Origin of the sequence: Marinilabilia salmonicolor, from assembly GCF_003003035.1 — a bacterium.
Lineage (GTDB): Bacteria > Bacteroidota > Bacteroidia > Bacteroidales > Marinilabiliaceae > Marinilabilia > Marinilabilia salmonicolor_A.
Genome location: NZ_PVTS01000001.1, coordinates 115,343 through 173,013 on the forward strand (window position 1 = coordinate 115,343; position 57,671 = coordinate 173,013).

General features: G+C 43.5%; 51 protein-coding genes (2 of these 51 running past the window's edge). 26 read left to right on the forward strand and 25 right to left on the reverse strand.

Annotated features, from left to right (window positions below):
- Positions 1-927, reverse strand: partial view of a carbamoyl-phosphate synthase (glutamine-hydrolyzing) large subunit gene (gene carB, locus BY457_RS00435; protein WP_106151373.1) — the 5' portion only. 2,298 nt of this gene lie to the left of the window's left edge; 927 of the gene's 3,225 nt are visible here — the first part of the coding sequence; it begins with the start codon at positions 925-927; the stop codon falls past the left edge of the window.
- 358 nt (positions 928-1,285) lie between these two features.
- Here carB and BY457_RS00440 point away from each other — a divergent pair, with 358 nt between their 5' ends.
- From BY457_RS00440 to carA, 15 genes are all read left to right on the forward strand, one after another.
- Positions 1,286-1,765 (forward strand): arginine repressor, encoded by a 480-nt coding sequence (locus tag BY457_RS00440; protein WP_106151617.1) that lies wholly within the window; start codon positions 1,286-1,288, stop codon positions 1,763-1,765.
- 20 nt (positions 1,766-1,785) lie between these two features.
- The gene (locus BY457_RS00445) at positions 1,786-2,487 is read left to right on the forward strand and encodes a GNAT family N-acetyltransferase (protein ID WP_106151374.1); all 702 of its coding nucleotides are present in this window, start codon (positions 1,786-1,788) and stop codon (positions 2,485-2,487) included.
- 19 nt (positions 2,488-2,506) lie between these two features.
- On the forward strand, positions 2,507-3,715 hold the full coding sequence (locus tag BY457_RS00450; RefSeq protein ID WP_106151375.1) for an argininosuccinate synthase: 1,209 nt from the start codon (positions 2,507-2,509) through the stop codon (positions 3,713-3,715).
- A gap of 41 nt (positions 3,716-3,756) precedes the next feature.
- Positions 3,757-4,722, forward strand: a complete 966-nt coding sequence (gene argC / locus BY457_RS00455) for an N-acetyl-gamma-glutamyl-phosphate reductase (protein WP_106151376.1) — start codon at positions 3,757-3,759, stop codon at positions 4,720-4,722.
- A gap of 170 nt (positions 4,723-4,892) precedes the next feature.
- The gene (locus tag BY457_RS00460; RefSeq protein WP_106151377.1) at positions 4,893-6,020 is read left to right on the forward strand and encodes an aspartate aminotransferase family protein; all 1,128 of its coding nucleotides are present in this window, start codon (positions 4,893-4,895) and stop codon (positions 6,018-6,020) included.
- A gap of 11 nt (positions 6,021-6,031) precedes the next feature.
- Entirely contained in the window at positions 6,032-6,628 is a 597-nt protein-coding gene (locus BY457_RS00465; protein ID WP_106151378.1) for an NUMOD4 domain-containing protein, read from the forward strand.
- 12 nt (positions 6,629-6,640) lie between these two features.
- On the forward strand, positions 6,641-7,447 hold the full coding sequence (proC, locus tag BY457_RS00470; RefSeq protein ID WP_106151379.1) for a pyrroline-5-carboxylate reductase: 807 nt from the start codon (positions 6,641-6,643) through the stop codon (positions 7,445-7,447).
- Positions 7,444-8,547: a glutamate 5-kinase gene (gene proB, locus BY457_RS00475; RefSeq protein WP_106151380.1), complete on the forward strand. Its 1,104-nt coding sequence runs from the start codon at positions 7,444-7,446 to the stop codon at positions 8,545-8,547. Before proC ends, proB begins: the two co-directional genes overlap by 4 nt.
- 28 nt (positions 8,548-8,575) lie before the next feature.
- Positions 8,576-9,823, forward strand: coding sequence for a glutamate-5-semialdehyde dehydrogenase (locus BY457_RS00480; protein ID WP_106151381.1), 1,248 nt, complete (start codon positions 8,576-8,578; stop codon positions 9,821-9,823).
- A gap of 101 nt (positions 9,824-9,924) precedes the next feature.
- Positions 9,925-10,872, forward strand: a complete 948-nt coding sequence (locus tag BY457_RS00485) for an N-acetylornithine carbamoyltransferase (protein ID WP_106151382.1) — start codon at positions 9,925-9,927, stop codon at positions 10,870-10,872.
- 422 nt (positions 10,873-11,294) lie between these two features.
- Positions 11,295-12,071 (forward strand): acetylglutamate kinase, encoded by a 777-nt coding sequence (gene argB / locus BY457_RS00490; protein ID WP_106151383.1) that lies wholly within the window; start codon positions 11,295-11,297, stop codon positions 12,069-12,071.
- Between the two features lie 85 nt (positions 12,072-12,156).
- Positions 12,157-13,227 (forward strand): M20 family metallo-hydrolase, encoded by a 1,071-nt coding sequence (locus BY457_RS00495; RefSeq protein WP_106151384.1) that lies wholly within the window; start codon positions 12,157-12,159, stop codon positions 13,225-13,227.
- A 331-nt stretch (positions 13,228-13,558) separates the two neighbouring features.
- Positions 13,559-14,893 carry an argininosuccinate lyase gene (gene argH, locus BY457_RS00505; RefSeq protein ID WP_106151386.1) on the forward strand — a complete coding sequence of 445 codons (1,335 nt, stop codon included), beginning with the start codon at positions 13,559-13,561 and terminating at the stop codon, positions 14,891-14,893.
- A 20-nt stretch (positions 14,894-14,913) separates the two neighbouring features.
- Positions 14,914-16,257, forward strand: a complete 1,344-nt coding sequence (locus BY457_RS00510) for a citrate synthase (protein ID WP_106151387.1) — start codon at positions 14,914-14,916, stop codon at positions 16,255-16,257.
- A 241-nt stretch (positions 16,258-16,498) separates the two neighbouring features.
- On the forward strand, positions 16,499-17,587 hold the full coding sequence (gene carA / locus BY457_RS00515; RefSeq protein ID WP_106151388.1) for a glutamine-hydrolyzing carbamoyl-phosphate synthase small subunit: 1,089 nt from the start codon (positions 16,499-16,501) through the stop codon (positions 17,585-17,587).
- A 75-nt stretch (positions 17,588-17,662) separates the two neighbouring features.
- Here carA and BY457_RS18935 read toward each other — a convergent pair whose 3' ends face one another.
- The 7 genes from BY457_RS18935 to BY457_RS00545 all read right to left on the reverse strand — a co-directional run bounded on the left by BY457_RS18935 (position 17,663) and on the right by BY457_RS00545 (position 24,057).
- Positions 17,663-17,806 carry a hypothetical protein gene (locus tag BY457_RS18935; protein ID WP_181256286.1) on the reverse strand — a complete coding sequence of 48 codons (144 nt, stop codon included), beginning with the start codon at positions 17,804-17,806 and terminating at the stop codon, positions 17,663-17,665.
- Between the two features lie 36 nt (positions 17,807-17,842).
- Positions 17,843-18,976, reverse strand: coding sequence for a cytochrome d ubiquinol oxidase subunit II (gene cydB / locus BY457_RS00520; protein ID WP_106151389.1), 1,134 nt, complete (start codon positions 18,974-18,976; stop codon positions 17,843-17,845).
- Positions 18,969-20,582, reverse strand: a complete 1,614-nt coding sequence (locus BY457_RS00525) for a cytochrome ubiquinol oxidase subunit I (RefSeq protein WP_106151390.1) — start codon at positions 20,580-20,582, stop codon at positions 18,969-18,971. The genes cydB and BY457_RS00525 overlap by 8 nt, the downstream gene beginning before the upstream one ends.
- A 35-nt stretch (positions 20,583-20,617) precedes the next feature.
- Positions 20,618-20,830, reverse strand: coding sequence for a DUF4492 domain-containing protein (locus BY457_RS00530; protein WP_106151391.1), 213 nt, complete (start codon positions 20,828-20,830; stop codon positions 20,618-20,620).
- A 668-nt stretch (positions 20,831-21,498) separates the two neighbouring features.
- Positions 21,499-22,257: a LytR/AlgR family response regulator transcription factor gene (locus BY457_RS00535; protein WP_106151392.1), complete on the reverse strand. Its 759-nt coding sequence runs from the start codon at positions 22,255-22,257 to the stop codon at positions 21,499-21,501.
- A 1-nt stretch (position 22,258) separates the two neighbouring features.
- Positions 22,259-23,326: a sensor histidine kinase gene (locus BY457_RS00540; protein ID WP_258176475.1), complete on the reverse strand. Its 1,068-nt coding sequence runs from the start codon at positions 23,324-23,326 to the stop codon at positions 22,259-22,261.
- 11 nt (positions 23,327-23,337) lie between these two features.
- The gene (locus BY457_RS00545; RefSeq protein WP_106151394.1) at positions 23,338-24,057 is read right to left on the reverse strand and encodes a LiaF transmembrane domain-containing protein; all 720 of its coding nucleotides are present in this window, start codon (positions 24,055-24,057) and stop codon (positions 23,338-23,340) included.
- Positions 24,058-24,472: 415 nt separating this feature from the next.
- Between BY457_RS00545 and gltB the strand changes: the two genes are divergently transcribed.
- From gltB to lpxA, 3 genes are all read left to right on the forward strand, one after another.
- On the forward strand, positions 24,473-28,993 hold the full coding sequence (gene gltB, locus BY457_RS00550) for a glutamate synthase large subunit (RefSeq protein ID WP_106151395.1): 4,521 nt from the start codon (positions 24,473-24,475) through the stop codon (positions 28,991-28,993).
- Between the two features lie 75 nt (positions 28,994-29,068).
- Positions 29,069-30,487 carry a glutamate synthase subunit beta gene (locus BY457_RS00555; RefSeq protein ID WP_106151396.1) on the forward strand — a complete coding sequence of 473 codons (1,419 nt, stop codon included), beginning with the start codon at positions 29,069-29,071 and terminating at the stop codon, positions 30,485-30,487.
- A 305-nt stretch (positions 30,488-30,792) separates the two neighbouring features.
- Entirely contained in the window at positions 30,793-31,602 is an 810-nt protein-coding gene (lpxA, locus tag BY457_RS00560; RefSeq protein WP_106151397.1) for an acyl-ACP--UDP-N-acetylglucosamine O-acyltransferase, read from the forward strand.
- Between the two features lie 223 nt (positions 31,603-31,825).
- Here lpxA and hydF read toward each other — a convergent pair whose 3' ends face one another.
- Complete coding sequence (gene hydF, locus BY457_RS00565) at positions 31,826-33,025, reverse strand: [FeFe] hydrogenase H-cluster maturation GTPase HydF (protein WP_106151398.1); 1,200 nt, start codon at positions 33,023-33,025, stop codon at positions 31,826-31,828.
- A gap of 168 nt (positions 33,026-33,193) precedes the next feature.
- On the opposite strand from hydF, the gene BY457_RS00570 reads away from it, so the two are divergent.
- On the forward strand, positions 33,194-34,177 hold the full coding sequence (locus BY457_RS00570; protein ID WP_106151399.1) for a TolB family protein: 984 nt from the start codon (positions 33,194-33,196) through the stop codon (positions 34,175-34,177).
- A 20-nt stretch (positions 34,178-34,197) separates the two neighbouring features.
- Here BY457_RS00570 and BY457_RS00575 read toward each other — a convergent pair whose 3' ends face one another.
- Together BY457_RS00575 and BY457_RS00580 are read right to left on the reverse strand one after the other, a co-directional pair.
- The gene (locus BY457_RS00575) at positions 34,198-35,361 is read right to left on the reverse strand and encodes a sigma-54-dependent transcriptional regulator (RefSeq protein WP_106151400.1); all 1,164 of its coding nucleotides are present in this window, start codon (positions 35,359-35,361) and stop codon (positions 34,198-34,200) included.
- Between the two features lie 16 nt (positions 35,362-35,377).
- Positions 35,378-36,319 carry a Ppx/GppA phosphatase family protein gene (locus BY457_RS00580; protein ID WP_106151401.1) on the reverse strand — a complete coding sequence of 314 codons (942 nt, stop codon included), beginning with the start codon at positions 36,317-36,319 and terminating at the stop codon, positions 35,378-35,380.
- 358 nt (positions 36,320-36,677) lie between these two features.
- Between BY457_RS00580 and BY457_RS00585 the strand changes: the two genes are divergently transcribed.
- From BY457_RS00585 to BY457_RS00600, 4 genes are all read left to right on the forward strand, one after another.
- Entirely contained in the window at positions 36,678-37,118 is a 441-nt protein-coding gene (locus BY457_RS00585; RefSeq protein WP_106151402.1) for a thioredoxin family protein, read from the forward strand.
- A 3-nt stretch (positions 37,119-37,121) separates the two neighbouring features.
- Positions 37,122-38,120, forward strand: a complete 999-nt coding sequence (locus tag BY457_RS00590; RefSeq protein WP_219885115.1) for an FAD:protein FMN transferase — start codon at positions 37,122-37,124, stop codon at positions 38,118-38,120.
- A gap of 134 nt (positions 38,121-38,254) precedes the next feature.
- Positions 38,255-38,461, forward strand: coding sequence for a DUF4266 domain-containing protein (locus tag BY457_RS00595; RefSeq protein WP_106151619.1), 207 nt, complete (start codon positions 38,255-38,257; stop codon positions 38,459-38,461).
- Positions 38,462-38,471: 10 nt separating this feature from the next.
- Positions 38,472-39,926, forward strand: coding sequence for a DUF3570 domain-containing protein (locus tag BY457_RS00600; RefSeq protein WP_106151403.1), 1,455 nt, complete (start codon positions 38,472-38,474; stop codon positions 39,924-39,926).
- 85 nt (positions 39,927-40,011) lie between these two features.
- Here BY457_RS00600 and BY457_RS00605 read toward each other — a convergent pair whose 3' ends face one another.
- From BY457_RS00605 to BY457_RS00650, 10 genes are all read right to left on the reverse strand, one after another.
- Complete coding sequence (locus tag BY457_RS00605) at positions 40,012-41,364, reverse strand: ABC transporter permease (RefSeq protein ID WP_106151404.1); 1,353 nt, start codon at positions 41,362-41,364, stop codon at positions 40,012-40,014.
- A complete protein-coding gene (locus BY457_RS00610) occupies positions 41,361-42,302 on the reverse strand; it encodes an ABC transporter ATP-binding protein (RefSeq protein ID WP_106151405.1) in 942 nt (313 codons plus the stop codon). The genes BY457_RS00605 and BY457_RS00610 overlap by 4 nt, the downstream gene beginning before the upstream one ends.
- Before the next feature lie 290 nt (positions 42,303-42,592).
- Positions 42,593-43,054 (reverse strand): DUF6146 family protein, encoded by a 462-nt coding sequence (locus BY457_RS00615; RefSeq protein ID WP_106151406.1) that lies wholly within the window; start codon positions 43,052-43,054, stop codon positions 42,593-42,595.
- 88 nt (positions 43,055-43,142) lie between these two features.
- Positions 43,143-44,288: a bifunctional histidinol-phosphatase/imidazoleglycerol-phosphate dehydratase HisB gene (gene hisB / locus BY457_RS00620; protein ID WP_106151407.1), complete on the reverse strand. Its 1,146-nt coding sequence runs from the start codon at positions 44,286-44,288 to the stop codon at positions 43,143-43,145.
- A 38-nt stretch (positions 44,289-44,326) separates the two neighbouring features.
- Entirely contained in the window at positions 44,327-45,229 is a 903-nt protein-coding gene (locus BY457_RS00625; RefSeq protein ID WP_181256288.1) for an alpha/beta hydrolase, read from the reverse strand.
- Positions 45,230-45,239: 10 nt separating this feature from the next.
- Entirely contained in the window at positions 45,240-46,274 is a 1,035-nt protein-coding gene (gene hisC, locus BY457_RS00630; RefSeq protein ID WP_106151408.1) for a histidinol-phosphate transaminase, read from the reverse strand.
- A 66-nt stretch (positions 46,275-46,340) separates the two neighbouring features.
- The gene (gene hisD, locus BY457_RS00635; protein ID WP_106151409.1) at positions 46,341-47,630 is read right to left on the reverse strand and encodes a histidinol dehydrogenase; all 1,290 of its coding nucleotides are present in this window, start codon (positions 47,628-47,630) and stop codon (positions 46,341-46,343) included.
- 21 nt (positions 47,631-47,651) lie between these two features.
- A complete protein-coding gene (hisG, locus tag BY457_RS00640) occupies positions 47,652-48,512 on the reverse strand; it encodes an ATP phosphoribosyltransferase (RefSeq protein WP_106151410.1) in 861 nt (286 codons plus the stop codon).
- Between the two features lie 270 nt (positions 48,513-48,782).
- Positions 48,783-49,172, reverse strand: coding sequence for a bacteriohemerythrin (locus tag BY457_RS00645; RefSeq protein WP_106151411.1), 390 nt, complete (start codon positions 49,170-49,172; stop codon positions 48,783-48,785).
- Between the two features lie 27 nt (positions 49,173-49,199).
- Entirely contained in the window at positions 49,200-49,595 is a 396-nt protein-coding gene (locus BY457_RS00650; protein ID WP_106151412.1) for a bacteriohemerythrin, read from the reverse strand.
- Between the two features lie 197 nt (positions 49,596-49,792).
- On the opposite strand from BY457_RS00650, the gene BY457_RS00655 reads away from it, so the two are divergent.
- Complete coding sequence (locus BY457_RS00655; RefSeq protein ID WP_106151413.1) at positions 49,793-50,521, forward strand: CDP-alcohol phosphatidyltransferase family protein; 729 nt, start codon at positions 49,793-49,795, stop codon at positions 50,519-50,521.
- Between the two features lie 110 nt (positions 50,522-50,631).
- On the opposite strand, the gene BY457_RS00660 is transcribed toward BY457_RS00655, so the two are convergent.
- Positions 50,632-50,952: a single-stranded DNA-binding protein gene (locus BY457_RS00660; RefSeq protein WP_106151414.1), complete on the reverse strand. Its 321-nt coding sequence runs from the start codon at positions 50,950-50,952 to the stop codon at positions 50,632-50,634.
- Positions 50,953-51,390: 438 nt separating this feature from the next.
- Here BY457_RS00660 and BY457_RS00665 point away from each other — a divergent pair, with 438 nt between their 5' ends.
- The gene (locus tag BY457_RS00665) at positions 51,391-53,427 is read left to right on the forward strand and encodes a hypothetical protein (protein ID WP_106151415.1); all 2,037 of its coding nucleotides are present in this window, start codon (positions 51,391-51,393) and stop codon (positions 53,425-53,427) included.
- Between the two features lie 193 nt (positions 53,428-53,620).
- Positions 53,621-54,607 carry a DUF4412 domain-containing protein gene (locus tag BY457_RS00670; protein ID WP_106151416.1) on the forward strand — a complete coding sequence of 329 codons (987 nt, stop codon included), beginning with the start codon at positions 53,621-53,623 and terminating at the stop codon, positions 54,605-54,607.
- 202 nt (positions 54,608-54,809) lie between these two features.
- Here BY457_RS00670 and BY457_RS00675 read toward each other — a convergent pair whose 3' ends face one another.
- The 3 genes from BY457_RS00675 to manD all read right to left on the reverse strand — a co-directional run.
- The gene (locus tag BY457_RS00675) at positions 54,810-55,778 is read right to left on the reverse strand and encodes a glycoside hydrolase family 43 protein (protein WP_106151417.1); all 969 of its coding nucleotides are present in this window, start codon (positions 55,776-55,778) and stop codon (positions 54,810-54,812) included.
- A 161-nt stretch (positions 55,779-55,939) separates the two neighbouring features.
- On the reverse strand, positions 55,940-57,319 hold the full coding sequence (locus BY457_RS00680; protein ID WP_106151418.1) for an MFS transporter: 1,380 nt from the start codon (positions 57,317-57,319) through the stop codon (positions 55,940-55,942).
- A 79-nt stretch (positions 57,320-57,398) separates the two neighbouring features.
- Positions 57,399-57,671 carry the end of a D-mannonate dehydratase ManD gene (gene manD / locus BY457_RS00685; RefSeq protein WP_106151419.1) on the reverse strand. 936 nt of this gene lie beyond the right edge of the window, so only the last 273 of its 1,209 coding nucleotides appear in the window; the start codon falls outside the window, past its right edge — the gene reads right to left on this strand; its stop codon occupies positions 57,399-57,401.

The following is a 57,671-nucleotide window of genomic DNA, read 5'->3' on the forward strand; positions in this document are numbered from 1 at the left end:
TGCTTTGGAGGCCAGGGCGCTGGATCTGGATAAACGGGCATTTACTTCAATTACTCTGTAATCTTCGGAGTAGGGATCCAATGCATATTGAACATTACATTCACCTACAACTCCGATATGGCGTATTATTTTTATGGCAAGTTCGCGTAACTTGTGATATTCCGAATTGCTGAGAGTCTGAGAGGGAGCTACTACAATACTTTCACCGGTGTGAATTCCAAGGGGGTCGAAATTCTCCATGTTACAGACAGTGATACAGTTGTCGTAACTGTCGCGCACCACCTCGTATTCCACCTCTTTCCAGCCTTTTAGAGATTCTTCCACCAATATTTGCTTGGAGTAGGAGAAGGCATTGTCAGCACGCTGAATGAGCTCTTTTTCGTTGGAGCAGAAACCGCTTCCCATACCTCCCAGCGTATAAGCAGCCCTTATGATAATGGGGTATCCCATTTTATCCGCCGCTTTTACTGCATCCTGTACCGATGTTACTGCGACGCTTTTGGGGGTTTTGACATCAATTTCACCCAGTTTGCCGGCAAAAATCTCCCGGTCTTCTGTGTTGATGATGGATTGAATGGGGGTTCCGAGAACTTCCAGATTGTATTTCTCCAAAATGCCCTGTTCGAAAAGCTGAATTCCACAGTTCAGGGCTGTCTGTCCTCCAAAAGCCAGTAGAATGCCTTCGGGTTGCTCTTTTTTTATTACCTGTTCCACAAAATAAGAAGTCACCGGCAGAAAATAGATCTTGTCGGCAACTTTCTCTGATGTCTGAACCGTGGCAATATTGGGATTGATGAGGATTGTCTCGATCCCCTCTTCCTGAAGAGCTTTCAGTGCTTGTGAGCCGGAGTAGTCAAATTCTCCTGCTTCGCCTATCTTCAGGGCTCCCGAACCCAGGATGAGTGCTTTTTTGATGTCCTTCTTCATTGGTTGATTGTTTTTGTGCTTGTAGGTAAACCTGTTATCCGGGATGCAAAGGTACATTATTCTCTATTAACCTCAATGCGTAGTGAGGTTAATTTTGTATATTTTATGAATATATGTAATGGATCTATTTTGTGGTAAATGGTTTGATATTGTCCTTTTCTTGCCGTTCTAATGGTTTTAGGAGTGTTTGGTTGTTTTTAATAAAAATGGAAAAAAATACGCATAAATTTTTGGTTTTTACTTAAAATGAATAAATTTGCATATTGATTTGAATAATTATTCTTGAAATTTTAAAACGGGCTGCTTGTTTCTTTTTGCCGCATTTTATAGCAAAAGGGGCAACTTTCTTTTTTCTGATATGAAAATAAAAACACAAAGACTAAATGTTATTCGACAATTGATTTCTGACAACAAAGTAGGGAGTCAGGAAGAGTTGCTGAATTTGCTTGAGCAGGAGGGATTCTCGACTACACAGGCAACGCTTTCACGTGATCTGAAAGCGTTGAAGGTAGCCAAGCGTCCCGATATTGAAGGTGGTTATGCCTACGTTTTGCCTGAGGATAATGATGATAAAGAGGATGGGGACGGAGCGGATGTGTTTCCCGTCAGTGGTCTGGAGTCCATTGAGTTTTCGGGGAATATGGCCGTTATCAAAACCCGGCCCGGATTTGCCAATAGCATCGCTTCTGTCATAGATAGTCACGGACCTTATGAGGTGCTGGGCACCATTGCCGGAGATGATACCATTTTGTTGATCAGTAAGGAAGGAGTTTCTCGTCCCGATGTAATCAACGCTTTGTCGTTGTTTATGCCCGGGTTGAAAAAGAAACTGGTGTAGAACAGGTTGAAGTTATTTTGATGGCACAAAAGGGAAATAATATCAATATACAGATTGCTTCAGAGGAGCATCTGGCTTATGTGGATACAATTCTTCAGACAATTGCTGATGCAGCAAAGGTCAGAGGAACAGGTATTGCCAAAAGAAATCCGGACTATATAAAGAATAAAATTGTAGAGGGTAAGGCGATCATCGCCCTGAGCGGAGATGAATTTGCCGGCTTCTGCTACATCGAATCCTGGGGCCATGATAAGTTTGTGGCCAACTCGGGGTTGATTGTTGTTGATGAATTCAGAGGGCAGGGGCTGGCTAAAAATATTAAAAGGAAAGCCTTTGAACTTTCCAGAAAGCGTTATCCAACTGCGAAGATTTTTGGTTTGACAACGGGCCTGGCTGTGATGAAAATAAATTCCGAGCTGGGATATAAACCGGTAACTTTCTCCGAGCTAACAGATGATAATGAGTTCTGGAAAGGATGCCAGAGTTGTGTAAATTACGACATTCTGCTTCGTACCAATCGCAAACACTGCCTTTGTACCGGTATGTTGTTTGACCCTGCCCGTGATGCAAAACCGGATCCCATTCCCCCGCGAAAGCTTGGGGTTTACGAAAGATGGTTGAGGTTTAAGAAATTTGTCTTCCTTGGAGGCAACCGTAAAAAGAGTAATAAAGATGGGAAGAACAATGTGTTGAAAAGCTTTTTTTCAGCATTGTTTGCCTGAAACAATATAATCGACAGACATGAGTAAAAAAGTAGTACTTGCCTTTAGTGGTGGCCTGGACACCTCTTTTTGTGTGAAATACCTGAAAGAAGAAAAGGGGCTGGAAGTTTATTCGGCAATAGGAAACACCGGCGGATTCTCTGATGAAGAACTCCGCGGAATTGAAGATGGCGCCCGGGAACTGGGTGTGGAAGACCATGTGAATCTTGATGTTACAGATTTGTATTATCGAAACTGCATCAGGTATATGGTGTATGGCAATGTGCTGAAGAACAATACATATCCGCTTTCGGTTTCCTCCGAGCGTATTTTCCAGGCGATGGCGATTGTCGATTATGCCCGGAAAATTGGTGCTCAATACATTGCTCATGGTAGTACGGGCGCGGGAAATGATCAGATCCGTTTCGACCTGACTTTTCAGATTCTTGCCCCGGAAATTGAGATCCTTACTCCCACCAGGGATTTGACGCTGTCAAGGGAAGATGAGATTGAGTATCTCAAAAAACGCGGGGTTAAAAAAGACTGGACCAAAATGACTTATTCTATCAATAAAGGTCTTTGGGGAACCAGTGTTGGTGGTAAAGAAACGCTGACTACCGATCAAAACCTGCCGGAAGAAGCCTATCCGAGTCAACTGCAAAAAGAGAAACCCGAGGAGATGGTTTTGACCTTTGAAAAGGGAGAACTGACCGCTGTAAATGGTGAGAAATATGCCAATCCTGTGGAGGCAATCCGAAAAGTGGAAGCCCTGGGGAATGCTTTTGCCATTGGTCGTGACACCCATGTGGGCGATACCATAATTGGAATCAAAGGGCGTGTCGGATTCGAAGCTGCAGGTCCGCTGATGATTATTAAGGCGCATCACCTGCTTGAGAAGCATACGCTGACTAAGTGGCAGCTTTACTGGAAAGAGCAACTGGGCAACTGGTACGGAATGTTGTTGCATGAGGCACAGTATCTTGAGCCTGTCATGAGAGATATCGAGACTTTTCTGGAGCATTCTCAGGCCAATGTGTCAGGAGAAGTTATTCTGAAGTTACATCCTTATCGGTTCGAACTGGTGGGAATCCGCTCGAAACATGATCTGATGAACAGCGGATTCGGTGATTATGGTGAAATGAATAAGGAGTGGAATGCCGATGATGTGAAAGGGTTTACCAAACTTATGGGTAATTACCTGAAGATATTCAATAAGGTAAACGGTTTTGATGTGGAAACCGGAGTGTGATCTGAAATTTCTGAGATTGATTTATTGAGAAATTATTGAACATGATAAAAGTTGGAATAGTTGGAGGAGCCGGATATACTGCAGGGGAACTGGTGCGTATTTTATTGGGACATCCTGGTGCTGAGATTGAGTGGATTCATAGTACCAGCAATTCAGGGAAGTCTCTGAGTGATGTGCACTCCGATCTGTTGGGAGATACCGATCTTATTTTCTCGGATAAGATGGATTTTGAAACAGTGGAGGTGATTTTTCTTTGCATGGGGCACGGAAAATCGGTGACTTTCATGCAGGAACATCACCTGCCTCCTCATCTGAAGGTTATTGACCTGAGTAATGATTTCCGATTGAATCGTGCAGAGAATGATTTTGTATATGGTTTGCCTGAAGTGAACCGCGAAAAGATTAAGTCCTGTCAGTTTCTGGCCAACCCCGGCTGCTTTGCTACCTCTATACAGATGGCTCTGTTGCCACTTGCAGGTGCTCACTTGCTGGACGAAATACATGTGCATGCAATTACCGGATCCACGGGTGCTGGGCAGGCTCCTTCAGGGACCACCCATTTTAGCTGGCGAAACGGAAATGTTTCGGTCTATAAAGCTTTTGGTCATCAGCATCTGAACGAAATGAACGAAACCATGCGTGAAATGATGCCCGGTTTTGACAAGCCTTTCAATTTCGTTCCTGTAAGAGGGAATTTTTCCCGCGGCATTCTGGCATCTGTTTACCTCGAATCTGAATTGAACGAGGAGCAGGCTGTGGATATTTACAAAGATTTTTACAACGACCATCCTTTTGTGACCATTTCGGCAAATCCGGTGGATATCAAACAGGTGGTTAATACCAATAAGTGTTTGTTACATGTGAAAAAACATGGTAGCAAGCTTCATATAGTGAGTGTCATAGACAATCTGACCAAGGGAGCTTCCGGTCAGGCTGTTCAGAATATGAATTTAATGTTTGGTTTGGACGAATCGGAGGGACTACGACTGAAGCCAGTGGCTTTTTGAGATAGTAAAGGGTTGTTTTTTACGGTTTAAATTTAGGTGTTCATTTTTTTCAATCCCACACCCAAAGATTCGTTTGTCGCTGCATTCAGGTGAATGCAGCGACATTTCCGAACCATCTTTTCTGTTTTTGAAATATTGCCCCCGAATAGGGACTATAGGAGATATTTTTTATGGAACTTTTCGATGTTTACCCGCTGATGGATGTGACTCCGATATCAGGAAAGGGATGTTATGTGACCGATGAACGGGGTACAGAGTATTTGGATTTGTACGGTGGACATGCTGTTATATCCATCGGGCATTCGCATCCACACTATGTAAAGCGCATCAGTGATCAGCTGGAGAAGATTGGGTTTTATTCCAATTCTGTCATCAACCCCCTTCAGCAGGAGTTTGCGCGTAAACTTGGAGAGCTTTCCGGCTTGAACGATTACAACCTTTTTCTGTGTAACAGCGGAGCAGAAGCTAATGAAAATGCTTTGAAACTGGCCTCTTTTACCACCGGAAAGAAGAGGGTTATTGCTTTTGACAAGGCTTTTCATGGTCGTACCTCTGCAGCTGTGAGTGTGACCGATAATGTGAGAATTCAGGCCAATATTAATAAGGGAATGGATGTCTCTTTTTTGCCTTTGAATGAGGCAGGACTGGTGGAGGAAGAGCTGAAGTCCGGAGATGTGTGTGCTGTAATTATCGAAGGAATTCAGGGGATTGGAGGCGTCCAGATACCGAAAGATTCGTTCCTTAAAGAACTGGAGCTACTGTGCAAAAAGTACGATTGTAAACTTATTTTAGATGAGATTCAATCGGGTTATGGGCGAAGTGGAATGTTTTTCGCCTTCCAATATGCAGATATTAAACCGGATATAATAACAACAGCCAAAGGAATGGCCAATGGATTCCCCATTGGTGGTGTTTTGATTAACCCTGACATTGAAGCCAGACATGGAATGCTTGGTGCCACGTTTGGAGGAAATTATCTCGCCTGTGCGGCAGGACTTGCCGTGCTTGAGGTGATGGAATCTGAGGCGTTGATCAGAAATGCTGCTGAAACAGGAGAGTTTCTGTTGTCAGAGCTTGGTGAAATGGATGGTATTAAAGAGGTTCGGGGACGCGGTCTGATGATCGGCCTTGAGTTTGACTCCGAAGTTGCCGGTTTGAGGAAAAAACTTGTGAAAGAAGAGCATATCTTCACAGGGGTTTCTTCAACCAATATCATCCGATTGCTACCTCCACTGTCTTTGACGGTGGAACAGGCAACTGTTTTTACCAAGGCTTTGGGCCGCCTGTTGGCACCCTAAACCCTTATGTTATGATTGACTCTTATTGGAACGAAGAATGGAAAGAGATTCCTTTTGAAAAAGGAGCATTGAGGAAGCGCTATGCCGTATCTAATTACGGACGTGTCATCAGTTATACTGCCAATGATCAAAACGATGCTACCATTGTAAAAGGGGGCTTGCTTAAAGGATACCGAACACTGCCTCTCAGGCCTTTCGGCAGATCCACAACTTTTTATGTGCATAAGCTGGTTGCGGAACAGTTTATCCACAAGGATTCGGATGATCAGACTTTTGTGATTCACCTGGACTACAATAAATGTAATAACTTTGTGGAAAACTTGTGCTGGGCCAATAAAAAGGATATGTTTGATCATCAACAGGGCAATCCGTCGGTTTTGGAAGGACGAAAGAAGATGAAAGCCCGGAAACCATGCGAAGGGGCCAAACTTACCGATACCCAGGTGATGTTGCTAAAAAAACGCATTTCTGATCCCCGACGAAAGACCAGACTTAAGATTATAGCCCGTCAATTTGGGATCAGCGAAATACAATTACACCGAATCAAACGCGGCGAAAACTGGTCGCACGTACATGTGCAGTCAAAGCCGGTGGTTGGAGAAAAATAAAAAAAACTTCGAATGATTAATAAAATTGCGATTATAGGGGGTGGTAACCTGGGAGCCGCTATTGCCAAGGGTTTGGTGAAGTCAGGTAAGCCTTTTAAAGGGGAGGTGATCGTTACCCGAAGACGGGTACATCTGATCAAATCTCTCGAACAGGAAGGTATATCAGTGGGACAGGATAACCTGAAAGCAGTGGAGAATGCCGACGTGGTTATTCTTGCCGTTAAGCCTTACCAGCTGGAGGATATTATTTCTGAGATTCAACCGGCCCTTTCGGATGAGGCCCTGTTGATTTCTCTTGCTGCAGGAGTGGATTCACAAAGAATTTCAGAAATGGCTTCCGGAAGAAAATCCATTTTCAGGGTAATGCCCAATACTGCCATCTCCATCGGAGAATCTATGACCTGTGTCTCCTCTTATGAGGCTACCGAAGAGCAGGATGCTGTAATTCGTGAGTTATTTGAGCCGACCGGAACCGTTCAGTTCATTCCGGAAGAACTGATGGCTTCTGCCACAGTGTTGGCCGCTTGCGGAATTGCTTTTGCGCTCAGGTTTATTCGTGCCGCTACTCAGGGAGGAGTTGAAATCGGATTTGGTTCCGATCTGGCTCTTAAAATTGCGTCCCAGACGGTAAAAGGGGCTGCAGAGTTGATCATTCGCGGGGAGGCACATCCTGAAGCGGAGATAGATAAGGTGACTACTCCCAGGGGGATTACCATTTCAGGGTTGAATGAGATGGAACACCAGGGTTTTAGTTCCGCACTCATCAAAGGACTGATTACTTCATTTGAGAAAATTGAAAACGGAAGTAAAAAGAGGTGACAAAAAAAGATTTGTATTATAAATCGATTACTATAAAAGTCGGGTCTAACGTGCTTACACGCCCCGATGGAAATCTTGACCTGGAGAGGATTGAGCATCTTACCGCGCAAATATCGGAGCTTCATAAGCTGGGAATTCGCGTAATCCTGGTCTCCAGTGGTGCTGTGGCCGCCGGCCGGAGTATTGTGGCTAATAAAAATGCTAAAGATCCTGTGTCTGAGCGACAGCTGTTGTCATCGGTGGGGCAGGTAAAACTGGTAAACATCTATTCGCAGTTGTTTGGCAACCGTGGACTTACCTGCTCGCAGGTGCTGGTGACCAAACAGGATTTTAGCACCAGGGAGCATTATCTGAATATGAAGAATTGTCTTTCGGTGTTGCTCGAGAACAAGATTGTGCCGATAATAAATGAAAATGATGCGGTATCGGTAACTGCGCTTATGTTTACCGATAATGATGAATTGGCCGGGATGGTGGCCTCCATGATGGGGACCGAAGCTCTTTTTATTCTCAGCAATGTGGATGGTATTTTTACCGGGATGCCCGGAGAACCTGGTGCTGAATTGGTGCCGCTGATTAAAGAGGGGGAAGATGATTTGGAGAAATACATCTCCACCACCAAAAGTAATTTTGGGCGTGGGGGGATGCTAACCAAATGCCGGGTGGCACAAAAAACTGCCGACTCCGGCGTTGCAGTTCACATTGCCAATGGAACCTGCGATAACATAATTCTTGATCTGGCTCAAAATCCCGTGGAGGTGAAACATACCCGTTTTGAACCGGACAGTCCCAAACCTGCCATAAAAAAATGGATGGCTTATGCTGATGGTTTTGCAAAAGCGGAGGTAAAGGTCAATGAAGGAGCAAGAGACGCTCTTACCGGAGCTAAAGCCAGGAGCTTATTGCTTGCCGGGGTGATCTCATTTTCGGGTGACTTTAAAAAGGGAGATCTTTTGAGAATACGTGACCACAATGGTGGCGTCATCGGTATCGGAAGAGCTCAATATGAAAAAAATGTTGCTGAGCGCCATCTTGAGGATCGCAGATATAAGCCATTGGTGCATTATGATTATCTGTTTATTTATCCTGAGGTGCATTAGTGCTGAGGAGAAGAGAAAATGACTTGTTATGACAAACCTTGATCAATTTAAGAAAGCTAAAGGGGCTGCAGGTGTAATGGTTCGCCTGAGTGACGATCTCATAAGTAAGGTCTTGTTGGATCTGGCTGATAGCATGGTGGCAAAAACAGCCCTTTTGCTCAGCGCCAATAAAAAAGATCTGGAGCGAATGAAAGAGTCTGATCCTCGTTATGACAGACTTCAATTGACTGCTGAAAGAATTGAAGGTATTGCATCGGATATGCGTGATGTTGCCGGAATGAAAACCCCGCTTGGAGATGTTCTGGATGAGCGGGAGATGCCATCCGGTTTGAAACTGAAAAAAGTGACTGTTCCCATCGGGGTGGTCGGGGTAATTTATGAGGCTCGTCCCAATGTTACTTTCGATGTCTTTTCGTTGTGTTTTAAATCGGGGAATGTCTCCGTGCTGAAAGGCGGACAAGATGCCTGGCATTCCAATCTGGCCGCTGTGGGAATTATCCGTGAGTGTTTGGCTTCACACTCTGTATCCTCTGATGTTATCCAGTTGTTGCCTCCCGACAGGGAAGCGGCACAGGATCTTATGCACGCCGATGGTTATGTGGATATGCTGATTCCACGAGGTTCTCAGGGATTGATTAATTCTGTTCGCAATGAATCGAAAATACCCGTAATTGAAACAGGTGCCGGGATTGTGCACACTTATGTGGATGCTTCCGCAGACCTGGAGAAATCAAAAAAGGTAGTTTTTAATGCCAAGACCAGGAGGCCCAGCGTTTGTAATGCTCTTGACTGTTTGGTGCTGCATTCCGATCGTCTGGCAGACCTGCCCGGCATTGTGGCTGCTCTGGCTATGAAGAATGTTGCTATTGAAGCTGATGAACGGGCTTATGAGGCCCTTGAGTCTCACTATCCCGGGAATCTCCTCCGGAAGGCTGATGACGATTCTTTTGGCACCGAATTTCTTGGGCTTAGGATGTCTGTTAAAGTGGTTGATGATATTGACCAGGCTTTAAAGCATATTTCTTATTACAGTTCCAAGCATAGTGAAGCAATAATGGCTGAAGATGAGCAGGTAATTGCCCGCTTTTTTAATGAGGTGGACGCTGCAGCGGTGTATGCCAATACCTCCACAGCATTTACCGATGGGGCTCAATTCGGATTAGGTGCCGAAATCGGAATCAGTACCCAGAAACTTCATGCGCGCGGACCTATGGGACTAAGGGAACTTACAAGTTACAAATGGCTGATTGAGAGTGATGGCGTAGTTCGCCCTTGAGGCACTCAGATTTAATTCCACAACCCGAAACTCGGAACGGAACCCAGAACCCCAAACCCCAAACCCAACAACTCTTAAACAGCTACTTACACAATAAAAATATGAGAAGATTTCTTACACCGTCGGACATCGGCGATTTGAACCAGGCTTTGAAAGAGGCAGCAGAAGTAAAAAAGAATCCTTATGCACATCAGCATTTGGGAAAAAATAAAACAGCAGTGCTGATCTTTTTTAATTCAAGTCTTCGCACCCGTTTGAGTACTCAAAAAGCAGCTACCAATTTAGGTATGAATGTTATTGTTTTGGATATCAATAAAGATGGATGGCAGCTGGAGACAGAGACAGGGGTGATTATGGACGGCGATAAACCTGAGCATATCCGGGAGGCTGTTCCGGTGATTGGTCAATATTGCGATATTATTGGAGTAAGGTCTTTTGCCCGGTTCGAGAATAAAGAGGAAGACTACAGTGAAAAGATTCTTAATCAGTTTATTGAGCTCTCCGGTCGTCCCGTTATCAGTATGGAGTCGGCTACGCGTCATCCGCTTCAGGCATTTGCAGATCTGGTGACTATTGAGGAGCATCGTTCAGACAAGCGCCCAAAGGTAGTGCTTACCTGGGCTCCGCATCCTAAAGCGTTACCTCAGGCGGTTCCCAATTCTTTTGTGGAGTGGATGAAAGTGGCTGATGTGGACCTGACTGTTACTCATCCGAAAGGCTACGAGCTGGCACCTGAGTTCATGGAAGGTGTTCATGTGGAATACGACCAGAAAAAAGCTTTTGAAGGTGCCGATTTTATTTATGCAAAAAGCTGGGCAAGCTTTTCGGAGTATGGCAAAGTGCTCTCCACCGATCGCTCCTGGACAGTGAATGAAGAAAAAATGGCACTGACCAACAATGCGAAGTTTATGCACTGTCTTCCGGTGCGCCGGAATATGGTGGTTACCGATGGTGTGATTGAAAGTCCCGATTCCATTGTTATTCAGGAAGCCGCCAATCGTGTGGTCTCTGCTCAGACTGTTTTGAAGCGTATGCTTGAATCATTGTAATTAGTGTTTGTCTATAAAGTCCAACTTCTGCGTTGTTGCTCAAAATATAGATCCTCATCCCGATTGTGCTTTTTGTTGTTTTTTTGTTCAAAAAACCTTACAAAAGCTACTTCGGGACTGTGGTTTATATTTTTCACACGCCTTGAATTTGAACTTTCTATCTTAAACACGTGAAAAACGCTTAGTTTATGGACAGACTAATTAGTGCTTACCCGAAAAGTCCAATTTCTGTGATAATTAGGGTGTGTAATACCATTGTTTAAAATCTATTGCACACCTTGAATTTCTGAAAATAGTTATTTAAGAAAGTAAACTCCTTGATTTTCAAATAGGACAAGCCTTGAATTTGAACTTTTCGAATCTGGCACTCAGGAAAAACCTGGTTTTCTTGATGGCATTAATTGTAAAAAAAATAAGGAATTATGGATCAAAAACTTACTATAGTTAAAGTCGGAGGGAAAGTTCTGGAGAGTCCGGAGACGCTTCACGATTTTTTGGAAGATTTCTCTGCCCTGCCCGGACCAAAAGTTTTGGTGCATGGAGGAGGCCGCTCTGCCACTACCATGGCCAAACGCCTCGGCATAGAAACTAAAATGGTGGAAGGCCGGCGTATAACTGATGAGGATATGTTGGAGGTGGTAACCATGGTCTATGGAGGCCTGGTGAATAAAACGGTAGTGGCAGGACTGCAGGCTATGGATATCAATGCGATGGGGATTACTGGTGCTGACCTGAATCTTATTAAAGCCCATAAACGTACCGGGTCCGATGTTGATTACGGTTTTGTGGGTGATGTGGATGAGGTAAATATCTCACCCGTTATTCCTTTGTTGAAGCAGGGGATTGTTCCTGTGATTGCTCCACTCACACACGATGGGCAGGGGACACTTTTGAATACCAATGCCGATACCATTGCTTCATCACTGGCTGTGGGGTTTTCTGAAGTAATGGAGACCCGCCTGATGTTTTGTTTTGAAAAGCCGGGTGTGCTTATCAATCCGGATGATGATACTTCTGTGATTCCCTTTCTTAACCGTGAGCTGTTTAATATGTATCGCAATGAGGGAATTATCTCTGAGGGAATGGTTCCCAAACTGGAAAATGGTTTTGCCTCACTGGGAAATGGTGTGGCAGAGGTGGTAATTACCAATACTGAAGGTTTATCCGTTCCGGGTAGCGGAACTACCCTGGGTGAATAGTTTTAGAGATTTTATTAATTGTTGTTATGGCAATGTTATCCGATTTTTTAAACCTCTGACTTCTAAAAATCTAACGATCTGTTATATGTCACAAGATCCCTTTGTTTCCGAATCCATAGAGTTGTTGAAAAAAATGGTAGCCACTCCCTCTTTAAGCAGAGAAGAGGGGGCTGTTGCCGATATTTTCGAGCAGTATCTGAAGTCGTTCGGACTCAGTCCTGAAAGAAATGGGAATAATGTCTGGGTAAAGACCGCCGGCTTCTCGGCGGAGAAACCAACCATTCTGCTTAATTCTCATTTGGATACAGTCAAACCCTCCTCTGCATGGAAGTATCCTCCTTTTGTTGCTACTGACCCGGGCGATCGCATTATCGGACTGGGAAGCAATGATGCCGGAGCCTCGGTAGTTGCTCTGCTGGCAGCTTTCAGGAAGTTGGAACAGTCGTCACAACCTTATAATCTGATTTTTTCTGCCACCGCTGAAGAGGAAGTCTCCGGGGACGGGGGAGTCGCTTCCATTCTGAAAGAATTGGGACCAATCGATCTTGGCATCGTTGGTGAGCCTACTCAAATGCAAATGGCTGTAGCTGAGAAGGGGCTGATGGTCATTGATGGTGAAGTGGCTGGTCGGAGCGGGCATGCCGCACGGGATGAGGGTTTAAATGCTATTTATGAGGCACTTCCTGTGCTGGAGTGGTTTCGAACCTATCAGTTTCCTGAACAGTCAGAGTTTTTGGGACCTGTTAAAATGACCGTTACCGGTGTTGAGTCCGGTTCGCAACACAATGTTGTTCCCGATGTTTGTAAGTTTATGGTTGATGTCAGGGTTAATGAATTCTACCGCAATGAAGAACTTTTTCAATTGATTCAGAAGAAGGTGAACTGTAGGCTGCAGGCACGTTCATTTCGGTTGAACAGTTCCTCCATTCCTGTTGATCATCCTTTTGTGATTCGTGGAGAGCAACTGGGACTTCAAAAATACGGTTCTCCTACTACTTCAGATCAGGCACGCCTGCCGTTTACCACTGTTAAAATCGGTCCCGGAGATTCTGCCAGATCGCATACTGCTGATGAGTTTATTTACAAAAAAGAGATAGCTGAAGGGGTGGATTTGTATCTCCATTTACTGGATGGATTGAATATTAATTCAATTTAAAATGAGTAAAAATAAAATGAACGTGTTGATTATTTTCCTTTTCAATACATGATTTTTAAAATATTCGCTTATTTTTGTGACGCTTTCGACTTTTTGGTTGCAAATTGGGTGAAAACTGTAAGTGTATTCCCCTTGTTCTAAAAATGAATAATATGCACTCTTGTTCCCGGTCGAAAGCATTCAAGGGGTTTTGCTAAGAGATGCTTTGACCTTGCTTATTTTTGAATAATGCAGTCCTTCTAAAAGCGGGTCTCTTCCTGCTAAAGGAATGCATGTTGTGTGGGTTTCACTTCTTATATAAAGGTTTATTTTCTTGCTAATGCTATAGTTTATGAAGCTTTGGGATAAAGGTATTGATACTGATAAAAAGATAGAGTCGTTTACCATTGGTAAAGACAGGGAACTGGATTTGTTTCTGGCTCCTTTTGATATTGCCGGGACGATGGCACATTCCATGATGTTGAAGGAGGTGGGATTGCTGAGTGAGGAGGATCTTCAGGCGTTGATCCCCGAGCTGAAGAAGATGTATAAAAATGCACAGGAAGGCGGCTTCGAGATTGAAGAGGGGATTGAAGATGTGCATTCGCAGGTTGAATTGTTGCTTACCCGTGAGCTTGGAGATACCGGAAAGAAGGTGCACAGCGGACGTTCCAGAAATGATCAGGTTTTACTTGATTTAAAGTTGTTTGCCCGTGACGGAATTATGAAAGTGACCAGGGCTGTGGAAGACCTTTTTGATGTTCTGCAAAAGCGTAGTGATGCCCATAAAGATGATCTGCTTCCGGGATATACCCATTTGCAGGTGGCTATGCCATCTTCTTTTGGTCTTTGGTTTGGGGCTTATGCCGAGAGCCTGGTGGACGATTTGCACTTTTTACAGGCTGCCTGGCGGGTTGTCAATCAAAATCCTCTTGGTGCCGCGGCAGGATATGGAAATTCTTTTCCTTTGGATCGGGGGCTTACAACTCGCTTACTGGGGTTTGATGACCTTAGTTACAACGTGGTTTACGCTCAGATGGGAAGGGGGAAAATGGAACGGTTGGTGGCCATGGCTCTGTCGTCGATCGCATCTACCCTATCGCGACTGGCCATGGATGCCTGTTTGTATATGAGTCAGAACTTCGGATTTGTAAAATTGCCGGATGCCTTTACCACTGGATCCAGTATTATGCCGCATAAAAAGAACCCTGATGTCTTTGAATTGTTGCGGGCAAGGTGCAATAAGCTTATGGATGTTCCCAATCAGATTGCCATGATAACAGGCAATTTGCCTTCAGGGTACTTCAGGGATATGCAGATTACCAAAGAGGTGTTTATTCCTGCCTTTGAGGATGTCCTCAGTTGTATTGACCTGATGACTACGGCGGTCTCCAAAATGGAGATTTCCAAAGATATAATGAAAGACGAACGTTACAAATATGCCTTTAGTGTGGAAGAGGTAAACCGCCGTGTGCTTTCGGGAATGACTTTTCGGGATGCCTACAAGCAGGTGGGGATGGAAATAGAAAAGGGTGAGTTTTTGCCTGATACCTCTGTAGTGAACCACACTCACGAGGGGAGTATTGGTAACCTGTGCAACGCGGAGATAAAGGATAAGATGAAACAGGTAGTTGCCGGTTTTCAATTTGAGCGTGTGCAGGATGCTATGAATAAATTACTTACATGATTAACCTAAAAACTTAAAATATGGCCTTTTTGAATGAATTTGCAAAAGCCTCTGTTCAGTCGTGCGAGATCGACAAGGAGTTGTATCTGAAATACAATGTGAAAAGAGGATTGAGAAATGCTGATTTCTCGGGTGTTCTTGTTGGACTTACCAATATTGGTGATGTGGTGGGGTATAACAAGGATGACAAGGGAAACATCATCCCGGCTCACGGAGAACTTTATTATCGCGGCGTTGAACTTAAGGATCTTTGCAGAGGATTTCAGGAAGATAAAAGACATGGCTTCGAAGAGGCCGCCTATCTGTTGCTGTCGGGAAAGTTGCCTGATAAAAGTCAGTTAAGAACCTTCAGCAATCAACTGGCAAGGGAGCGTGAGCTTCCCGATTTCTTCTCCAAAAACATGATTTTATCCCTGCGCGGTCGTTGCGTAATGAATATGCTGGCCCGTTCGGTGCTTGGATTATATACTGCCGACGATGAGGCAGAGAACTATTCTCCCGAGAATCTCCTGAAACAGTCCATGAGTCTGATCGCCAAATTTCCGGTTATTGTGGCTTATGCTTACTTTGGGATGAGACATTCTTATCAGCAGAAGTCTCTTATTATTCGCCACCCACAGCCTGAGCTAAGCGCTGCAGAGAACTTCCTTTACATGCTTAAGGGAAAGAAATATACCAAGCTGGAGGCCGACTTGCTGGATCTCTCTTTGGTGTTGCATGCTGAGCATGGTGGTGGTAACAATTCTTCTTTTACTACCCGTGTGGTGAGTTCTGCACAAACGGATACCTACTCTGCTATTGCCGCTGCTCTTGGCTCTCTCAAAGGTGGATTGCACGGGGGGGCCAACCTGAAAGTGATTAACATGATGGATAACATCAAACAAAATGTTAAAAACTGGGAGGATGAAAAAGAGGTAGCTGCCTATCTGGAGAAGATCCTGAACAAGAAAGCTTATGACGGAACAGGTAAAATTTATGGAATTGGTCACGCGATTTATACCCTTTCTGATCCGCGGGCCATTTTGCTTAAAGAAAAAGCTGAGGAACTTGCCATAGAAAAAAACCGTCTGAAAGAGTTTAACTTGTATGCTATGATCGAACGTCTGGCGCCGGAAGTATTCTATAATTTCAAGGGTTCCGGTTCAAAAACTGTTTGTGCCAATGTGGATTTCTATTCAGGGTTTGTTTATCAGTGTCTGGAAATTCCGGAAGAAATATATACGCCCATCTTTGCTGTGGCACGAATTGCCGGATGGTGTGCTCACCGTATTGAAGAGGTGACCTGCTCAAGTCGTCGTATTATTCGACCTGCATATAAAGCGGTTTATCCACGTCTGAAATATACATACATGAAGGATCGATAGGCGGATTGATCTATTCGGGTAACTGGTTTATATCGACAATAAAAAATGAATAAAATACACATATATTCTGTATGGATGCAATAAATATTCATAAATGTTTATTTTGCTGTGCCTTAATGCGAAATATTTGCTAATTTTGTAACCAACCAAGCCCTTGCGAAATGCATTTGCCCTGTTTATGAGGTAAATGCATTTTTTACGGAAGGAAATAAGCGTTTGACTTTTAAAGAATAAGTGAAGTATGTCTGAATTTAAACCTATCAGATTGGTTCTGGAAGACGGGACTGTTTTTAAAGGAAAATCTTTTGGATATCACAAGGCGGTTGCCGGTGAGGTGGTGTTCAATACAGCAATGACGGGGTATCCCGAAAGCCTCACAGATCCCTCTTACGAAGGACAAATACTTGTCTCAACGTATCCGCTGGTAGGTAACTACGGAGTTCCCAAAGATGACAAAGAGGATGGGATACCAAAGTTTTTCGAGTCTGACCGTATTCATGTCTCAGGGTTTGTAATTTCAGATTACTCTATCGATTTCAGCCACTGGAATGCACAAAGTAGTCTTGGAGAATGGCTGAAAAAAAATAAAGTCCCCGGAATTTTCGGAATTGACACCCGGGCGCTGACAAAAATACTGAGGGAGAAAGGAACCATGCTCGGAAAGATTGAGACCGATGAAGAGCAGATTGATTTTTATGATCCCAATAAAGACAACCTGGTTGCCAAAGTGAGCACCAAAGAGAAGGTGACTTATGGCAACGGAAAACATAAGGTGGTGTTGGTTGATACGGGTGGTAAATACAATATTATCAGGTGCCTTTTGAAACGGGATACAACCATTACTATGGTTCCATGGGATTATGATTTTAATAATGATGATTTTGACGGCATCATGCTGGCTAACGGTCCGGGAGATCCACAAATGTGCGAGGCCACCATCGGAAATATTCGTAAGGCTTTAAAAGGTAATAAACCCATTTTTGGTATTTGTCTGGGTAACCAGCTTTTGGGGACTGCAGCAGGTGGTTCTACTCATAAACTAAAATACGGTCACCGGGCGCACAATCATCCGGTTATTAAAGTAGGTACCGGAACCTGTTACATTACCAGTCAGAACCATGGGTTTGTATTGGATACTGATTCATTAAGCAGCGACTGGGAACCACTTTTTGTGAATATCAATGACGAAACCAATGAAGGAATAAGGCATAAAACAAAACCATTCTTTTCAACGCAGTTTCACCCCGAAGCATCCAGTGGTCCCACAGATACCGAATTTCTTTTTGATGATTTTGTGGATCTGATAAAGAAATCGAAAGGAGAGAAATAGAAAAAATACTTAAAGGACAAAAAGGGCTTTGCACAATTGCGCAAAGCCCTTTTTGTGTATTATGTCGATGTGATACTAACTTTCAGCAGCCTCTTCTGCTTCAGTTGTTTCTTTCCACTTTTTATCGAAGTACTTTACGGCAGATGCCGAAGCAAAATAACCAACAGCAACGGTTGCCAACCATGATAAGTACATCAAAATAGCCACAAAATAACTCATAGGTCTTTTTTTTGTTGTTTCTGCAATAACTTATTTCTAATAAAAGTGTGATTCTCCCGAGCTTAGTTCGTCTTTGCTGATTTTCTTTTTGTTGATGGCCCGCCAGGTAAACCATATGTAAGCCGCCACAAAGGGGACCATCAATGAGACATAACTCATAACTGTGAGTGTGAAATGGCTCGATGATGCCTTCATAATGGTTAACGAACTTTGCATATCGATGGTTGAAGGATAAAAAGCGGTATTGTTGAATCCTGCCACCAAAAACAGGGAGAAAACAGCCAGGAAGCTTCCGCTGCCGGTAAACCAGATTCCGGCTGAACTTTTCTTGAAAAGGCTGATGAAAACACCATAAAGAACAAGTACCACCGCTGCCAAAAACAGGATGAGCACTACCGGCATCTGAATCAGATTCAGGAAGTATTTGTTGTCCTGCATAAAGATCTCCCCTGTTTCCGGGTTGAGTGCGTAACCTTCCCTGAACATGAGCCAGATAATGAACGTGAGGAAAAATACCAGGAACGGTACTGCATTGTACCAAAGCTGTTTTCTGATTCTTTTCTCAATGTTCTCGTCCTCAATGGAATTTAGAAAATACAGCAAGCCTAAAGTACGTGCAAGGAAGAACACGGCAATGCCTAAAGTCAGGTTGTGAACATTCAGCAATAGTTCCAGTCCCCGGAAAGGTGAATGCCAGCTCATTTCATTCATATCGCTCAGTGAGAATTGTGAGCCGGTAAAGAAACTGGCTACCACTACACCCAGTAGAAATGTGCCCACCAGTCCGTTGATAAAGAGGAATGTCTCATAGGTGCGTGCTCCGAAAACATTGCCAGGACGTGAGCGGAATTCATAAGATACTGCCTGTATGATAAAGGCAAAAAGCAATACCATCCAGGCCCAGTAAGCGCCACCAAAACTGGTGCTGTAAAAGAGCGGGAAGGAGGCAAAAAAGGCACCGCCGAAAGTTACCAAGGTGGTAAAGGTAAATTCCCATTTCCTTCCAAGAGCGTTGATCAGCATGGTGCGCTCATCTTTGTCTTTTCCAACCTGATAAATCAGCGTCTGACCTCCCTGAACGAACATCAGAAAGACAAGGGCACCACCCAAAACAGAGATGATGATCCACCAGTATTGTTGTAATGCTAAGTGTGAGAGTGCTTCAAACATTATTTGGGTCCTCCTTCTTTTTGGGTCCAACTTTGATTTGCTTAATCATGATCCTGGCCTCAGCAATGAACAGTCCGATAAACACAACGGCAAAAAGGAAGAATGTGGTCATTACTGACTCCACGTCTATTTGTGTGACGGCTTTCATGGTGGGCATCAAATCCTGAATTACCCAGGGCTGGCGACCGACTTCTGCAACAATCCATCCCGATTGTTGGGCGATGTAAGCCAGTGGAATGGTCCATACAGCTGCCCAAAGCAACCATTTTTTGTTGTGCAGTTGGTTGCGCATAACCAAAAACAGGAATAAGGCAAACAATGCCATAAACAGTCCTCCCAGCATTACCATGATGTGAAATGCATAAAAGGTCATGGAAATGGGGGGAACCATGGTGAAGGCATTTTTTTCAATTTGTTCCGGGTCGGGATGGTAAAAATTACCATAACCAAAATATTGAACATTGTTTTCGATGAACTCCGGATCTCTGAATTTCGCTTTCAAGGCTGCTGCTTTTTCCCCGTTGGGATCAGTTTTCTGAGCTTCCTTAAGTGCTCTGAGGGCTTGTTGCGCCTTGTGTCCTCTGATGATTTTTTCTTTGTAGGAGAGGATCCCCTGCTCCTCGTTGCCCTGAATGAGGTCTTTTATTCCGGCCACATATCTGTCGGGGTCACCATAGGCCAGCCACGATAGCATAGAGGGAATTTCTATTTTGAAAAGAAAATCTGCTTCGCTGTCTGCATTCAGGTTTTTGTGGTCTGTTTCGTCTCCCAGGATTCCAAATGCCACCAATGGTGCATTGGTTTGCCCTTCGTAAAGCGCCTCCATGGCAGCAAACTTCATGGGCTGGGTTTTTACAATTTCCTTGGCCGAACTGTCTCCGGTGCCAATCAGTACTAAGGAGCTGATAAGTCCAAAGACCGAGGCTATTACGATACTTCTTTTTGCCAACAGGTGTTCCCGGTTCTTTATCAGATACCAGCTGCTGACGCCAATTACAAAGATGGCTGCAAAAACAAAGCCCGATGTGATGGTGTGAACAAATTTGTTGACGGCGGTTTCGGATAGAAAAACATCCCAGAAACTTGTCATTTCATTGCGGGCAGTTTCAGGATTAAAGAAAGTGCCCACCGGATTTTGCATCCAGGCATTGGCAACCAGAATCCAGACTGCACTCAGGCTGGCTCCTATGGCAGTTAGCCAGGTGGCAGTGAGATGAAAACGTTTGCTTACTTTATCCCATCCAAAAAACATCACGGCTATAAAAGTACTTTCAAGAAAGAATGCCATGATTCCTTCGATGGCCAGTGGAGCGCCGAATATGTCACCTACAAACCAGGAGTAGTTGCTCCAGTTGGTTCCGAATTCAAACTCCAGGATGATGCCTGTGGCAACACCTATGGCAAAATTGATTCCGAATAGTTTCATCCAGAATTTTGTGATGCGCTTCCATTCGGGGTCACCGGTTTTGACATACATGGTTTCCATATATGCCATGATGTAGGCAAGCCCCAGCGTCAGCGGCACAAATAGCCAGTGGAACATGGCTGTGAGTGCAAACTGGCCTCTTGACCAGTTGACCAGGGTGAAATCAATGTTTTCAAGCATTTTGTTTTGGTTTTATCGTTAAGCTGATTGTTTGATTACGGTGTGGTAATGTTTTCGATTACATGCCGGGCTCTTTCTTCGTCTGATTCAAAGTTGTTTTGTAATTGATCCGGAAAAAAGAAAAGGCGCAATACAACAAACATAATGAAGAGTTTGATTAGTATTATGGCCCATAAAGCTCTACCCCAGGGTGGCAGATTCTGAAACCCCGTGACGTAAAAATTGACTATTTTTCTGAGTTTTTCCATACTTGAAAATCCAAGATAGTGAAAAATAAAATGACTTTTTAAAATTAGTGTTTCTTATTGAGTTTTTCTATGAGTCAAAGCTGTTTTTGAATTTTCTGCGCTTCCCTTTTATCTACCTTATGACTGTTGAGTAAACAGATTTTTGATAACCAGGTTCCGGGCGAATGCAAAAATTTTTGCTAAAATAAACAAATAATTAAGAACCCGAATGCCGAAATACAGGAACCCAACAAATTTTATTTATATACGCGACTATGGACTGCAGCCAATGTTTTTGAGGGGGCTATAGTTTAAAATAACGTTTTTGCAATTAGAGATTGCGTCAGGCGTTGCCCTCGCAATGAACAAACTAAGATGCTAAATGTAAAAACTCTGGGAAAAATTATTCGCTGAGCAGGTGCGGCGGATTCCAATCATAATCTGTTCATTGCGAGAGCTCAGTCCGAAGCAATCTTTAAACATCCACACGCAACTATAAACTTAAGCCTTGTTTTTATAAGACTCAGAATGGCAGTTTTATACGATTTTTGTAACCTCAAACTTCTAAAAATCGAACGATCTCAAAAAAATATGTAAAAATTTTTTTTGAGCCATGAGGGATTTGAAGTAATCATCACATTGAAGAATTCCGTTTGGACGGTCGCACAGAACCATAGAGGAGTTGGGCCTTAGAAGTTAAGTGTTTCTTTCAGTTTTCTATATCCGGTCCGGCTGATTTTTAAACGTTGACCTTCGTTCATGACAGCCACATAGGTGTCTTTATCATAAGGTTCCATGCGTTCCACGAAATTAACATTGACTATATAGGAGCGGTGAATTCTCACAAACTGATTGTTGTCGAGGTGCGTTTCATAAAACCGCATGGTTTGGGCTTTCAGGTGACGTGAGCCTTCAGCGTATATCATAACGTAGTCCTCGCTTGCTTCTATAAAACAAATTTTCCCTGCGGGGATGACGTGCATCTTAGTGCCTGTTTTTACTACTACTCTTTCCAGGTTGGATTGATTTTCTTCTGAGTGTGTCTGAATCAGTTTTTTTGTGTCTGTCTTTTCTCCTTTTTGAAGTTGAGTCATCACTTTTTCCATTGCCTGATTGAAGCGTACCTGGGAGTAAGGCTTCAGGAGGTAGTCAACGGCGCTCATCTCAAAAGCTTTTAATGCATATTGATCATAAGCGGTGGAAAAAACCACCACTGGTGGCTCGTCTATTACTTCCAGTAATTCAAGGCCGGATACTTTTGGCATTTGAACATCCAGAAAAATCAAGTCAGGCTTTTGTTCCTGAATGGCCTTGAGAGCCTCAAATCCGTTGCTGCATTCACCTGCAACTTTTATAAATGGATGTTGTCCCAGAAAAGAACGAACAACAGCTCTTGCAGGAGGCTCATCATCTATTATCAGAGCGGTGAAGGTGGATTGTTCTTTCATTTTAGGTACTTTTAGGGATGCTGATGGTAACTTCAAAGTTGTTGTTTTCTCTATGTATGCTCATCAGGTCTGTGCGATTATAGAAAAGGAGTAATTTGCTTCGGATGTTTTCCAGTCCCACTCCTTCTCCTTTTATGGGAGTGCTTTCCGGATCAAAATTGTTGGACACGGAAATTTCCAGTCTGTGGTTTCTTTTTCGGCAATGTGTTTGAATACAAACCGGATCAATGCTTTCATAAAGTCCGTGTTTGATGGCATTTTCATAAAGTGGCTGGAGCAACATGGCCGGAACGTGCACGTTCAAACAATCGGGATGCATATCGAATTCACAGTTTAAACGGTCACCAAACCTGACTCTTTCGATTTCCAGATAGCGCTGGATGTTTTTTATCTCTTCTCTGAGTGGCAGCAGGGTTTCTTCTTTGCGTTTGAGGGCATATCTGAGGAAATCTGAAAGCAGTGTTAACATCTCTCTTGCCGCTCCCGGGTCCGATATTGTGAGTGAGCTTATGGAATTGAGGCTGTTGAATAAAAAGTGAGGATTCAACTGAGCTTTGAGTGCTTTTAGCTCAGCTTCTTTCAGCATTTTTTTGAGTTGCTCTTCCCGCGTATTTTTCTCTTCTAGATGCTTATAAAAGCTTGTGAAATGATACATTGAAATCAGCAAAACAATCAACATGCCTCCAAACGCTGCCCGCATGGGCAGACTAGATCTGGCAAAGTTTATATATTCAGTGTTTTGGCTTAACAATTGAGTGGACAGGAAAAAGGAGGCTCCCAGCCAGATAGCAAGGGTTACCATACCTGTTGTAATGTGATGAAAGGCATGGTAAAAAAATGATTTTTTATTGAATGCATTGCGGGTGCAGTCCTCGGGGTAGGCAAGAGGAAAATAGAGTGCTACTGATAAAATCATGAAAACTCCATTGTAAATGAAGGCATCCACCAGCGCATCGGCAAATGGAAGGTACTGGTACGACAGGAACAGTGTATGCCCAAGAAAGAGGGTAATCCATCCGGCCATAAAGCCATAAAACAATCGTTTTTGGGCCAGTATTGGATGTAGCATGTTACGTCAGGTTAGAAGTTGGTAATTTCCCCTCCCCCAAATATGCTCATTCCTTTGATAATTAGGGTCTGTTTTGAGGGACTCTCGTTGTCGGAATAAATTCTCTTGTCAGCAAAGCCGCCCAGAATGCTTGTTACCTCAATTTTTACATTCCAGTTTCGGGGAACAACAATTTTTGTGCCTCCAAAAATATTGGTCAGTTCAATGACAGCTCCTTCGGGAGCGATTTTGCAATTATTGAAATACAGTTCGCTTCCTCCAAAAATTGAGGTAATCTCTCCTCCTTCAAAGTTTTCAGATTCAATGCGTCTGACGTTCCCGCTGAAAATGGCCACTTCATCGATTAGATTTTCCTCGTGTGTCCTGGTTTTTCCGGGGTAACTGTCTTGTTTCCTTTTTCGATGCGTGTTAAGGAAGAGCAATCCGGCCAGGATGAGTAAAACAGGCCAGTAACTTTTCAATTCATCGGTGTGCAAAGTCGGGAAAATATCAGGAAGAACGAAAAATCCCCAGATGGCAGTGAATATCAGAGCGGGAATGAATTTTTCTTTGACCAGATTTATGATGGCGATAATCAGAAATATGGTTGGCCATCTGAATATAATGTCCCAAACCGGCTGGGGAATAAACCCCAGATTACCTGCCAGTAAAAGAGCTCCAATGATGATCAGTCCTGCTCCGGCAAATGAGTGGTTAGGCTTTGCGCTTCCTGCTTCGTGTTTTGGTTCCATGATGGAATGGTTTGATTTTCAGTTTGTCTTTGTTGTTCTTTTAAGGTCCTTTATTTCGAAATACCCTGTAGTCTGATTTTCATTACTCAGGTTCGTCCTGATTCAAAAGTAACATCATTTTTTAAGACAAGAAGAGATTAATCGGTAAATGGGTGATTAAATCCCGCGAGTTGCGATTTTTGAGATACCTGTAAAGAAAATTGCCTGTTTATTAACCTCGGTAAAAATGAGTCGGAAGGTGCTAATTGTTATGTTTTTGCTCAAAAAATTTGAAAAACGTAATTAAAATTGTAATTTTGCTTTCGGTTATTAAGTAAAAAGTGCCTGTTGGTTGAGAAAGTATTAATATTGGATGTTCGGCAGGCATCTCAGTTTTCCAATATTTTGTTTTATCTCCTTTTAAAAGTGTTTCAGTATGCAGCAACGTTTTCCCAAAGTTCAGGGGTTGTACGATCCGGCCAATGAACATGACAATTGCGGAATTGGATTTGTCGCGCACATCAAAGGAAAGCCTTCTAATGATATTGTGCGAAAGGGGTTGGAAGTTCTTGTGAATATGACCCACAGGGGTGCCGAGAGTTCTGACAATAAATCGGGTGACGGTGCCGGTATTCTTATGCAGGTTCCTCATGAGTACTTTAGTGGATTTGATTTTGAATTGCCTGCCCCCGGGCATTATGGAACCGGACTGGTATTCCTGCCCGGTGATCCGGAAGAGGCCCGTGGTTGTTTGGAGATTCTGAATAAGAATATTGTGGATGAAGGACTGGAACTGATTGGATATCGCGATGTTCCTGTGAATTCTGATGCCATCGGGGAGATTGCCCGCAGTAGTGAGCCGCTTATTCGTCAGGTTTTTGTAACCGGTAAATTTGTGGAACAGGATGCTCTGGAGCGAAAGCTGTTTTTAGTCAGGAAAATGACCGAAAATGCAGTTCGTAATTCGAAGATTGCCTCCAAAGAAGGATTTTATATCGTAAGTTTATCCACCAAGGTTTTTATCTATAAGGGAATGCTTACACCCGCTCAGCTGGGAGAGTATTTTGTTGATCTTCAGGATCCAAAGCTGGCAAGTGCTATAGCATTGGTTCACTCCCGCTTTAGCACCAATACATTTCCTACCTGGGACTTGGCTCAGCCTTTCAGAATTCTGGCCCACAACGGAGAAATCAATACCATTAAAGGAAACCGTCTGTGGATGCAAGCCCGCGAGGGCCTTTTGGAGTCTGATATGTTTGGGGAGGATTTGAAGAAATTATTCCCGGTTATTGAAACTGGTAAAAGTGATTCGGCATCGCTGGATAATGTTTTGGAATTTCTCTTCCTGACTGGTCGCACACTACCTCATGCGCTGACGATGTTGATTCCGGAATCGTGGAATGACAAAAACCCGATTCCTCCAAGTCTTAAAGCATATTATGAATATCACAGTACCATTATGGAGCCCTGGGATGGTCCGGCTTCTATTGTTTTCTCTGATGGCAGATATATTGGGGGTACCCTTGACCGAAACGGGTTACGTCCGTCGAGATATGTAATTACCGATGACGATTTGATTGTAATGGGGTCAGAGGTCGGGGTGCAGACGTTTCCTGCCGAAAAGATTGTCTCCAAAGGCAGACTCAAACCCGGAAAGCTGTTGCTTGTGGATACCCGTTTGGGAATAATTATTCCTGATGAGGAGATTAAGTCGCAGTTATCCATGCGTCATCCTTATGAAAACTGGCTGAAAGAAAACCGCATTAGCCTCAGAAACATTGAGGTACGTCAGCGGGTGTCTTCCGATTTGGGCGAAAACTATGATATGTATCTGAAGGCTTTTGGATACAACAAGGAGGATGTGGACCTTATTATAAAACCCATGTCGGAAAGTGGTGTGGAACCTATCGGCTCAATGGGAAATGATACGCCCATGTCTATTTTCTCTGATAAGCCGCAACGATTGTTCAGCTATTTCCGACAGCATTTTGCTCAGGTTACCAACCCGGCTATCGATCCCATCAGGGAAGGATTGGTAATGGCGTTGACCAATTATATTGGGTCTGTTTCTAAAAATATTCTGGTGGAGAGTTATGAGCATTGCCGATCCATCAAGTTTGCAAGTCCTTTGATTACCAATACTGACCTGGGGAAGATTAAAGATTTTCGTCGTGAAGAGTTTTCGCATGTTACTTTACCCATGCTTTTCCCTGCTTCACAGGGGGGCGAAGGGCTGAAAGTGGCGCTGGAGCAAATTTGCACCGATGCTGAAAAAGCGGTGGATGAAGGGAACAACTACATTATTCTGAGCGACCGGGGAGTTAGCCTCGAAAATGCCGCCATTCCATCCTTGCTGGCTACTGCCGCTGTTCATCATCACCTTATCAAAGCAAAGAAGAGAATGCAGGTAGGTTTGATTGTTGAAACGGGAGAAGCCCGGGAAGTGATGCATTTTGCTTTGTTGCTGGGGTATGGGGCTAGTGTGATTAACCCTTATGTTTGCTTTGCCACCATTAATGAAATGGTTAAGAGCGGCAAGGTTGATGGTTCTTACGGAGAGGCTCGTGAAAAATACATCAAAGCTGTGGATAAAGGGCTGATGAAGGTGCTTTCAAAAATGGGTATTTCCACGCTTCGAAGTTATCATGGAGCTCAGATTTTTGAGGCCATAGGAATTTCCAATGAGGTTATTGAAAGATACTTTACCGGAACTACTTCCCGGATCGGTGGTGTTGGTTTTGAGGAGATTGCCAGGGAAGCACTGGCCTTTCATCAAAAGGCTTTTGACGAATTGTTGCCCAAAGGGTCTTATGACAGTGCAGGGGCTTATGCTTTCAGAAAATATGGTGAGAAACATGCATGGAATCCGGAAACTATAGGACTTTTGCAGTGGGCCACTGCACGCAATGATTATCAGAAATATAAAGAATACAGTCGCAAAGTGGAGAGCGATAATCGTAAACCACTTTTCCTGAGAGGGTTTTTGAACCCGAAAAAGGGGAAGGCGATTGATGTTAATGAAGTGGAACCGGTGGAAGCCATACTGAAAAGGTTTGTTACTGGCGCCATGAGTTACGGCTCCATCTCCAAAGAGGCCCATGAAGCTCTGGCAATGGCCATGAATGAGATTGGAGGCCGCAGCAATACAGGGGAAGGTGGCGAGGATTCCAAGCGTTTCAAATCGCCGGCACGAAGTTCCATAAAGCAGGTGGCCAGTGGTCGGTTTGGTGTTACCAATAATTATCTGGTCAATGCCGATGAACTTCAGATAAAGGTGGCCCAGGGAGCCAAACCCGGTGAGGGCGGGCAGTTGCCCGGCTACAAAGTGGACAAGGTTATTGCCAAACTTCGAAACTCCACTCCCGGCATTACCTTGATTTCTCCTCCTCCGCACCACGATATTTATTCTATTGAGGATCTGGCCCAGTTGATTTTTGACCTGAAAAACGCAAATCCGCGAGCCAGAGTAAGTGTTAAACTGGTTTCGGAAACCGGTGTTGGTACAGTGGCCGCAGGAGTGGCCAAGGCTCATGCTGACCTGATTGTAATCAGTGGTACAGAGGGAGGAACAGGTGCCAGTCCTACCAGTTCGATTAAACACGCCGGACTTCCGGTTGAGCTGGGACTCGCTGAAACCCAGCAGACATTGGTGCTTAACAATCTCAGGGGCAGGGTGAAATTGCAGACCGACGGTCAGTTGAAAACAGGCCATGACGTCATAAAGATGGCGCTTCTGGGAGCTGAGGAGTATGGTTTTGCTACTTCCGGACTCATCGTACTGGGGTGCGTGATGATGCGTAAATGTCATCTGAATACCTGTCCTGCCGGTATTGCAACCCAGGATGAGGAACTTAGAAAACGATTTATCGGGAAGTACCGAAATCTGGTGAACTTCTTTACATTTATTGCCACTGAGGTGCGTGAGATTCTGTCTGAAATGGGCTATCGCTCATTGGATGAAATTATTGGCAGAAGCGATCTGCTGGAAAGGGATCCTGAAGTTGGAAACTGGAAAACCGGAGGTCTCGACCTGTCAGGATTGCTCCATTTCCCCAGAGAAGGTCAGAAGTATCCATTGCATCAGACCACTGATCAGGATCATAAAATTGATAAGGTTCTGGATCGGAAACTAATAGAGGAGGCTCGCCCTGCCATTCAAAATGGCTCCCGTGTTTGGATGTCTTATCCGGTTAATAATACCGACAGAACTGTTGGAGCAATGCTTTCGGGAGAGGTTTCCCTCGCATACGGAGAGGAAGGACTTCCTAAGAATACCATTAATTGTTCCTTTACCGGGTCGGCCGGACAAAGCTTTGGGGCATTTCTGGTAAGCGGAGTAAGCTTTAGATTGGAAGGAGATGCCAATGACTATCTTGGTAAAGGTTTGTCGGGCGGGAAAATTGTAGTGGTGCCGCCAACCGGGCATAAATTTAAGCCCGAAGAGAATATTATTATCGGCAATACGGTGCTTTATGGTGCTACCGGGGGGCATTTGTATGTTCACGGAGTGGCAGGAGAGCGCTTTGCTGTCAGGAATTCCGGTGCAAATGCAGTGGTTGAAGGTACAGGAGACCACTGCTGTGAGTATATGACCGGAGGGAGGGTTGTGGTTATCGGCCCCACCGGACGGAATTTTGCTGCCGGGATGAGTGGCGGAATCGCATATGTGCTGGATGAATCAGGCAATTTTGATTTTTATTGCAACAAAGGACTGGTTGACCTGATGCCTGTACAGGATTACGGGGATGTTCAGGAACTGCAATTCCTTCTCCATAAGCACTTGTTGCACACCAACAGTGAAAAAGCCCGCCAGGTGCTGGTAAATTGGGAGAAGTTCCTGCCGAAGTTTGTTAAGGTGATTCCTTTTGAATATAAGAAAGTGCTGGAGCAACAAAAAGTGGAAGAGTTGGAGAAGAAGCTGAGGGAGACAGAGGATGCTCCGCATTTGAGAGAGTAAAAACAGTTTGTTAATATGGACAGGCGCAGCATTCTGAATAATTATTGCGTCTGTCATCAATAATAATGATTAGCTATGGGAAATCCCAGAGGATTCATAGAGGTTCAGCAAAAGCTGAGCGGTAACCGACCGGTAAATGAGAGGATTGATGATTATGGGGAAGTTGAGCAAACACTGAATGATCAGGATCGGAAATTACAGGCTTCCCGATGTATGGATTGCGGCGTTCCTTTTTGTCATTGGGGATGTCCGGTAGGTAGTAAAATTCCTGAATGGCAGGATGCATTGTACAGGGGCGATTATAAGCTCGCCAGCGAAGTATTGCATTCAACCAACAGTTTTCCTGAATTTACAGGTCGGGTTTGTCCCGCTCCCTGCGAAAAGTCCTGCGTGCTTGCTATTCATGAGGAGGCTGTTACCATTCGGGAAAATGAGGCCTCTACGGTGGAGAAGGCTTTTGAACTTGGCCTTATTCAACCGCGTATTCCAAAGAAAAGAACCGGGAAAAAAGTGGCAGTTATAGGCTCCGGACCCTCCGGCCTTTCGGTGGCAGATCAGTTGAATCAAAAAGGCCACACCGTGACTGTTTTTGAACGTGATGATGCCATTGGTGGATTGCTTCGGTATGGAATTCCGGATTTTAAGTTGAATAAGAAAGTTATTGACAGACGACAGCGGATTTTTGAAAAGGAGGGTATCGAATTTCGCATCAATACAGCGGTGGGTGTAGATGTTAAAGGAGAGGAATTGTTGCAGGAGTTTGATGCTGTGGTGCTGGCAATAGGTGCCATGCAACCTCGTGATCTGCCGGTGGAAGGACGTGATCTGAAAGGTATTCATTTTGCTATGGATTACCTGAAACAACAAAATAAAGTGAATCGCGGAACCTCTTTTTCCGAAGATGAGCGTATTAATGCCAAAGGGAAAAAGGTGATGGTCATTGGTGGTGGAGACACCGGCAGTGACTGTGTTGGAACGGCCAATCGTCAGCGTGCCGAAAAGGTAATGCAGATAGAAATTATGCCAAAGCCTCCTGCTTCCAGAACGCCTGATAATCCCTGGCCTTTCTGGCCCAATGTGCTGAAAGTTTCTTCTTCGCATCAGGAAGGTTGTGAAAGGATGTGGAGTCTTTCAACCCGGCGTTTCATTGGAGAGAAAGGACAACTTAAGGCTGTTGAAGTTGTAGAAGTAGAATGGATGCAGGATAATGGAAGGTGGAAAATGGAAGAAAAGGAAGATACCGTACGTAAAATTGAGGTGGATATGGTAATGCTTTCCATGGGTTTTGTTCATCCTGTTCACAAAGGTTTGGTGGAGGAACTCGGATTGGAATTGGACCAGCGTGGGAATGTGAAGATTGATGAGTGTTTTGGAGCAAGTAAACCCGGTGTTTTTGCTGCTGGTGATGCTGCAAGCGGCGCCAGCCTGGTGGTTACGGCTATTGCCAAAGGTCGTGAAGCGGCTGCACATGTTCATGAGTTTCTGTCAAAATAATTGGGGCGAGTATGCCCGGAATCAGACAACTAAGTTTCCTGAAAAAGCTGGTCGATGACCGGCTTTTTTTATTCTGAAACAGGGCCTGCTGACTTACTCAGCAGCCTCGAAATAAAGATATTTTAGTGTCTGCTCAAAGTGCTTATTATCAGTTACATCTTTGTAAATGTCGAAAAAAAAGAAAACAGACGTACGTGTGTTTGTGTGCCCGGTTGTCATATATAAAGGTAAAATTGAAAAATGTTAACTAAGGGAAGCCATTTTGTATTGATAATTGTCTGACCTTCAGAAATGATAAACTGAGAATGGAGCAACTCATATCGAAGAAAGCGGAGATACATCCGGACGCACAGATTGGAGAAAATGTTACGATTGAGGCTTTTGCTAAAATTGATAAAGATGTAATAATTGGAGATGGGACGTGGATTGGTGCCAATGCCACCATCTATCCGGGAGCCAGAATCGGAAAGGATTGTAAGGTATTTCCCGGAGCAGTTATTTCAGCAGAACCACAGGATCTTAAATTCGCAGGAGAGTACAGCACCGTTGAGGTTGGTGACAGGGTTACGGTTCGTGAGTATGTTACTATTAACCGTGGGACTTCAGCCAAGGGCGTTACCCGGGTCGGTAATGATACCTTGCTGATGGCTTATGCGCACCTGGGACATGATGTAGAGGTGGGCAGCCATTGTGTGGTGGCCAATAGCGTTCAGTTGGCCGGTGAAGTTGTGCTGGAAGACTGGGTCGTTATCGGCGGAATGAGTGCTGTGCATCAGTTTTGTCGCATCGGTGCCCACGCCATGGTTTCCGGTATGTGTGGAGTGTTATCAGATGTGGCTCCTTTTACCAAAGTTTTTGGGCTTCCTGCTGCTTATATGGGAATTAATGTTGTAGGGTTGCGTCGTCGGGGCTTTAGCAGAGAGCAAATAGATAACATTCATGACATCTATCGGGCGCTGTACCAGCAGGGACGAAATGTCTCTCAGGCCATTGAATACATGCAGGCTTATCTGGATCCCAGCCCGGAAATGGGACAGATTATTAATTTTATCAAAGAATCGAAAAGAGGTATTATCAAAAATGCCGTTGGGCAAACCTCTACGGTGACTTCTTGATCAGATATAAGAATATACATATAGGGGCTGTCTTTTCAGACAGCCTTTTTTTGTCTATTTAGTCTCTGTCCATAAACTAAGTTAAGGTTATTTTTTATCGTGGGTTTGGTCAGAAAGTGCCAGTTGCAAGGCTTGCGAAGTCCGAAAATACGGAGTTTACTTTTCGTAAAAGAGTACTTTTCGGACAAGCGTAACGCAGTAAATGGTACTTTATGGACAGAAACTATTTAGGTTTTCTCTGAAAAGGGGCTATTGCCCTGGAATATATTCCGTGTACCCAAGCGATGGCCATTCCGTAATTGGTAACCGGAATTCCTGCATCAATGGCCGGCTTGAGTCTGTTGTGAAGTTGTTTTCTGGTAATCATGCATCCGCCGCATTGAATAATCAGTGCATAGTCTGTGATTGGGCGTTTGATGTTGTCCAACCCGGCAATGACATCAAAATAGAGTTGTTTCCGGGTATGCGTTTTTAGCCAATTAGGTATTTTCTCACGTCCGATGTCATCACATGCTACGTGATGTGTACATGATTCAAGAATCAATACCCGGTCATTGTCTTTTAATTCGTCTATTTTGGGGGTGCCCTTCATGTATTGACTGAAGTCCCCTTTTAATCTGGCTAAAAGTATGCTAAAGCTTGTTAGTCTTATGTTTTTAGGAGTTATTTTGTCTGCTTTGGCAAAGACCTGAGAGTCTGTTACAACCAGGGCCGGCTTGATTCCTGTTTTTTTAAGGAAGGGCTCTGCTTCCGTTTCTTTAAGGACGATACAGATTGCATCATTGTCCAGCACATCTCGAATTGTTTGCACCTGGGGCAAAATCATTCTTCCTGCCGGAGCCTCAATGTCGATGGGTGTAATGAGTAAAATAATATCTCCGGGTGTGATGAGGTCACCAAGGAGGGTGGGGGTGGTGTAGGCTGACTCGGGTATGGTTTGTCGTATGGCATCGATAATGGGCTCTGTGGAGAGTGCCGGTTCCAGTTTGAAGAATCCGGAACTTCCTCTGTTCACGTATTCTTTTTCAATGTTTTGATTGGCAGGGACGAGGTCCTCTTTGTTATGAATAACTAGAAAGGGAACATCCCGTTTCCGGAATTCTGAAATGAGTTTCTCTTCAGGTTCTCCCAGCAGGTTGTTGGTTGTGATCAAAATAGCAAGGTCAATTCGGTCGATGGCTTGCAGGGCCCTGGAGATTCTTTTTGCTCCCAACTCACCGATGTCATCGGTGCCTGCGGTGTCAACCAGAACCACAGGTCCGAAGCCTGTTATTTCAAACGATTTTTTTACAGGATCGGTCGTTGTTCCCGGGATGTCTGATACGATTGCTATCTCCTGACCCGCAAGTCTGTTGATCAGAGTGCTTTTGCCGTTGTTTCTTCTGCCAAAGATGCCAATAAAAGGTTGCCGGTCTTTTCCCATTTTTTTTGTGTAAAGTAATTAAAATTTTGAGATATGTTCCATGGTTTAGAGGTGGCTCTTTTCGGAATCAGATAAAAAGACCTATTTTTGAGCACTGTGTACAGTGTTGGTGAGTGTGGGTGTTTTTTAATCCCTGGTCGTACAATCCTTTATTTGAAAGCGTTATTTATGATTAAACTTTTACATCTTCTTTTGCTTTTCTCCCTTTCCTCAAATTTTCTTTTTTCGCAGACTTATGCCGGGGCACCTTCCGACTTCTTCTTTTCTAAGGAGGTTGGTAGCCAGCCTATGCTTATGTCGCCTGGGTTTATCTCTTCAGGAATGGGAGAAGCTTATGGAGCTCTTGCTCCTGGAGGAGATGAGTTTTATTACTGTCTGATGGAGAAGGGCGTTTTCTCCGCAATTTTAATGACCAGATTTCATGACGGGTTCTGGACCTATCCGGAGGTGGTTCCTTTTTCCGGTGAATATTTGGATGCCAGTCCCATTGTTACCCCTGATGGAAATTTTCTCTATTTTACCTCCAATCGTCCCGAGCATGAAGAGGATCTGGTTACGGATTGGAATGTGTGGAGGTGCAGCAGAGAGTCGGGAAGTAAATGGTCAAGTCCTGAACTAATGCAGTTTAGTGACGAAAATCGGAATGAAGTTTCGGTTTCTGTTGACCATCGTGGAACGGTTTATTTTAGCGCTGACTACGATGGTGGAACTATTACACTTGATGAAAATGCTCTTGATATTTTCCGTGTTCAGTCAGATATGCACGGAGATTGGGGGGAGGTGGAAAAACTCCCGGAGACGGTAAATTCCGGTTATCCTGAGCGGGATCCGGCCATATCTCCGGATGGTAAATGTTTGGTTTTTAGTTCCCCACGTCCCGGAGGAGCGGGAACCTCTGATTTATATGTCTCCTACAAATCAGAAGGGGCCTGGAGTGAGGTATTAAGTCTGGGGAGTAAAGTGAACACTGCTGCCTATGAATGTTGCCCGATGTTTACTGCTGATGGGAAATTGTTGATTTTTTCCAGCTCTGTGACTCGTAAAATTCCCCGGCAATTAAAGTACTCCACCATAAAAAAATGGTTGTTGGGACCGGGAAACGGTTCCGGAGACATCTGGTATATGGATGCTTCGACGATAATGAAGGACTAAACTTGTTTTGAGATGGTTTCTTATGCCAGTGGCATTGCATAAGTCTGGACGTCTTTCGCTGAGATGCCATCATTGCCTAAAATGATTAATCGCTCAATGACATTTCTGAATTCCCGGATATTACCTGTCCAGTTTATTTTCTGTAACTCTTTCACTGCCGATTCATCAAAACTTTTGGGTTGAACGCCCAGCTCCTTGCATATCAAGCTGTTGAAGTGATCTGTGAGCAAAGGGATGTCGTCTTTTCGCTCATTGAGTGTGGGTACCTGTATGATGATGACACTCAGGCGATGATAGAGGTCCTCCCTGAACCGCGACTCTTTTATTTCATCCTGCAGGTTTTTGTTGGTGGCAGCGAGAATACGGACATCCACTTTGATGTCTTTGTCGCTTCCCACCCTGGAGATTACATTTTCCTGCAATGCTCTGAGTACCTTGGCTTGTGCAGCCAGGCTCATGTCTCCTATCTCGTCGAGAAATATTGTGCCACCATTGGCTTGCTCAAATTTTCCTTTTCGTTGTTTGTGGGCTGAGGTAAATGCTCCTTTTTCATGTCCAAACAACTCGCTCTCAATGAGCTCGGATGGTATGGCGGCGCAGTTTACTTCAATAAAAGGTTGTGCAGCACGATTGCTTTTTTCATGCAACCACCTTGCAACCAGTTCTTTGCCTGTTCCGTTTTGACCGGTGATTAGAACGCGGGCGTCGGTGGGGGCTACCTTATCAATCATCTCCCTTATTTGCATTATGGGTTCTGATTCGCCAATCATATCAAAAGTTTTACTCACTTTTCGGCGCAAAACTTTTGTTTCTGATACCAGTTCTTTTTTGTCGATGGCATTTTTAATGGTAACCAGGAGCCTGTTCAGGTCAAGTGGTTTTTCAATAAAGTCGTAGGCCCCTTTTTTGATTGCTTCAACTGCAGTGTCAATATTTCCGTGTCCCGAAATCATGATGACGGGGATGTCGGGTGCTGTCTGCATCATTTTGTCCAGTACTTCCATGCCGTCCATTTCCGGCATCTTGATATCTAGCAAAACCACATCGAATTTTGCGCCGGAAAATTGTTCCAGCCCTTCAGCTCCGTTTTCGGCCAGCACAACTTCGTGCTTTTCGTACTCCAGAATGTCTTTTAGTGTATTTCGAATGCTTTTTTGGTCGTCAATGACAAGTATTTTGGACATGTTTAAGAGATGTTTATTACAGTTGACTTGAGATTATCTGAAGAATGGCCCCTTCTTTGAGTGCGAATGAGCACTGCCATATTTCTTTAATTTTTAACTCTTCGGTAATGAATTTTACAATGATACTGGCAGGCACGATGCTGTCCACCCGGTGTGGTTCCATCCCCGGCATCACTTTTCGTTCATCGGAGTTTGATGCCATTAGTTCTTTATGTACCAGCATCAGACGTTTGGGCTCCAGGAACAGGGAGGTAAGTTTAGAAATATCCAGTAAAGGGTAGAATTTTCTGGAGAGCAGAGCTGCCAGCGTATCAAACGATCCGGATGAGCCAACCATTTTCTTTACAGGAAATTGTTTGACGGCCTCAAAAAGCATTTCCAGTTCTTTCTTCAGATGTTTTTGAATGACCTTTATTTCAGCCTCTTTGATGGGATCGGATGGTGTAAATTGTTCCAGCAAACGGGCAACACCCAATTCAAAACTTTGCTTCCAGGCAACCCCGAACCGATTGGCAATGATAAACTCAATACTGCCGCCCCCTATATCCATAATCAGAATGTATTCCTCATCCAGCGGATAGACCTGTCGGACTCCGTCAAAAATCGTTTGGGCTTCCTCATCTCCCTGAATGATGCGGATGGTAAGGCCCAATTCATTTTTCACCCTTTTTACAAATTCCTGACCGTTATTTGCACTCCGGATTGCGGAGGTAGCAAAGCAAAAGATGCTCTCGACCTGATAATCGGAAATGGTAATCAGGTGGGATTTAAGTGCTTCTATACCTCTTTCCATTGCCTCAGAGGTTATGGTGGCTTTATGGATACCGCCTTTACCCAATTTTGCGGGATTCTTGGATTCCAAAAGAATATTGTAAGTCCCGTTTTCGGCAACTTCGGTTATCAACAGATTGAATGTGTTGGTCCCCAGGTCTATTATGGCAATTCGGTTGTGCTTCATGTTTTTCTCCTATTACTGAGTTCAAAGTTACAAATAATCATTTTGTTGGGAGATGATTGGCTGCTATATTTTGACGGCAATGGAGTCTCCCAAATTGTCCAATATTAAGTTTCTGTTAATTTGGCAACAAAACAACTGAATTTCCGTTAGACAATTGTTCATTTTATTGAGCTTTTTACTTGATTTTTATTAGTTGAAATAGACATAAGGGAGATGTGGCAATAAATTATCTTAGATTTTTTTAGTTCCTGAATTAGATTGCCATTATTTTCTAAGTATTAGGTTTTTAAAGAAATGCAGTGTTTGCGTTGCTTTTTTGCGAAGAGTTAAGAAAGGTTATTTAATAATTTTATATTCTATGAAGCGAATAATATTCTCCCTTTTTGTTATTGTAATATTCGTAAATGGTATTCAAGCTCAAAATTGGTTGACAGATTTTAATGAAGCAAAAGTAATTTCTGAGAAAAAAGATATCCCGATATTACTTGTTTTTTCCGGTTCTGATTGGTGTGCTCCCTGTATCAAACTTGATCGAAATATCTGGCAGTCACGAACGTTTATTGAATATTCCAAAGACCATTATGTGTTGCTAAGAGCTGATTTTCCCAGAAACAAGGGCAACCAGTTGTCAAAAGAGCAATTGAAAAAAAATGAAGCTTTAGCAGAGAAATACAATACCAGAGGTTTTTTCCCTTTGGTGGTGCTGTTAAATTCGAGTGGACAAGTGCTTGGGACTACTGGCTATAAAAATGTTTCACCTTCCGAATACATTAAGATTTTAGAATCCTTAAAAGAGTAAGATTTGAAAGCGGCACTCATTCTTTTTTATCTGCTATTTTTGGCCTCTCCTGTATTCTCTCATGATGAAGTGTTTACAAGGGTGTGTAAGTTGATGGGGTCGAGGTATGAAATTTCCGTGGTTGCTTCTTCAGAGGAAGAAGGTGTTGAATATATTGATATGGCGGTTGCTGAAATTGAGCGGATAGAGCAACTTATTTCTTCATGGAGGCCGGATTCTGAGACATCTAAAATCAATGAAGCCGCCGGCAATCATTCTGTTCCGGTTAGTGGAGAACTCTTCGCTTTTCTGAAACGTTGCCTGCAGTTGTCAAAAGTCACCAGTGGAGCTTTTGATATTTCTTACGCAGCCATGGATCGAATATGGAAATTTGATGGATCCATGATTCAAATGCCTGCCCCTGAGGAGGTGAGTGCATCGGTAAAGAATGTTGGATACCGGAACATTATTTTAGACGAGGAGAAGCAGTCCGTATTCCTTAAGAAAAAAGGAATGAAAATAGGCTTTGGAGCTATAGGAAAAGGGTATTCCGCCGATCAGGCAAAAAAGTTATTGGTTAATGCAGGAGTTAAAGGAGGGATTATTAATGCTTCAGGAGATCTGGCTGTTTGGGGAGAACAGCCTGATGGGAAACCGTGGATGGCGGGGATTACCAACCCTTTGAACAAAAATAAAGTTTTTTCTTGGTTTCCGATCAAAAATAGGGCTGTGGTGACTTCCGGGGATTACGAAAAGTTTGTAATGCTGGATGGGAAAAGGTATAGTCATATAATTGATCCACGAACCGGTTATCCTACTCATGGTCTGGTTAGCGTTACTGTTTTTGCTCCTATGGCAGAATTGGCGGATGCTCTTTCGACCGCTCTTTTTGTGATGGGGAGTGATGCTGGTATTGATCTGGTGCAACAAATTGATGGAGTGGATTGCGTGATGGTAACAACAGAGGGAGAGATCTTAAAATCCGGAAATATTCAAATTAGCCATGATGTTTCCGAATACTAATTGAAAAACAGTTACGTAATTTTTTGTAAGTGAGGTAAAGACCATAGATGTTAAGGATTTTGTTTCTTCCTTATCAGAAGGAATAAAATGGAATGCAATCAAGTGTTTTTTTGGATTTTAACCAATTCTTTGCGATGAAGTATTTTAAATTATTTTTATTTCTTGTCTTGCTGACAGGATGCACAACCGTAAAAGAATATCAAAAGGTATATATAAATGATACTGACATGGAGCTTTCTGCATCAGAGATTCAACGGTTTGAAACAAATTTTCAGGTTTACCGGGAAGGAGCTGCAGGGGCTAATGGGGGTAAGACAGGTGGCGGTTGTGGTTGCAATTGAATAATATATTATGAGAAGATTATTTATCGTAATTGGATTGGGATTTCTGGGAGCCTTTTTACATCCTGTGAAATCGCAGGAAAATGACTCTACCTTGCTCTACAAGCGAAAAGTTTTGGAATCGGCTGAAGTGGATTTTCTAATGAGTTATTATACACAGGATGGGACGCACTCTGCTGTTGGTGGAGGTATAGGTACAGAAAATCTTACTGATGGCACTCCCACACTGGTTGTTAGGGTTCCACTGAACGCTGATGATGTTTTAACTTTTGATGTGGGTATTTCTGCATATACTTCTGCATCATCAAGTAATATTAATCCGTTTAATAGTACCGGAGCCTCAGCGGAAGGAGAAGATGATGACGATTATTACCAGTCTGTTTCTGAAGGAAGCCCCACAGGAAGTCCCTGGATTGCATCTTCCGGGGCTTCACAGAGTGATGTTTTAGCGGCGGGTCATGTAAGTTATGCCCATCAGTCTGATAATCGGAATTTTGTTTGGGGAGTTAATGCAGATGTTTCCAATGAATATGATTATACTTCAATTGGTTTCGGGGGGCAGATAGCACAACTTTTTAATGACAAAAACACGGAAATTGGACTTAAGGCACAAGTGTATCTGGATACCTGGCGTCCAATTTATCCGACCGAACTTCATGAATATGACCGTTATGGGATCAGTTTCCTGAATCAGGGATATTTTAACGGGGTTGATGTATTAAATCAGGAGGGGACTATAACAACCTTATACAATCCTTCATCTTTCAGATCGTTCTCAAGTTCTGGCAGAAATTCCTATTCTATGTCGCTGTCTTTTTCCCAAATCTTGAGTAAAAGATTGCAGGCTTCTGTTTTCTTTGATGTTATCCGGCAGGACGGTTTGCTTTCCACTCCTTATCACCGGATCTATTTTTCAGATAGAGAGAATTATTATATTGGGAATGCGTCTGATATTTCAAAATACACCTCCGTGGACAACAGGGGAGTTTACCAACTTGCCGATGATGTTGAGCAAATGCCTGGTACAAGATTAAAAACTCCTTTCGGAGCAAGAGTCAATTATTATATCAGCAATACTTTTGTTTTGCGTTCTTATTACAGATATTATTTAGACGACTGGGGGATGGATGCTCATACTGTTGAGGTTGAATTACCGGTCAAAGTATTTCGTGGTTTTACTGTCTCACCGGCATTCAGATATTATTCGCAAACGGCTGTGGATTATTTTGCCGGATATGAAGAACATTTATCTTCACAGCAATACTATACTTCTGACTATGACCTGTCCGTTTTTCATTCTAGTCAATACAGTATTGGAGTTCGCTATTCAGATATATTTACCCGAATGCACTTGAGCCACTTAGGGTTGAAAAATATTTGGAGTAAGTTCAGTCATTATGATCGCTCGGATGGACTTTCTGCGAATATTATATCATTTGGAGTGAAGTTTGTTTTGGATAACTGATTTCGGAAAGGGATTTAAGAAAATGAAGAGGGGCTGTCCAATACATTTTGGACAGCCCCCTTTCGTGTCTTCTGTTTTTGTTTTTTTAATCACCCGAATACCTGAACCATTTCCACAGCTCTTTGTAATCGACCTTTTTGCCGTACATGAGAATTCCTACGCGGTAGATTTTTCCTGCAAACCAGGTGGTGGCTATAAACCCGCCTATAAGTAATGCCATGGAGAGCAAAAGCTCCCAAAGTGGTACGTCAAACGGAATCCGCGCCATCATTACTATGGGAGAAGTGAAAGGTATCATACTGAACCAGAATGCTACATCACTGCCGGGATTTCGGAAAGTCATCATGGCCACATAAAGGGATATGATGATGGGAATGGTCACCGGAAGCATAAATTGTTGCTGATCACTTTCATGGTCAATAGCTCCTCCAACAGCTGCAAAAAGTGCCGAATAAAGAAGGTATCCACCAAAGAAATAGAATATGAACAGCAGCAGGGTTTTTAAAGGTTCCAGGCTGTTTACCATCTCCAGAATCTTGTTGAAGTTGAAGCCATCTTCCATGGAAGCTATTTGTTCCGCAGCTTCAGGGTTCTGATCCTGCATCATTTCTATTTGGGCCTGTGTCCCTGAAGGCATCTCTGAATCGGGGAAAAATGCTGCCTTTACACCGGTTACAATCAGTATGGTAAGCACCACCCAGAGTAGAATCTGTGTCAGTGCCACCATGGCTATGCCCAGGATTTTGCCCATCATCAGCTGGAATGGTTTTACCGAAGAGACAATAACTTCTACAATGCGGGAGGTCTTTTCTTCCATGACTCCCCGCATTACCTGCGTTCCGTAAATAAAAATAAACATATACGAGAGGAATGCAAAGGCCATGCTGACAAACATGGTCAGTTCTGCAGAACTTTGCTTCTCACTTCCGTCTTCTCCGATTTTTACGGTTGGAATTTCGATGTTTATTTGGTTGATCTCTGAAAGAATACTCTCCAGCCCCTCCATTTCATAGGTCTGAAGCTTTTGATTTTTCAAGTGATCACGCAGGCTTCGCTGAACGTACCCTTTTGCATCCATTGTGATTTGTGCGTCGGAATAGAGACGGATTGCTTCCGGGTTTTCAAGCAAATTGTCCTGAATAACCAGGTAGGCATAATATCCGGATTCTTTGAAGTTGGTTCGAACCTCCTCTTCAGATCCTTCGTCCAGAAAATCGAACTTCAGCAATTCTGTGTTTTCAATTTGTCCGGAGTATAGATTAGTGTGGTCAATGACCGCAATGGTCTTTACTTCATCGTCCTCCATAGATGCCAGCCAGGCCGGAACAACCATCATGGCCGCAAATAAAACAGGGCCAAGAATGGACATGATGATAAAACTCTTCTTGCGGACACGGGAGAGATATTCCCTTTCTATAATTAGCGATATTTTGCTCATGATTTCTGATTTTGGGAAGGTTGTTCTTTTTGGTTAACTACCTGTATAAAAACATCGTTCATGCCGGGGAGTAACTCCTGACAACTGTGGATCGTGCAATGTCCGATAATGCCCGAAAGAACATTGTTCAGAGATTGACCTTCGGTCATCTTTACCTGTGCTTCGAAATGGTCTTTTACGGAATTCAGGTTGCGAAGCTCAAAGTTGTCATTCAGAATTTTTTCGACCTCTTCACGTTGTCCCGAGAATTCGATGTTTACAAGGTTCTGACGATAACCTCTTCGAATCTGCTCTGTCCGTCCTTCAATCATGGCCTTGCCATTGTTGATGAGCGTGATGTGATCGCACAACTCTTCAACAGAAGCCATGTTGTGGGTGGAAAAGATAATAGTAGCCCCTTTTTGCTTGAGCTCAAGAATTTCTTCCTTGAGCAATGTGGCATTCACGGGGTCGAAACCGCTGAATGGCTCATCGAAAATTAGCAATTGAGGTTCATGAAGAATGGTTACGATGAACTGAACTTTTTGGGCCATTCCTTTGGATAGTTCCTCTACCTTTTTATCCCACCAGGGCTGGATCTCAAATTTCTCGAACCAGTACTTCAGACGTTTGAGGGCGTCATTTCTGGAGAGTCCTTTTAGGCGGGCCAGATAGACCGCTTGTTCACCAACTTTCATTTTTTTGTACAGGCCCCGCTCCTCGGGCAGATAGCCTATTTTCATGATGTCGGAACTGCGAAGCGGTTTTCCGTCAAGCATAAGTGTTCCTTCATCAGGACCTGTGATTTTGTTGATAATCCGGATTAAGGTTGTTTTTCCTGCGCCGTTTGGTCCCAGCAGTCCATAAATGCTGTTTTCAGGCACGGAAATGTTTACATCATTAAGGGCCAGGTGATTGGCAAATCGCTTTACGATGCCACTGGCTTCTAAAAACGCCATAAGCTTATGGGTTTAGGTTTAACAATTAGTTGTGGTAAGACTGTAATCGTCTCAAAACTCCAAATTTAGTTAATATTTGGAGACTTTTAAAAGGATTTTTATGAATGTGGTATTATATTACAATACGCTGTTAAGCTTTTTCAAAGATCTGAAAGTTAAACCGGATGTTTTGATAAAATTCAGAATCTCAATGTTATACGATTTCTCTAACCTCTAACCTCCAGTCTTAACTTCCAGCCTCTAACCTCCAAGATCTAACCTCTAACCATCTATTGATATTATACTGTCCATTATTTTCCGCGGGGAACGAGCACTATGCCATATTCCTTTTCGATAAAACGGAAATAATAATACAACTTGTAATTCAACTCCAGACCATAATCTGTGTTTTGGTCATAATCAATGCGAGTCTGATAAAAATCTCCGTATTGAATGGGGTTGCTGTGCCTGTGGTTCCATTCAGTGACATAGCGGTGGTTCCAGTTCTCGTAATAGGACTGTGAGTAGAAGTTGGCCGATGGCTGGGTGGCGAGCCATGACTGAAACCGCGAATCCATTATGATGAGTTCATATTCGGTGGAATCCTCAGATGTTTCGTGATCTTGTTTTTTTAATTCAACCTGCTGGTCAGGTACATTTGTCTTTTTAGTGGTTTTGCATGAGGTGACAGAAATGGCGAGCAGCCCCATTGCAACGAATAACGGCATCAGGAAAGAAAAGGAGGAAGATTGTGTGATGTTGCTTTTTTTCATGATTGTTGTTTTCTTTTAAAAATAAAGCCCGCTTCCTGGTTTGTCAAGAGTCGGGCTGTTTGTTTTGTCTTTGGTGAATGCTTACAATCTAAAGGCTCCCTTTGGTGCTGGGTAGTTGATTGTTGAGGTAATCCTTATTGATGGCCGCTTTCAATGCCCGGGCAAGGCCTTTGAAGATTGCTTCAATTTTATGGTGTTCATTTTTCCCTTTGGCTTTAATGTAAAGGTTTGCAGCTGCAGCATCAGAGAAGCTTTTGAAAAAGTGCATAAACATTTCGGTGGGTAAATCGCCTACTTTTTCCCGTTTAAATTTGGTTTTCCAAACCAGCCACGGACGTCCTCCGAAATCAAGAGCAACATGCGCCATGCAGTCATCCATGGGAAGCGAAAAACCATACCGCTCAATACCTCTTTTATCACCCAGTGCTTTTTTAAACGCCTCGCCCAGGGCCAATGCAGTATCTTCAATGGTGTGGTGCTCATCCACATGTAAATCGCCATCAACCCGAATATCCAGGTCGCAGCCCGAATGTCGGCCTATTTGCTCCAGCATGTGGTCGAAGAAGGAGAGCCCGGTGTGTATGTTGCATTTTCCTGTGCCGTCGAGATTCAGGTTAATCCGGATCTTGGTTTCGGAGGTGTTTCTCTCAACAGACGCGGTACGTTCTTTTACGAACAGGAAGCTGACAATCTCTTCCCACTCTTCTGAATAAAGAGCACAGTATTCTTTAAGATTTTGCTTGTTCAATTCCTCTTCAGCCTCGGCTTTGCTTTTCAAAAAGATTCCTTTACATCCCAGGTTTTTTGCCAGTTCGATGTCGGTAATGCGGTCGCCGATTACGAAAGAATTTTGCAGGTCGTAATGGCCGTTCATGTACTCACTAAGCATGGCTGTCCCGGGCTTTCGGGTCGGAGCATTGTCCTCCGGGAAAGATTTGTCGATGTGGATGTTGGCAAACTTTATACTTTCTCCCTCCAATGTGTTGAGCATCCTGTTTTGTGCCGGCCAAAAGGTCTCCTCCGGAAAAGAGCTGGTTCCCAGTCCATCCTGATTGGTTACCATTACAAGTTCAAAGTCGAGGTCTTTGACAATCCTGTTGAGAGCTGTTATTGCTCCGGGGTAAAATTCCAGTTTTTCCAGACTGTCCACCTGGTAATCTGAGGGAGGTTCTTTTATGATGGTTCCGTCGCGATCGATAAATAGTACTCTTTTTAAAGCCGGTTGAGTGCTCATTGTTTTATGGTTTATTCCAAATTAAACAAAAGGATAAATTATAAGTTCTTCAGCCATTTTTCCAGATGCCGGGTCCACTCAAAGGCAGGACTTTCTTTTCTGAACCCGAAGCCATGGCCTCCCCGGGGCAATATTATTTCCTGAACGGGAACATTGGCTTTTCGTAGTGCTTCGGCATATTGTTTTGTGTTTTCTACCGGAACAGAGCCATCATCTTGGGCATGAAGAATGAAGGCAGGCGGTGTTTCAGGTGTAACCTGTTTTTCCAGGGAAAAAAGATCAATCTGTTTCTCATCGGGTTGTTTCCCCAAAAGGGCTTCTCTGGATCCCTGATGGGTCAGGTCATCACTCATGGAAATGACGGGATACATCAGAATGGAGAAGTCGGGTCTTGCATTCCCTGTGACGCTGCCTAAGGGGAGGTCAAGCTTGAACAGGTTGGAGGCTGAAGCTGCCAGATGCCCTCCTGCTGAAAATCCCATGATGCCGACTTTTGTTGAGTCAACTCCCAGTTGTGAAGCATTTTTACGGATGGAGGCAATGGCTTGCAGGGCATCGGTGAGCGGAATAGTGGTTGCCTGATCAAAAAGTAATTCATCAGGAAGTCTGTACTTCAGAACAAATGCCTGATATCCCAATTGCGATAACCACTTGGCAACCTGCTTGCCTTCATGTTCGTATGCCTGATATTGATAACCTCCACCGGGACAAATGATGATGGCCGGTGCGGGTTGTTTGCACTTGGAATCAAAAAACCATAATTCCGGTACCGTGACGTTGGTAACAATGGCAGACCCGCTTGCCGAGGTGGTCCATGTTTCTTCTGTATCCTGAGTCTTGTTTCCCGGAGGATTGCCCTGATATAACGGAATGGATCGATCTTGTGACATGGTGTTCAGCATTCCGGTTATGAAAATTAGTGTGGAAAAAATGATGCGCATAATCGCTTGTTTATGATAAACCATCCAGTGCTTCAATTAACTCCCGGTTTTCCTCCGGAGTTCCTACCGTAATACGGAGACATCCTTCGCAGAGAGCTACATTAGAGCGGTCGCGGACAATAATCTTTCTGGCCACAAGATAATTATAAATTTTCTTAGGTTCAGGGGTCTTTATCAGTACAAAGTTGGCATCGGTGGGGTAAACTTTTTTTACGAAGTCTTTGGTTTTTAGTGTCTCTATGAGCCTGGTTCTCTCTTCAAGTAGTTCTTTTACCCATCTTTTCATGGTGTCGTTGTCGGAGAGCAGTTCCAATGCTTTTTGCTGGGTTAAAATATTAACGTTGTAAGGATATTTTATCTTGCTAAACACGTTTATTATTTCGTCTTTGGCAAAAGCCATGCCCAATCTGATGCCTGCCATTCCCCATGCCTTGGAAAATGTTTGAAGGATGATCAGGTTAGGGTATTGTGTCAGTCTGGTCAGCCAGCTTTTGTCAGGGGCGAAATCGATGTATGCCTCATCCAGCACCACAATGCCATTGAATTCATCCAGTATTTTTTTGACCTCTTGTGGGGAAAAACAGTTTCCGGTAGGATTGTTAGGTGAGCAGAGAAAAATAATTTTTGTGTGTTCATCTGCAGCTTTAAGCAGTGCCTCTGCGTCCAGTTCGAAATCAGGTGTGAGCAGCACTTTTTTGACGTCAATGTTGTTGATGTCTGCGGCAACCTGATACATCCCATAAGTTGGAGAGATGGAGACTATATTGTCTTTCCCGGGTTCGCAAAAGGCCCTGATGGCAATATCAATGGCTTCATCACTTCCATTCCCCAGAAAAATGTTTTCTGCAGAAATCTCTTTGATCGCGGCTATTCGTTTCTTTAATTCACGTTGATAGGGGTCGGGGTATCTGTTGAACGGTGCGTTGAATGGATTTTCATTGGCATCCAGAAATACGGCAGCTTCCCCGCTGAATTCATCGCGTGCGGAGGAATAGGGCTTTAGATCACGTATGTTGGGGCGCAATAACTCGTTTATTGAATTCATTTTTTGCAGAATTAAACTTGTTTAGTAAGATGTTTGATCATCTTGATGTTTGTTTGGGCGACTGGTTTATTGCTTGTTGAGGGTGCTTAATCTCATGGATACGGCCATTTTGTGAGCTTCCAGTTCTTCTGCCTCAGCCATAACTTCGATTACCGGGCCCAGCTTTTGCAGCCCTTCCTCTGAGATTTCCTGAAAGGTGATTTTTTTGCAGAAACTATCGAGGTTAACCCCGCTATAGGCACGCGCGTAGCCATACGTGGGGAGTGTGTGATTGGTTCCGGAGGCGTAATCACCTGCACTTTCCGGGGTGTAATTACCCAGAAACACAGAGCCTGCATTGTTGATTTTTTCGGCCACATCAGCATAGTTTCGTACTGAAAGAATCAGGTGTTCCGGCGCGTAAAGATTCGTGAAGTCAAGCATTTCTTGCTGATCTTTAAGCAGGATTAATCTGCTGTGCTCCAGTGCTTTTTTTGTGGTCTCGGCTCTGGGTAACAATTCCAGTTGTTTTGCAATCTGAGTCTGAACTTCCGCAATTAATTTCTCGGAGTCAGTGACCAGTATCGCCTGGCTGTCGGGACCGTGTTCGGCTTGTGAAAGCAGATCTGAGGCAACAAAACCAGCGTTGGCAGAGGCATCTGCCATTACTTCCACTTCCGAAGGTCCGGCCGGCATATCAATGGCTGTTCCATCAAGCGTTACCAGCTGTTTTGCCGCTGTGACAAAGCTGTTTCCCGGTCCGAAAATTTTGTCCACCGCCGGAATTGTTTCTGTTCCATAGGCCATCGCTGCAATTGCCTGGGCTCCTCCAACTTTAAATATGCTGGTTATTCCCGTAAGGTGAGCCGCAAATAAAATGGCCGGGTGTATGTTTCCCTGTTTGTCGGGTGGCGTGCAGAGCACAATTTCTTTACAACCCGCAATGGAAGCGGGTATGGCAAGCATTAACACGGTAGAAAAAAGAGGAGCCGATCCACCGGGGATGTATAAACCAACTTTTTCTATGGCAGTGCTGCGCTGCCAGCATACAACGCCGGGAGCTGTCTCGACTTTTTTAACTGTATGCTTCTGATTCTCATGAAACTTTCGGATGTTTCTGACTGCCTCGTTGATGGCTCCTTTGAGTTGACTGCTGACATTCAGGCAACCCTGTCGGATCTCTTCTTCACTAACTCTGAAAGATTTAATGTTCACACCATCGAATTGGGAGGTGTATGCTCTGAGTGCCTGGTCTTTCTCTTTTCGAACAGCTGCCAGAACAGGGCGAATTTTCTCTATAACTTCCTGTTGGTTGCTGATGGCCCGGGTGGTCAGTTGCTGCCATTGTTCCCGGGCCGGATATTTTACTATTTCCATGGATTCAGGGAAATTAATTGTCTATAATATCATTTTCTCGATGGGAATAATCAAAATTCCCTGGGCACCGTTTTCTTTTAGTTGGCCTATTACATCCCAGAAATGGTCTTCCTTAATAACGGAGTGAACGCTGCTCCAGCCTTCCTGTGCCAAAGGCAGGACAGTGGGGCTTTTCATTCCCGGTAGAATTTCAATGATTTTTTCCAGATTCTCATTGGGCGCATTCAGCAGGATGTATTTGTTGTTGTTGGAGGCCATTACGGCATTTATTCTGAAAATCATTTGATCCAGAATAGCCCTTTTTTCAGGAGAAAGATTACCGTTAGATACCAGAACTGCCTCCGAATCCATTACTTTTTCTACTTCTTTAAGGTGATTGGCTACCAACGTACTTCCGGAGCTCACAATGTCAAAGATGGCATCGGCGAGTCCTATTCCCGGGGCGATCTCAACCGAACCGGCAATTTCATGGATTTCGGCGTTGATTTTCTTATCGGAAAAGAACTTTTTGAGGATTTCGGGGTAGGAGGTGGCTATCTTCTTGTTTTCGAACCACGAAAGACCGGTGTATTCCTGCTCTTTAGGAATAGCAAGGGAGAGTCGGCATTTGCTGAAACCCAATTTTTTTTCGGTGGTCAGGTTGAATCCTTTCTCCAGCAACTCATTTTGTCCCACGATGCCAATGTCTGCAACCCCGTCGGCCACCGTTTGCGGAATGTCATCGTCGCGGAGGAATAAAACTTCCATTGGAAATTTGGTGGCAGATGCTACCAGGCGTCCGTTGCCAAGGTTGAATTTTATGCCGGCTTCCTTAAGCAGGTCACGGCTGTCTTCAAATAAACGTCCTTTTTTTTGTAGTGCAATTCTTAATCTTGTTTCCATAGTATTGTAAGTTTTTAATTTTCAGCTTAATAATCCTCGTTGGAAAACAAAAAAGGCTTACCCAACGAGGTAAGCCTTTTAAAGTTATATTATTGCATAGTACAACCAGCCCACCCTCGCTACGTGAGGTAGAAATGATGATGAGCATGATGATGTACGGAAAAAATCATATTTTTTTCGCTTTTTTGATAATAATATGATGCAAAAATAGGTGCTTTTGAGATAAAATCAAATTTTTTACTGATAATTTTTCCTGCTACGGGATAAAGCCTAAAGTCCGGCATGTCGCGCGTATTGTTTATCTTCAGCTTTAATGTGATTGGAAATCCAGTTTTTGATAAAGTTTGTTACCTCAATAGACAAGAGCATTTTTCCGGTGGTAAACTTCTCATAGAATTCTGTTGCTTTCTCAATGAACTCCCTGTGTTCCTTTTGATGTCTTTCCAGACCCGGAAACTGTATGGAGCGCATATACTCTTCTTCATTGGCGAAATGTACTTTTGCGTAATCCAAAAGTCCCTTTATCAGACCTGCCAGCTTTTCTTTTGAGCTGCCGTCTGCCAGCCCCTGGTAGAAATCGTTCAGTAATTGAAAAAGGCTCTGGTGTTCACTGTCTATTTGTGGTTGGTTAAGGAAATATTCTTCACTCCATTGTAGCATAAAGGTTGTACTTAAGTGTTTGTCTGGTTAAATATTATTGGCAAATCTGGCGTAATTCTGGTCCGTGCCTTTAATGTGGTTGATAAGCCATGTTTTCAGAAAATTGGTAACCTCCAGTGACAAAATCATCTTTCCTTCTTTAATTTTGTCATGAAATTCTGTTATTTTAGTTACATAAAAGTCGTGTTTTTCTTTATGCTCATCGAAGTCCGGGAAGTTGATGGATTTCATATACTTCTCCTCACTGGCAAAGTGATATTTTGTGTAATCGAGCATGGCAACTACCAGTTCAATTAATTTCTCCTTCGACTTACCATCTTTTAATCCCTGATAAAAATCGTTCAAAATTGCGATCCACTTCTGGTGTTCCTGATCCAGGGTTTCATGACCTACCGAAAGGTCTTCAGTCCATTTAATTAACATGCGCTTAAATTTTAGGTTGAAAAACATTGGTAAGGGAGGATGTTGCAATTATACAAATTTAAGGAGAGGATGGTTACAGGCACAAGCAAAATTTACATTAAAATAACATACCCGGAAAGTTTGTTAAAGTCGGGGATATTTCGACAGAGATGCATAGTCGTCGAAAATCCTTACTTTTGTGTTAAAATAGATGTTTTATGAGAATTCTTCAGTTTGTTCCCAATACGTTGACCAGTTTGAACTTGTTTTTTGGTGCCACAGGTATGATGCTGGCTTTTCAGGGACGTCCGGATCTTACTGCCTGGTGTATCCTTATTGCCGCGTTTTTTGATTTTACCGACGGTTTTGCAGCTCGCATGCTGAAAGCTTACAGTGATATAGGCAAGGAACTGGACTCTCTGGCTGATCTCATTAGTTTTGGTCTTGCTCCTGCGGCTGCTTATATGAGTCTTTTACATTTTGGGCTGACAGGAAGTTGGACCTTTAGCTTTTTTGCTCATGATTTTGTTACCCGGCTGTTATTGCTGGCGCCTTTTGTGCTGGCTGTTTTTTCGGCTCTCAGGCTGGCTAAGTTCAATATTGATACACGCCAGACGGAATCCTTCCTGGGACTTACGACGACCGCCACAGGAATGTTTTCCGTGTCGTTGATTTACCTTGTTTATGTAAGAGGAGGAGATTGGGAGATGCTGGCGACTCCCTGGTTTGTGCTTCCGGTTATTGCGGTGTTTTGTGCTTTGCTGGTTAGTGAAATACCAATGTTCTCTTTGAAATTTAAAGACTTTCATTTTCAACGAAACCTGTCGCGGTATCTGTTAATTCTGATAGGTGCTGTGTCTTTGCTTTTCTTTGGAATTGGAGGAATTGCTTTTACGGTGTTAGGGTATCTGTTGTTTTCATTGGTAAACTGGTTGCGAAGAGTTTAAAAGAAAGGCCATCTGGTACAGACAGCCTTTTTTGATCAGTTATGTAATGCAGGAATCCTCGTGTAAAGACCTGTAATTCTACAAATAAAGGTCATCACGCTGTTTTCTCCTTACTTGATCAACTCCAGGTCTTTAACGTTGATACTTAGCGCAGATTTGATGTCACCATCTTTTCCTTTGTAGCCTTCGCTGGCAGGGACGCCTTCAATCAGAACTTTCTTTCCTTTGGTAAGAAATTCTGCTACTTTGGTACTTTGTCCGTCATTTTTCCACAATACAGCCCGTACCCACTCGGTACGTTCCACCTTGTTTCCCTGTTGGTCTTTGTAGTCCATGGAGACGGCAACATCAAAGTTAATGGCTTTCTTTTTGCCTACTTCTCTGATTTCGGCATCATGTCCGAGTGCCCCGGACAGAATCATTTTTAACATGACAATTTATTTAAGGGTTAATAAAAAATGGGCATAACTTGTCAGCACTATCTGATTGTAAATCTATGAATTAGTTTTTATAATGTCCAGCGTTGGATTGGTTTATTAGTTTTTAGAGCGATAGCTGGCTAAGTCTTGAATTATTGCGTTTAGTTAGAACAATATCAAGCTTGCTTGGATATTGTCGAGCGCAGCAATAATCATGTTAATAATTTTTTTGATTACGTTTTTCTATCAAGACAAAAAAGTAATTCAGGGTTTAAGGGATGAAATCCCTTTGGGAAAATGTTTAGGACACTATTAGTTTTTGATGATTGCTTTGGGGAACGCTCTCTTATTTTAAGATTTTTATCATTTAGAACCCGGTAAATTGGAGTTATCTTTGTGTTGAGTTGTTTTTGAATGAGACAAACTGGTAACTAAAAGTTTTTTATACAAATGAGAACCACTTATTTATTGCTGTTTATTTTGGTTATGGGATTATTCTCATGTACGCTCAAAACCGTCACTGAATCGGATGTGATTTGTGTCGGTGAGGATGTAAAAAGTTCCACTGTTGAAGCTTTAAAAAAGATGTATCCGACTCTTGATTCGCGAATTGAAAGAGGCGTGAACCATGCTGCGTCTCTTTGGCATGAAGAGGATGGGGCTCCAGCTGATTTTAAAGCATTTTGTGAAGAGCGATTTGTGGGTGATGAAAAAGAACGACAGATTTTGTTTGATAAGGTAAGCCGGAATCTGGAAATTCTTAACGGTCATTTTAATATGATTTCCTTGGGACTTCAGGAGCCGTTACATTTAAAATATGGTGAGATTAAACCGATTGATGAGACTTTCGGAGGCTTTAATCCGTCAGCTCACCTTCAGGAGGATCTGTACTCCAGTAAAATAGCCTTCGAGGTTGCACTTAATTTTCCCTTTTATTCGCTTGCCGAAAAACAAAAACATAGTAAAGACTGGACTCGCCAGGATTGGGCTTATGCCAGGATGGGAGATGTATTTACCTCCAGAATTCCGGCTCACCTAAAACAGGAGGTATCCCTGGTTGGTTCCAATTCCGATGTTTATATCAGTCAGTACAATATCTATGCAGGCAATCTGGTGGATGAGGCAGGCAACCGCCCTTTTTCGGAGGATATGGTGTTGCTTTCCCATTGGAATCTTCGGGATGAATTGAAAGCCAATTATCCTCTGGGTATTGTTGGACTGGACAAGCAGAAAATGATTTATGAGGTTATGCAGCGAATCATTTCCCAGTCGATTCCTGAGGATGTCATCAATGATTCCGGGTACCAGTGGAACCCTTACACCAATGAAGTTTTTGCTAATGGTTCCCCGGTAAAATCTGATCCCGAGCCGGATACTCGATATCAGCAGATCATCAATAATTTTAGAGCGCTTAGGGCGATGGATGTTCATACCCCGCTGGATACCTACATCAAGCGAAAGTTTGAGGGGGAAATGGAGATTTCGCAGCCTGAGGTAGAGGCACTTTTTGTGGAATTTCTTGAGTCTGATGTGTTGAAGGAAGTGGGGGGCTTCATTCGTGAGCGGTTAGGACGTCCGCTGGAACCATTTGATATCTGGTACGACGGGTTCAAGGCTCGCAGCAATATCAATGAGGAGGAGTTGACTGCCCAAACACAAAAGTTGTATCCGGACGCAGTTGCTTTGGATAAGGATTTGCCGAACCTGCTTGTTAAACTGGGTTTTTCTGCGGACAAAGCGCGTTCTCTGAGCGATAAAATTACCGTAGATCCGGCGCGGGGTTCGGGACATGCCTGGGGTGCTGCAATGAAAGGGCAGCAGTCACATCTGCGAACCAGAGTACCCGAAAGCGGCATGAACTATAAAGGATATAATATTGCAATACACGAATTTGGACACAATGTGGAGCAGACCATATCTCTGTATGATGTGGACTATTATATGCTGAATGGTGTTCCTAATACAGCATTTACTGAAGCCTTGGCCTTTATTTTTCAGAAACGGGATCTTCAGCTGCTTGGACGATCAGATAAAGGTCCCGGGCAGGAGGCTTTAAAAACGCTTGATGTATTGTGGTCCACCTATGAGATTATGGGCGTTTCTTTGCTCGATATGAGAGTGTGGAAATGGTTGTATGCACATCCTGATGCCACAGCAACAGAGCTGAAGGAAGCTGTAATTGCTCTTGCCAAAGATATCTGGAACAACTATTATGCTCCGGTTTACGGGATGGAGGATGAGCCTGTTTTGGCAATTTACAGTCATATGGTAAGTTATCCTTTGTACTTATCAGCTTATGCTTATGGTAACATCATTGAGTTTCAACTGGAGCAGCATCTGGCTGAACGTGATTTTTCCGGGGAGGTTCAGCGAATTTTCCGTCAGGGACGCCTGACACCCGATCAATGGATGATGGAAGCAGTAGGCAGTCCAATCGATGTCCAGCCTATGCTGGATGCGGCTAAAGAGGCATTAGAGAAGATTTGACGGAGCAATTTTTTTATTTCAGACCGCATACTTCGTGTGAAGATGCGGTTTTTTTTTGTAGCAGTTTGCTGGAAGCTTATTCAGGGAAATACGTTTATCAATTAAAAACGGACGTCTGTGGTTTTGGGGTTGACAAAAGGACGCACCGGGGATATATTCGCTTGAATTAGAAAATATAACCAAAAGTTGAGCCATGAAGAATATTGTGAATTTTTCTATTTTGTTGTTCTTGTTGATGCTCCCGATTAAACTTTCAAGTCAGGGCTTCCTTGAAAGGGTTGCCAAAAAAGCATCAGACAAGATTGAGCAGAAGGCAGAAGAACGCGCCGAAAAGAAAATCGATGAGAAGATCGATGAAGGCCTGGACAGTATTGAGTCGTCCATGGAGGATGAAGAGGAAAAGGAGAAGGAGATTTCATCCGAATCCCGGTCTGATAGACGCATGAGTGCTTTGATGAAAAAGATGGGGGTTTCGGGAGAACCTGTTCCTGTAGCAGACCAGTATGAGTTTTCTTCCAAAATGAGTATGCACTTTAAGAACCTCGATAGCCAGGGGAATGTGCAGGATGAAGGTGATGTAGTGACTTATCTGTCTCCCGAAGAAAAAAACTTTGCCTATGAGTTTATTTCCGGTAGTCCCTCCAATAGGGAAGGTCCTCAAAAAGGGGTGTTTATCATGGATTATGCCAACGGTGCTACCATCATTTTGTCGGATGAGGATGGTGAAAAAACGGGGGTGGTCTATGGTCTTAAGTTTTTTGATGAAGCCATTGAAGATGATGATGATCTTTATGAGGATGAGGCTGGCGATGACATGGATTTTGAGAATCCGAATTACAAGAAAACAGGAAGAGCCAAGACGATTGCCGGATACAAGTGTGAAGAGTACGTTTTTGACAACGAAGAAGAAATGGGGTCTTTCTGGGTTACAAAAGAGGCAGACTGGAAAGCCAGAGATACTTTTTCAACAATATTCAGGGCAGGACTTTATTCACACGGTATTTACAAAGGGATGCTGATGGAAAGTGAGAGCACCGATAAGGAAACAGGTGAGAAAAGCATGATGCAGGTTACGGAGTTTGATGATGACGTGTCTGTACATTTTAAACCCGGGGACTATGAATTGACCAATCTCGGTTCTGTTGATTTCAACAAGATGGAAAGAAGTGAAGAGGAATAAGGTTCCTGATCAGCTACGGGGCTGCCGGGTACCAATTTCGTGACACAAAGACAACTCATAATAAAGTCATATTAAACTCAATTTCGACTGAGTTTAATATGACTTTAATGCCACTTTAGAATGACTTTGCAGTGGAGATGGTACTTTCCTTTTTTGGGGAACAGATAGAAAACAGACCTTCACCCTGTGTGAGATCCACTTTTTATTTCGCGGGTTTCACTCCTTCGCTGGTCATCTGAACTCTTTTGAGCGTTCCATCCGGATTGTAGTGCAGGTAATCGATGCAGACCGAACGTCTGAAACTTCCCCCTTGTGTTGGAATACCTCCATTGTGATAGATGAAATAATCTTTCCCCTTGTATTCCAGAATAGCCTGGTGATTTGTGTTGCAATTGCCGGCAATCTCATTCAGGATTCCTTTGAATTCCCAGGGACCTTCAATGCTTTTACTCATGGCATAGGCTGTTTTCTCGGGAAATTCATAGGCATAAGTCAGATAGTAATAATCTCCTTTTTTGTGGATAAAAGGTGCTTCCGTAAAATTGGATAAACCTTCAATTTCCATAATTGGGCTGTCCAATTCAATCATGTTGTCCTTGAGTTTTGCATAATAGCATTTGGAGTTGCCCCAGAAAAGCCATGGCGTACCATCGTCATCAATGTAAACTGTCGGGTCAATGTCGTCCCAGTCAATATCAATGTCAGTAGTCATGTTATTGGTGATCAGAGCAGCACCTATGGCATCTTTGAAAGGGCCGACGGGAGAATCAGCAACAGCTACCCCAATAGCCTTTCCTGCTTTTCCATCTACATCTTTGTGATGAACAGTGACATACCAATAAAATTTTCCGTCTTTTTCAATAACTTCTGCAGCCCAGGCATCTCCTCTGGCCCATTCAAATTCTGTAACTGGGAAATTTCCCTCTTCTCGCCAGTTGACCATATCGGTGGATGAGTAGATGAGCCATTCGTTAAGATTATAGAAGTGAAAGTCGTGCGCGGCTTCATCATGTCCTGCATAAAGGTAAACGGTGTCATTGTGTACGATGGCTGCAGGATCTGCAGTGTATTTTTCCGTGATTACAGGGTTTTGCGAACTTGTATGCAAGCTAAAACCCAAAATGGCTGTTAAAATCAGGAATGTGTTTTTAATCTTTTGTTTTGCTTTCATGGTTCATTCTTTTCGGTTTCTTGTACAAGATTAGAAAAAAATGACACGCCATTTTCGGTGGTGTTGCAGAAATACCATTTTGTCCTCCTGAAATCACTATTTTTACCAGTGATGTGGTGGCGTTAAGCAGTAAAAAAGGAATTGAAACGAAGTATTCAGTATCATCGATTTATACTGCCCCGGGAAAAAGAAAACCAGATGCCTGCAACTGCGATCAGTGCAAAAGTGATAAAGCCGTAGTGCATGGCTGTTAGAAATGTTTTGTTTTCTATAATATCCACGGCCTGACCGCTGAAGAGAAGGGCAAAAAAGAATGTGGCAATAGTCATGCTCGTAATCTGTCCTACTACCCGCATGGTTGCAGCGGTCCCCGATGCCAGACCATATTTTGTTTTATCTACCGAACTCATGATGGTATTCATGTTGGGAGAGGAAAAGAGAGCAAAACCAAGTCCTACCCAAATCAGCAGTACAATAATTCCCCATAGTGGTGTGTTTTCATTCAGGAAGGCAAAGGCTGCAAGGCCAAGCATACACATGGTCATCCCGACTGTGGCCAGGTAGCGGGGTTGAATCTTATCTGAATAGCGTCCTGCAATTGGAGAAAATATGGCCATCATGATGGGTTGGGCTACCAGTATTGTTCCTGCATCGCGGGGACTTAATCCCTGTATTTTTTGAAGATAAAGGCTGAGCAGGAAAACAATGGCGAAAGTAGCGCTGTAGTTGATGAGTGCTGCAAGGTTGGAAAACGCAAACAGTCTGTTTTTGGTAAACAGATCGGTCTGAATTACCGGGTTTGCAGAGCGGGACTCTATTCTCCAAAAAATAATTAGTGCAATAACTCCTGTTGTCATCAGTAACCAACCGGTGGTTTCAGGGATGATGGAGGAGCCATAAACCAATGATATCAATCCCGCGATGTAAAAAATAAGTCCTTTCAGATTAATTTTTTTAGGTTGAGAATCTTGCGGCATATCATCTTTTCCCAAAAAAATCCAGGTGACAGACACAACCAGGATTCCTATAATAAAGGATGTGTAGAAAATTGACCGCCAGCCGAGCGATTGGGTTAAAAGTCCTCCGGCAAACGGGCCAAAGGCCAGTCCCAGATAAACAGCTGAAGTGGATATTCCCAGAACGCGCCCGCGTTGATGTATCGGAAATCCTGACACTAAAATGGCGGGACCGGTTGTGCTGGATAGTGCGGCCCCGGCTCCCTGCATCAGTCTGAAAATGATGAGCCAGAGTCCGGATGGTGCCATTGCACAAAGCAAAGAAGAAATGGTAAAAAGAAGTACCCCGGCTTTGAAGATTCTTCGGATTCCGGTTAAATCTCCCCAGCGTCCCACCGGAAGCAGCATGATAGCCATTGCCAGAAGAAAAGCTGTAATCACCCAACTGAGGGTCACGGCATCCAGTCCGAAACTTTTTTCTATGGCAGGCAAAGCAATATTTATTGAGGAGATTAAAAAAGTCCCCATAAAAGAGGTGATGGCAACGATGGCCAATATGGAAAATTGTTTGCGTGTCCAGGTCATAAAAAAGATGATTGTTCCTGACAAATATAGGAACAATCATCTTAAATTAAAGAAATTGGCTTTTTGGTCTGGTTATGGTTTACCAGTAAAACAGGGTTCCATCGGCTTTGCGATTGACGGGCAGACTTGCCGGGTCGTATGGGAATTTTTCTGCCGCCTTTTCGTCCATGTCCACTCCAATTCCGGGCGTGTCATCAATGTACATGAATCCGTCTTCAAACTTGTAGTTGGTTTTGAAAACTTCATTAACAATCTCTTCATGTGGCATGTACTCCTGGATACCAAAGTTGTTGATGGCAAAATCGAAGTGTAACGCTGCCGCCATGTTTATCGGAGACAAATCGGTGGCTCC

Excerpts from the sequence above, each read along its gene's own strand:
- BY457_RS00440 (WP_106151617.1), top strand. The coding sequence starts at position 1,286 with ATGAAAATAAAAACACAAAGACTAAATGTTATTCGACAATTGATTTCT.
- BY457_RS00445 (WP_106151374.1), top strand. The coding sequence starts at position 1,786 with ATGGCACAAAAGGGAAATAATATCAATATACAGATTGCTTCAGAGGAG.
- BY457_RS00450 (WP_106151375.1), top strand. The coding sequence starts at position 2,507 with ATGAGTAAAAAAGTAGTACTTGCCTTTAGTGGTGGCCTGGACACCTCT.
- argC (WP_106151376.1), top strand. The coding sequence starts at position 3,757 with ATGATAAAAGTTGGAATAGTTGGAGGAGCCGGATATACTGCAGGGGAA.
- BY457_RS00460 (WP_106151377.1), top strand. The coding sequence starts at position 4,893 with ATGGAACTTTTCGATGTTTACCCGCTGATGGATGTGACTCCGATATCA.
- BY457_RS00465 (WP_106151378.1), top strand. The coding sequence starts at position 6,032 with ATGATTGACTCTTATTGGAACGAAGAATGGAAAGAGATTCCTTTTGAA.
- proC (WP_106151379.1), top strand. The coding sequence starts at position 6,641 with ATGATTAATAAAATTGCGATTATAGGGGGTGGTAACCTGGGAGCCGCT.
- BY457_RS00480 (WP_106151381.1), top strand. The coding sequence starts at position 8,576 with ATGACAAACCTTGATCAATTTAAGAAAGCTAAAGGGGCTGCAGGTGTA.
- BY457_RS00485 (WP_106151382.1), top strand. The coding sequence starts at position 9,925 with ATGAGAAGATTTCTTACACCGTCGGACATCGGCGATTTGAACCAGGCT.
- argB (WP_106151383.1), top strand. The coding sequence starts at position 11,295 with ATGGATCAAAAACTTACTATAGTTAAAGTCGGAGGGAAAGTTCTGGAG.
- BY457_RS00495 (WP_106151384.1), top strand. The coding sequence starts at position 12,157 with ATGTCACAAGATCCCTTTGTTTCCGAATCCATAGAGTTGTTGAAAAAA.
- argH (WP_106151386.1), top strand. The coding sequence starts at position 13,559 with ATGAAGCTTTGGGATAAAGGTATTGATACTGATAAAAAGATAGAGTCG.
- BY457_RS00510 (WP_106151387.1), top strand. The coding sequence starts at position 14,914 with ATGGCCTTTTTGAATGAATTTGCAAAAGCCTCTGTTCAGTCGTGCGAG.
- carA (WP_106151388.1), top strand. The coding sequence starts at position 16,499 with ATGTCTGAATTTAAACCTATCAGATTGGTTCTGGAAGACGGGACTGTT.
- BY457_RS18935 (WP_181256286.1), bottom strand. The coding sequence starts at position 17,806 with ATGAGTTATTTTGTGGCTATTTTGATGTACTTATCATGGTTGGCAACC.
- cydB (WP_106151389.1), bottom strand. The coding sequence starts at position 18,976 with ATGTTTGAAGCACTCTCACACTTAGCATTACAACAATACTGGTGGATC.
- BY457_RS00525 (WP_106151390.1), bottom strand. The coding sequence starts at position 20,582 with ATGCTTGAAAACATTGATTTCACCCTGGTCAACTGGTCAAGAGGCCAG.
- BY457_RS00530 (WP_106151391.1), bottom strand. The coding sequence starts at position 20,830 with ATGGAAAAACTCAGAAAAATAGTCAATTTTTACGTCACGGGGTTTCAG.
- BY457_RS00535 (WP_106151392.1), bottom strand. The coding sequence starts at position 22,257 with ATGAAAGAACAATCCACCTTCACCGCTCTGATAATAGATGATGAGCCT.
- BY457_RS00540 (WP_258176475.1), bottom strand. The coding sequence starts at position 23,326 with ATGCTACATCCAATACTGGCCCAAAAACGATTGTTTTATGGCTTTATG.
- BY457_RS00545 (WP_106151394.1), bottom strand. The coding sequence starts at position 24,057 with ATGGAACCAAAACACGAAGCAGGAAGCGCAAAGCCTAACCACTCATTT.
- gltB (WP_106151395.1), top strand. The coding sequence starts at position 24,473 with ATGCAGCAACGTTTTCCCAAAGTTCAGGGGTTGTACGATCCGGCCAAT.
- BY457_RS00555 (WP_106151396.1), top strand. The coding sequence starts at position 29,069 with ATGGGAAATCCCAGAGGATTCATAGAGGTTCAGCAAAAGCTGAGCGGT.
- lpxA (WP_106151397.1), top strand. The coding sequence starts at position 30,793 with ATGGAGCAACTCATATCGAAGAAAGCGGAGATACATCCGGACGCACAG.
- hydF (WP_106151398.1), bottom strand. The coding sequence starts at position 33,025 with ATGGGAAAAGACCGGCAACCTTTTATTGGCATCTTTGGCAGAAGAAAC.
- BY457_RS00570 (WP_106151399.1), top strand. The coding sequence starts at position 33,194 with ATGATTAAACTTTTACATCTTCTTTTGCTTTTCTCCCTTTCCTCAAAT.
- BY457_RS00575 (WP_106151400.1), bottom strand. The coding sequence starts at position 35,361 with ATGTCCAAAATACTTGTCATTGACGACCAAAAAAGCATTCGAAATACA.
- BY457_RS00580 (WP_106151401.1), bottom strand. The coding sequence starts at position 36,319 with ATGAAGCACAACCGAATTGCCATAATAGACCTGGGGACCAACACATTC.
- BY457_RS00585 (WP_106151402.1), top strand. The coding sequence starts at position 36,678 with ATGAAGCGAATAATATTCTCCCTTTTTGTTATTGTAATATTCGTAAAT.
- BY457_RS00595 (WP_106151619.1), top strand. The coding sequence starts at position 38,255 with ATGAAGTATTTTAAATTATTTTTATTTCTTGTCTTGCTGACAGGATGC.
- BY457_RS00600 (WP_106151403.1), top strand. The coding sequence starts at position 38,472 with ATGAGAAGATTATTTATCGTAATTGGATTGGGATTTCTGGGAGCCTTT.
- BY457_RS00605 (WP_106151404.1), bottom strand. The coding sequence starts at position 41,364 with ATGAGCAAAATATCGCTAATTATAGAAAGGGAATATCTCTCCCGTGTC.
- BY457_RS00610 (WP_106151405.1), bottom strand. The coding sequence starts at position 42,302 with ATGGCGTTTTTAGAAGCCAGTGGCATCGTAAAGCGATTTGCCAATCAC.
- BY457_RS00615 (WP_106151406.1), bottom strand. The coding sequence starts at position 43,054 with ATGAAAAAAAGCAACATCACACAATCTTCCTCCTTTTCTTTCCTGATG.
- hisB (WP_106151407.1), bottom strand. The coding sequence starts at position 44,288 with ATGAGCACTCAACCGGCTTTAAAAAGAGTACTATTTATCGATCGCGAC.
- BY457_RS00625 (WP_181256288.1), bottom strand. The coding sequence starts at position 45,229 with ATGCGCATCATTTTTTCCACACTAATTTTCATAACCGGAATGCTGAAC.
- hisC (WP_106151408.1), bottom strand. The coding sequence starts at position 46,274 with ATGAATTCAATAAACGAGTTATTGCGCCCCAACATACGTGATCTAAAG.
- hisD (WP_106151409.1), bottom strand. The coding sequence starts at position 47,630 with ATGGAAATAGTAAAATATCCGGCCCGGGAACAATGGCAGCAACTGACC.
- hisG (WP_106151410.1), bottom strand. The coding sequence starts at position 48,512 with ATGGAAACAAGATTAAGAATTGCACTACAAAAAAAAGGACGTTTATTT.
- BY457_RS00645 (WP_106151411.1), bottom strand. The coding sequence starts at position 49,172 with ATGCTACAATGGAGTGAAGAATATTTCCTTAACCAACCACAAATAGAC.
- BY457_RS00650 (WP_106151412.1), bottom strand. The coding sequence starts at position 49,595 with ATGTTAATTAAATGGACTGAAGACCTTTCGGTAGGTCATGAAACCCTG.
- BY457_RS00655 (WP_106151413.1), top strand. The coding sequence starts at position 49,793 with ATGAGAATTCTTCAGTTTGTTCCCAATACGTTGACCAGTTTGAACTTG.
- BY457_RS00660 (WP_106151414.1), bottom strand. The coding sequence starts at position 50,952 with ATGTTAAAAATGATTCTGTCCGGGGCACTCGGACATGATGCCGAAATC.
- BY457_RS00665 (WP_106151415.1), top strand. The coding sequence starts at position 51,391 with ATGAGAACCACTTATTTATTGCTGTTTATTTTGGTTATGGGATTATTC.
- BY457_RS00670 (WP_106151416.1), top strand. The coding sequence starts at position 53,621 with ATGAAGAATATTGTGAATTTTTCTATTTTGTTGTTCTTGTTGATGCTC.
- BY457_RS00675 (WP_106151417.1), bottom strand. The coding sequence starts at position 55,778 with ATGAAAGCAAAACAAAAGATTAAAAACACATTCCTGATTTTAACAGCC.
- BY457_RS00680 (WP_106151418.1), bottom strand. The coding sequence starts at position 57,319 with ATGACCTGGACACGCAAACAATTTTCCATATTGGCCATCGTTGCCATC.